The organism is Ginsengibacter sp. (genome assembly GCF_057362405.1).
In genome coordinates this window covers 1-47,430 of the sequence record NZ_JBMQQG010000005.1, presented here as the reverse complement: position 1 = coordinate 47,430, position 47,430 = coordinate 1, and the positions used below count along the sequence as shown (strand labels likewise).

The following is a 47,430-nucleotide window of genomic DNA, read 5'->3' as shown; positions in this document are numbered from 1 at the left end:
TTCCATATGGGCGCATCGGTCAGCCGGAAGATATAGGCAAAGCCGCCGTTTGGCTTGCCAGCGACGAATCAGATTATGTTAATGGCACTACTTTATTTGTCGATGGAGGCATGTTATTATATCCCGGTTTTTCAACTAACGGTTGATGATAACCGTAAACAAAAATGTTTAAGAAACTATTTCTACTCCGTTGAATATTCATCACTCACTTCTCACAAAATAAGATGGAGACAGCCGAACACAAAAGATTAAGAGAAAATGCTAATAAACAAGTTCCTTTGGAAAAATGGGGACCTTACCTCAGCGAGCGACAATGGGGAACTGTTCGTGAAGACTACAGTGAAAATGGTGATGCATGGAATTATTTTCCTCATGACCATGCACGCAGCCGTGCATATAGGTGGGGAGAGGACGGACTGGCGGGCATTTCAGATCTGTTTCAAAATTTATGTTTCTCGGTAGCATTGTGGAATGGGAAGGATTCTATTTTAAAAGAAAGACTTTTTGGCCTTACTAACTCCGAGGGAGTTCATGGGGAAGATGTAAAGGAGTTATATTATTATCTCGATAATATACCCACGCATTATTACATGAAATACCTGTATAAATATCCGCATGCAGCTTATCCCTACAACGACCTGATCAGTAGAAATGAGGAGCTCAATAAATACGATCCTGAATATGAGATCCTTGATACAGGCATTTTTAACGACGATAAATATTTTGACGTGTTTGTTGAATATGCTAAGAACAACAGCGAAGATATTTTCATAAAAATTGAAGCCGTAAACAGGGGAAACGAAAATGCGCCATTGTCCATTTTGCCAACATTGTTATTTTACAACAAATGGCAATATGCCGGTGACGAGGATAAGCCCTCCATTTTATTTGTAAATAGCCAGGCGGTGAAGGCTCAACATAAATTTTTGGGAGATTATTATCTCTATTTCAGTGAAGCGAACAATCTTCTTTTTACTGAAAACGAAACGAATTTTGAACGATTATTTAGTACACCCAATAAAGGCCAATTTGCAAAAGATGCATTTCATGATGCCATAATTAATGGAAAAAATATTGATAAACTGCAGGATAAAAAAGAAGGAACCAAATGTTCACCAGTTTACAATTTTCAAATTCAGCCAAAACAAACCGCATCTATCTACCTGCGCCTTACTAATAATATTTCAAACGAACCATTTCCTGAAAATTTTGAAAAAATATTTACCGAAAGAAAAAAAGAAGCTGACGAATTTTACGATGCGGTAATAAATTCTGATATAACACCCGATCAAAAAAATATTCAACGGCTGGCATTCGCAGGATTATTATGGAACAAACAGTATTATCATTACGATGTGGAAAGATGGTTAAACTCATCTGACGGAATAACACCAGTAACGGAACAGCGAAAAAACGGCCGAAACAGTGATTGGAGATATCTCAAAAACCAGGATATCATGGCGATGCCTGATAAATGGGAATATCCGTGGTATGCAGCCTGGGATACAGCTTTCCATTGCATTTCCTTCGCATTAATTGATCCGGACTTTGCCAAGCACCAATTATTACTTCTTATGCGTGAATGGTATATGAATCCACAGGGACAGTTACCAGCGTACGAATGGAACTTTAGCGATGTGAATCCTCCAGTTCATGCCTTTGCAGCTTTACAGGTTTATAAAACTGAAAAGAATATTACCGGTACAGGTGATGTTGAATTTTTAAAGAAGATTTTTCAAAAGCTGATCATCAATTTTACATGGTGGATCAATCGAAAAGATACTAACGGTAACAGTATTTTTGAAGGCGGCTTTTTGGGGCTTGATAATATTGGTCTTTTCAACCGGAGCATGATGCTTTCAAACAACATCCTTTTAGAACAGGCTGACGGCACCAGCTGGATGGGCATGTATGCTTTAGGAATGATGGACATTGCTATTGAAATTGCCATGCATGATCCTTCATTTGAGGATGCGGCTACAAAATTTTATGAGCATTTTGTTATTATCGGCGAAGCTTTGAATGAAATGGGATTATGGAATGAAGAAGATAAATTCTTTTATGATGTATTATCGCTTAATAAATCTGATGCGTTACCTGTGAAGATCCGGTCCGCTGTTGGCCTCATTCCATTATGTGCGGTAGCAGTTATTGAAGTAGATCAACTTCAAAAACTTGCAGACTTCAATAAGAGAATGCAATGGTTTCAAAATTATAGACAAGCCAATCATAAATATCTTCCCAGCCAGGATAAAAGTACCGATGAAAGTATTTTATTGTCGATGGTTAGTAAAGAAAGACTGAGATATATGTTGGAACGAATATTAGATGAGTCTGAATTTCTTTCTGAAGGCGGCATCCGGGCGCTGTCGAAATATTACAAGCAATTTCCATATTCATTGGAATTTGATGGGAATAATTATACCATTGAGTACGACCCCGGTGATTCGACTTCGGGGATGTTTGGCGGAAATTCTAACTGGCGCGGACCCGTTTGGATGCCATTGAATTTTCTCATCGTTCATGCTATTAAAATATTTGGATATTTTTATGAAGATGAGTATAAAGTGGAATGCCCAAAGGGTTCCGGTAATTATCTTACGCTTACCGAGGTCGCCAATAACATAACCCATCGCCTGCTCGGTATTTTTGAAAAAAATGATCAAAACGAAAGACTGGTATTTGGTCATTATAATTGGTTCTACAAAAAGGAAGAGAATCGAGACCTTGTTTTATTTCATGAATATTTTCATGGAGACAATGCACGTGGCCTGGGAGCAAGTCATCAAACCGGGTGGACAGCCCTCATCGTGAACCTGTTATATAACATGAGGTATCAATCAATGGTATAATGTTTACCGGCATTTGCTTGATTAATCTTTTCCAAATCCGTAATCTTTACAGCTCCATCTTTAATAACTTTGCCAGAAGCGGTAAAAAATGCAAAATATATGGCGCATAATCATAGTCATAGCCACAGTCACGATCATGGAATAAATGAGGCCGGCACCGGTATGGCATTTATTGTCGGCATAACGCTTAATGTATTGTTTGTAATTGTAGAAGTAGTAGCGGGGATTTTAAATAATTCTATGTCTTTGCTTACAGATGCAGGGCACAATCTCAGCGACGTGGCAAGCCTTGTACTATCATTGATCGCTTTTCGTTTAGCCAAAAAGAAATCAACCGAAAAGTTCACATACGGCTACAAGAAAACCACAGTGCTTGCGGCGCTGTTTAACGCTGTCTTTTTGTTAATAGCGATTGGTATTTTAGGTTTTGAATCAGTACATCGCTTATTAAATCCTGAGGCAGTAAAAGGTAATATAATCGCATGGGTGGCTGGCGTTGGTATTATTATCAATGTGGTTACCGCATTAATGTTTTTTAAAAACCGGCATGGGGATCTTAATATTAAAAGCGCTTACCTGCACATGATGAGCGATGCATTGGTTTCTGCAGGGGTTGTTGCCGGCGGTATCTTGATTATTTACACAGGTTGGTACTGGCTCGACCCGGTAATTGGTCTTGTCATAATGATAGTAATATTGATGGGAACCTGGTCATTACTTACGGATAGCTTTCGCTTGTCTGTTGATGCGGTACCGCCTTCTATCAATATCAACGAAATAAAAGAACTCATAAGTAATCAGAAGAATATTACAGACGTACATCACATTCACATTTGGGCTTTAAGCACAACGGAGAATGCCTTAACAGCGCATGTTTCTTTAAACGATTGCCTGAGCTTTAGTGAAAAAATGGAACTGGTTCAAAATTTAAAACATAAATTGATGCATCATAAAATTCATCACAGTACCATTGAAATCGAGAGGGAATTATCAGATTGTGAAGAAAAAGATTGTTAAATAATAATTTATTGTATTTGAGTTGCTCATTATCGTATCAGCATGACAGTTATACACAATATTGGAAATTTTTTCTGGAAACTATTTAAAGCTCTTTTTGTTAGAAAAAAAGATTGCTGCAAATAATTTAGGATGGTCTTTTAAACGCGACCTTTCCATGGCCCGTTGTAAGCGCCCCTGCAACGATGCTAAACTTCTGAATAATTATTAATTAAATTTACCCACATCACATGCAACACTGTTAGCTATTCAAACTAAGTAGATGGAAATATATAACATCATTACAATTATTATCTTGCTGGCGGCGGTTTTTGGTTATATCAATCACAGGTTCATCAAACTTCCCGGAACTATAGGAATTATGCTTATTTCCCTGATAGCTTCATTAATCGTAATAGGCGTGGGAAATATATATCCTGCATTTTTTGCCGAAGCGATAGAATCTATAAGAGCGATAGATTTTAATACAGTGGTATTAAAAATAATGTTGAGTTTTTTACTTTTTGCAGCCGCTGTTCATATAGACGTTAAAAAATTGAAGAGCGAAAGAATGTCGATAATTACTTTCTCCACGATAGGCGTATTAATTTCTACCGTTGCGGTAGGAGCCCTGTTATTGGCTGCCACTACTGCTTTTGGTTTGCATGTAAATTTTTTATACTGTCTTTTATTTGGTTCATTAATTTCTCCAACCGATCCAATTGCCGTGGTCGGCATATTAAAAAAGGCCAAAATTCCATCTTCTCTTGAAACAAAAATAAGTGGTGAAAGTCTCTTTAATGATGGGGTAGGTGTTGTAATATTCATAACACTTTATGAAGTTGCAAAAAAGGGGTTGGAAAACGTATCGACGTTGGACATTGTCTGGCTCTTCATAAAAGAGGCGGGTGGTGGCTTACTTCTGGGCTGGCTTTTAGGGTACCTGTGTTTTTATATGTTGAGATCAATTAATAATTATGTTGTAGAGGTGATGATTACGCTTGCCACGGTAATGGGAGGATATTCCCTTGCCGGACAATTGCACGTAAGTGGCCCACTTGCCATGGTAATGGCCGGGTTAATAACCGGAAATAAAAGTTTTGATTCCGGTTTAAGTGATCTTTCAAAAGATTACCTCACTAAATTTTGGGAAATGATAGATGAAGTTATGAATGCTATATTATTTTTGTTGATCGGTTTCGAAATGTTGATAGTACCCTTTAACTTAACGTTGCTGTGGCTGGGTTGTATTTCAATTGTGATTGTTTTATTTGCAAGATTTCTGTCGGTTTCACTACCCATAATGGTTTTAAAACGGAGAAGCTCATTTGAGAATAATGCGATTCCTATACTTACATGGGGCGCCCTGCGTGGCGGTATTTCCGTTGCATTGGCGTTATCGGTTCCAAATTACATGTATGGACAAATGTTTGTCTCAATTACCTATATTGTTGTTTTATTCTCCATTGTTGTCCAGGGACTCACAATTGGAAAATTTGCAAACAAATTAAGTGACCCGAAACCTTCGCAGCGAAAACCGGCGGATAAAAAAATAGAATAGAAAACCCCAGTGGATGACCTGTTAATTTTTTAAAACCCAGGTCCAGTATTATTAAAATGGAAATATTTGAGGTGTCGCAATAATTTCCAAAGAAAATCCATTTAAAGCATGACTGCAATAATCATAATCGTTTTTATTTTAGGATATTTAGCTATCGCTTTTGAGCACCCGCTTAAATTGAACAAGGCAGCATCGGCATTAATAACTGGTGTGCTGTGCTGGACCATTTACGTTTTGCAATCCGATTCACCTCACCTTGCCAGTGAAGAACTGGTAGATCATCTGGGTGAAATTTCATCGATACTGTTTTTCCTGCTGGGAGCAATGACCATTGTTGAGCTAATCGATTCACATGGCGGATTTGATACTATTACACGGAGAATAACAACAACGGACACACGAAAACTTTTGCTGATCGTTACTGCCCTTACCTTCCTTCTATCAGCTTTGCTCGATAATTTGACCACCGCAATTGTTATGACATCGCTTTGTTCAAAAATATTAAGTAAAAAGACAGATAAGTTCTGGTTCGCCGGAATGATTGTTATTGCTGCGAATGCCGGAGGTGCCTGGTCGCCGCTGGGAGATGTAACTACCACTATGTTATGGATTGGGGGCCAGGTTTCCGCACTCAACATCATGAAACAACTAATACTGCCCAGTATGGCAGTATGCATCATCCCTGCTATAATTGTTGCTGCACGGTTTAAGGGTAAAAAGTTCCGGCCAATACCGAATGCGGATCGTACCGATAAAGAAAAACAGGATGGAAGAATTATTCTCTTTGTAGGAATAGGCCTTTTACTTTTCGTTCCTCTTTTTAAAACTCTTACTGATCTTCCTCCTTTTATGGGCATGTTATTAGCATTGGGTTTAATCTGGGTGTTAATTACCATTATTCACAAAAACAAAGACCCTGAACTCGCCAATAGACTCAGCGTTGCAAAAGCATTGCAGAAGATAGATACTCAAAGTATTTTATTTTTCCTGGGAATATTGCTGGCCGTAACTGCGTTGCAGTCTTTTGGAATACTTAGGAGTTTCGCTATATTTCTAAATGGTACACTTAAAAATAATTATTTAATAGGTTCGGCTCTGGGACTGCTTTCCGCAGTGGTTGATAATGTGCCTCTGGTGGCTGCATCGCAGGGAATGTATGACATGTCAGCTTTTCCAATCGATCATCCTTTTTGGGAATTTCTTGCTCTTACAACCGGCACGGGAGGGAGCGCCATTATTATTGGGTCTTCTGCAGGCGTTGCCGTGATGGGCATTGAAAAAATCGACTTTGTATGGTACCTGAAAAAAATAAGCTTGCTGGCTTTGGCGGGCTTTGTTGCAGGTATAGGCGTATTCCTGCTACAGCAATATTTTAGATAGCTCGCATTATTTTTGGAATATTATTCCGGGCGCCAGGTAAGCTGTTGAGACAAATCGAACAGGCATGTCCTGATATTTTGTTATGTTCTGCAGTTATTCTAATTTTGCTACGCATTCAGGCGGATTTGTTTATTGTTCGGCCTGGTAGATGAACTTTAGCTAATTATTATTGGCTGTTTAACTGAACTAATAAACGAAAAAATATTCTGCCATTCTCCAGGATTTTCAACTTTCGTTTACAGTTCAATTTTCGGTTACGAGTAATATTAACTTTGCGCTATGTGGCTGTATCGTCAGACGCTGCCAGGTGGTAGCAATGATAAGTAAGCTACAGCAATGTCTTTAATTTATAAATTGTTTTTATGAAAAAAACTATTCAGGAATGTCTTAATGAAAGAATATTGATCATAGACGGCGCAATGGGTACCATGATACAGCGATACAAACTGGAAGAAAAGGATTTTCGCGGAGAACGTTTTAGAGACTGGCCCAAAGATGTAAAAGGCAACAACGATTTACTCAGTATTACCCAACCGGAGATAATTGAATCAATTCATAAAGAATATTTGAAGGCTGGCGCTGATATTATTGAAACAAACACCTTTAGCAGCACATCTATTGCGCAGGCGGATTATGATATGCAATCATTGGCCTATGAGCTAAATGTTGCAGCTGCAAAATGTGCAAGAAGTGCGATTGATCGGCTTATTTCGGAAACGGATGACCGGGGCGAAAAGTTTATTGCCGGTGCAATTGGTCCGCTTAATAAAACATTAAGTCTTTCTCCTGATGTAAACAACCCGGGGTTTCGTTCGGTAACGTTTGACGAAGTAGCGGATGCATATTATGAACAAATAAGCGGCCTTGTTGACGGTGGTGTGGATGTGCTACTTGTTGAAACAATTTTTGATACGTTAAACGCAAAAGCAGCCATCTATGCGATAAAAAAATATTTCAGAGACACAAAGAAAAAAGAACTACCTATTATGATAAGTGGTACCATAACGGATGCGAGTGGACGCACTTTAAGTGGACAGACCCTTGAAGCGTTCTACATTTCGGTCTCTCATGCAAACCCGTTGAGCGTTGGTTTAAACTGCGCTTTGGGAGCGAAAGAAATGCGGCCGCATATTGAGGAGCTAAGTGAAATCGCGGGCTGTTATACTTCAGCTTATCCCAACGCAGGTCTGCCAAATGCATTTGGCGAATACGATGAACAACCCGAAGAAACGGCCCATATTATAGAAGAGTGGGCCAGGGAAGGATTTGTAAATATAGTAGGTGGCTGCTGCGGAACGACACCGGATCATATAAAACATATTGCAGAACAGGTTAAGAAATTTGAAGCAAGAAAATTACCGGTGTTAGAAGAAGCCTGATTTTTTATTTTAACCAAAATCAAGAGATGCCAGTAGATAAAACAATCAAACCTTTTTTACGCTTATCCGGCCTTGAGCCGCTTGTAGTAAGACCAGAGACAAATTTTATAAATATCGGCGAACGTACTAACGTTACCGGGTCAAAGAAGTTTGCACGTCTCGTTAGAGAAGGTAATTATGAAGAAGCATTGTCAGTTGCACGCCAGCAGGTAGAAAACGGCGCACAGATTCTTGATGTAAATATGGATGATGCGTTACTTGATGGCGAGAAAGCTATGACAACTTTTTTGAATCTTTTGCAGGCAGAACCTGACATTGCCAAGATTCCAATAATGATTGATTCTTCTAAATTCAACATTATAGAAGCGGGCCTGAAATGTGTGCAGGGAAAGTGCATTGTAAATTCTATCTCTTTAAAGGAGGGCGAAGAAAAATTCTTGTACCAGGCATTTATCTGCCAAAGCTTTGGAGCATCAGTAATTGTTATGGCTTTCGATGAAAAAGGCCAGGCTGATACGCGGCGGCGCAAAGTTGAAATTTGTAAGCGAGCCTACGATATTCTTACCACTGTTGCCGGTTACCAGCCACAGGATATTATTTTCGATCCAAACATTTTTGCAATTGCTACCGGCATCGAAGAACATAACAATTATGGTGTTGATTTTATTGAAGCCACCCGCGAAATAAAAAAATTGATGCCACTTACAAAAGTGAGTGGTGGCGTAAGTAATGTTTCTTTTTCTTTTCGTGGTAACGAGACCGTTAGAGAAGCGATGCATTCGGTTTTCTTATATCATGCTATTAAGGCAGGGATGGATATGGGGATTGTAAACGCAGGCCAGTTACAAGTGTATGAACAAATTGACCCAGAGTTAAAAGAGCTTTGTGAAGATGTAATTCTTAACAGGGATGATGATGCTACGGATAAACTACTTGCATTTGCTGAAACTGTAAAAGCAAAAGGCAAATCAATTGTAAAAGACGAAGCATGGAGAAATGAACCGGTTGAAAAGCGTTTAAGCCATGCGCTGGTAAATGGCATTACAGATTTCATCGATAGTGATACCGAGGAAGCACGTTTAAAATATCCCAAACCACTTGACGTAATTGAAGGCCCGTTAATGGACGGAATGAATATAGTAGGTGATCTATTTGGCAGCGGCAAAATGTTTTTGCCACAGGTGGTAAAGAGCGCCCGTGTTATGAAGAAGAGTGTGAATTATTTATTCCCTTTTATTGAGGCTGAAAAAGAAAAAACCAAACAAGCCAATATTGAAGCCGGCATATTGAATGTAGAAGGCTCTGGTCCGGCCAAAATATTAATGGCAACTGTAAAAGGTGATGTTCATGATATTGGCAAAAATATTGTTGGTGTTGTATTGGGTTGCAATGGATATGAAATAATTGATATGGGGGTGATGGTGCCAACGGACAAAATATTACAGGCAGCCCGGGATAATAACGTTGCCATGATTGGCCTTAGTGGATTGATAACTCCCTCCCTTGATGAAATGGTACATGTGGCAAAAGAAATGAAAAGGCAAAAGTTTGAAATTCCATTAATGATTGGTGGGGCTACTACTTCGCGTTTACACACTGCCGTTAGAATAGCTCCTGAATTTGACAACGGTGTTGTTCATGTGCTCGATGCTTCCCGGAGCGTTACCGTTGCGGGCAACCTGTTAAATAAAGAAACCAAGCCAGTTTTTCTAGCTGAATTAAAAACAGAATATGACAAGTTGAAGGCAGATTTTGGGAACAAAAGATCGGCTAAAGCACTATTAACTTTCACAAAGGCTCAACAAAATAAATCCGTAATTGATTGGAAGAATTTTCAGCCAGTGAAGCCATCCTTTACCGGAACAAAGGCTTTTGAAGACTATGATCTTAATGAACTAAGTACTTACATAGATTGGCAACCGTTTTTTATTGCATGGGAGATGCATGGAAAATTTCCGCAGATTTTATCAGATGAAAAGATTGGCAAAGAAGCAACGAAGCTTTATGATGACGCTAAGAGACTTCTTAATAAAATCATTGCTGAAAAATGGTTAGTCGCCAAAGGGGTAGTTGGTTTTTGGGAAGCTTCTACCATTGACGACGATACTATTGAAGTTAAAACATATAATGCGTCTGTTAAACTTGAATTCTTGCGACAGCAAATGGCGAAAGCGCCAGGCCAACCTAATATATCTTTAGCAGATTTTATAAGTAAAAGCGAAGATTTTATCGGTGCCTTTGCGGTATCAATTCACGGCATTGAAGAACACATCAAAAGATTTGATGCTGAATTTGATGACTACAATAAAATCATTCTACAGGCTCTTGCAGACCGTCTTGCTGAGGCTTTCGCGGAATTATTACATGAAAGAACCCGCAAGGAATTTTGGGGTTATGCTACGGATGAACATCTTTCTCCAAAGGAATTGATCGAAGAAAGATACCAGGGAATTCGCCCGGCTCCTGGTTATCCCGCCTGTCCCGATCACACCGAAAAGTATAAGCTGTTTGAATTACTCGATGCAAATAAAAATGCAGGTATAACATTGACGGAATCTTTGGCAATGTACCCGGCATCTTCAGTTTGTGGCTGGTATTTTGCCAATCCGGATAGTAAGTATTTTGGTGTAGGAAAAATTGCCAAGGACCAGGTAGAAGATTATGCAAAAAGAAAAAACATGCCTGTGGAAGAAATCGAAAGATGGTTGAGACCACAATTGGATTATGACGCGTAATCCTACTATTTGCCCAACATTGTTTTCATGGCTTGGGCTTCCTTAGCGTCCTTTAACCCTTTAATCAAATAGAGTATAATAAAAATCTTTACAAGAATTCCTCTATAGATATAAGTTGGATCAAAGATAGCGTCACCGATCCATAAGAGTATGTAGATTATCAACCCGCTTATGATAGCAGTATAAGGTTTTGTTTTTGTCCAAAAACCCAGCAAAAGAAATGTGACAGCGACAATGGTAGTAATTGCAAAAGATATCCATCCGGCATTTCCCTGCGACGTATAAAGCAAATAAATTGCTAAAAGCATCTGTAACGCCGCCAGGAAAAATAGTATGTTTCTGGCCTGGCGAATATTTTTGTCATATCCTTCCAGTGAGAATTCCTCTTCACTAAATATACTTTCCCCAGGATTATGTTCATTGATATTTTCTGAACTGTTTTCCATTGTTGATAGTTAATTTTACAAGTATAAATAGTATAAACGATAATTTTTGAGAATAATTACTTACAACGTAAATGGAATTAGAGCCGCTATTAAAAGAGGTTTTATTGATTGGCTTAGGACTGATCCTGCCGATATAGTTTGCATCCAGGAAGTAAAAGCACACCAGGCCGACATTGATATTGTTGGCATTGAATCTGCGGGCTACCGGCCATTTTTCTTTCTTGCACAGAAAAAGGGATATAGTGGTGTCGGGATCTTAACCAAAATTGAACCAACAAACGTGGAGTATGGACACGGAAGCGAGCAAAGCGATTTTGAAGGAAGAGTGCTACGGGCAGACTTTGGAGACATCACCTTAATAAACGCCTACTTTCCTTCAGGCACAACCGGCGAGGTCAGGCAATCATATAAATATGTCTGGCTTGATGAATTTCTCGAGTACCTGAATGATCTCCGAAAAACAAGATCAAAAATAATTGTATGCGGCGATTATAATATTGCCCATAAAGAAATTGATATTCACAATCCGGTTGGGAATAAAAAAACATCGGGATTTTTACCTGAAGAAAGACAATGGTTTGACAAATTTTTAAATAATGATTTTGTTGATGGTTTTCGGCATCTTAATAAAGAGCCCGATCAATATACATGGTGGAGTGTAATGCGACCAAGCGTACGGCTCGAGAATAAAGGCTGGAGAATAGACTACATCAATGTTTCATCAAATCTTCGTGATATGATTAAAGAGGTAAAAATTTTACCGGAGGTAAAACACAGTGATCATTGCCCTGTTTATCTTGAACTTAAACCCTGAGTATGTTTGTTTATAATATTACGATGAAAGTGGATAATAGTATTGTAGAAGAATGGATGCTGTGGCAAAAAGAAATTCATATTCCCGAAATACTTAGCACTGGTTTTTTTTATGATCATCGCTTTTATCAATTACTCGAACAGGATGAAGAAGAAGGTAAGACGTATGTGATACAATATTTTGCTCTAGAAAAAAATGATTACCAGGAGTATATCCAATACCACGCACCGGTTCTGCGGGAGAAAGCTTTTTTGAAATGGGGTAACCGGGTTATTGCATTTAGAACCCTTCTAAAAGCAGTATGATTATAGCTAAATTGCCTTTCAGCATCGCACCTGCCATATGAACTATATTATGAAATCCTTTGCTGTAAAGGGTTTCAGGGTATAGCGCTTAAAATGTTGATACGATACGTTGTAGTAAAATTACAGTATTTCGAAATCGGGGTTTCTGCTAAATAATTCAAAACCTTTGCCAATTGCGGATTTCAGCAAAAGAAGTGTAAAAAAATAATTGTAAAAAATTTTGTTGCAATGAAAAACCTTATATATTTGTCGCAGTTAAAAAATCAAATAAATTATTATGAACAAAGCTGAACTAATCGCCAAGATGGCCGATGATGCAGGAGTTACCAAGACACAGGCAAATGCTTCTTTAGATTCTTTTGTAGAAGCTGTTACTAAAACCTTAAAAGGCGGAGGCAAAGTTACCCTCGTTGGTTTCGGTACTTTTTCTGTAAGTAAAAGAGCCGCCCGTAATGGTCGCAATCCTCAAACAGGAGCCGTTATTAAAATTAAAGCTAAGAAAGTAGCTAAATTTAAGGCAGGGAAAGAATTATCAGCGAAAATCTGATTGTTGGTAAAATTTTTCAAAGCAAGATGCATTGATGTATCTTGCTTTTTTTATGCAGTTGTTTAGACGCTTAAAAAAAATCTATTTAAAAAAATAAATCAGAAATTATGGGACGCGGAGATAAAAAAACAAAAAAAGGAAAAATATTTAAAGGTTCTTTTGGAAAATCAAGGCCTTCCAAATCGGCGGCTGATTCAAAAAAACCGGTTGTAAAAACTGCTGAGAAGAAGTAAAATTTCTTTATGGTGCCAGTCGGTTAATTATCCACGAGTTGGTTGCGTCAATAGTATATTGCAACCTGTCGTGCATCCTGCCTGCGCCTCCTTGCCAAAATTCAATTAATGTTGGTATTAAAATATATCCACCCCAATGAGGAGGCCGTGGAATATTTTGAGATTCATATTTATCCGCATAATAAGCAACATTCTTCTCAAGCACTTCCCGGTTTTCAATAACCTGGCTTTGCGGTGAACTCCATGCGCCAATGCGGCTTTCCTGAGGACGTGAAGCAAAATATTCGTCGCTTTCCTGTTCACTCACTTTTTTTATTTGTCCCTGCATTGTTACCTGCCGTTCGAGTTCTTTCCAGAAAAAGACAATGCCTGCAAAGGGGTTATCATGTATTTGTTTTCCTTTTTTACTTTCATAATTTGTAAAAAAAATAAATCCATTTTCTTTGATTCCTTTTAATAAAACAATTCGTACCGAAGGTTTTCCATCGGTTGTACATGTGGCAAGCGTCATAGCGTTGGGTTCTTCAATGCCACTTACCAATGCCTGCTGAAACCATTTTTCAAATTGTTTTATCGGGTTGGCATCAACGTCTTCTTCCGATAGAGATTGTAATCGATAGTCTTTTCTAATATCTGCTAAGTCTGTTGATATTTGCATAATGCAAGTGAATTTTTTGCGATAATACTAATCTGCAAATTTACTGAGGAATCATTTAAAATTCTTTTCAACAAACGAATAGAACGATCAATTTGTGAATGGGAGAGTTAGAAAAAATAGATTCTCATTGTGGAAAATGTATGGATTGCCATAAAATAAAAGCACCTCTGTGAAGAGGCGCTAAAAAAGATATTTAATAAATATTAAGCAGGCGGATTTGTGTTACCTGGATTACTCGTTTTATCCTCCTGTGTCGGAGTATTTGCCGTGGTGCTTATTTTGCTTTCGATATCTTTCTTTAATGTATTGAAACTATCTTTTATGTTGTCTGTTGGCGATCTGAACATATAAGCTGCTATAAGAATACCTAAAGACGCTAATGCCGAAATGTAAAGCCCAAACCCAATAAACGATGAGCCCATGTAAGAATCACTGGCTTGAAAATAAAACCAAATGACCATGAGTAATGCAACAGCGCCTGCAATTAATGTAATTCCCCACATCGTTTTATCAAGGTTTTTTGTTTGATCTCCCATGTATGCGATGATGCCAGCTGCCGCAAAACATAGGAAAACTAAAATTCCCTTATCATGCATTCCATTTATGGTCTGGCTAAAGCCTAACACTGAAACAGAAATCCACGGTAAGAACATAGAGACAATACCGGCTGCTGCGGCAATTAGAACAAATTTTCTTTGTTTATTCATTGTTTGAAAATTCATAAGTGTAAGTTTAAAGTGTTATGAGATGATTAAATTAGAAGCGGAACTCAGCAGGCGAGAGACATAGGTTGGTTCCTGAAATTAAAAAAATGTTTTTTAGAAAACTATTTTTAAAAACCTTTGTGAACAATTCTTTTTAATTCCTAACGAAAATGAAGATCTATCCAAGCAATCCTTTTTCAAGATAAGATTTTAATTTCAATTTTTCTTCTTCGCAAATAGCAAGTTTGCTTTCCAGTTCATTAAGACGAACAACACGCATTTCGAGATTTATATCTTTTTTATTAAGCTCTATCATCCTGCTTCGTAGATTATCTGCATCACTTTGTAATTGCACATATTCTTTTTGAAGCATTGAATATTTTTCACGAATAGTAACTTCCGAAAGTAATAATTGCTCCAGTTCTCTTTCCCGCTCTGTGGATGCCATCAATTGATTTTGCAACACTTCGATTTCGTTTTGTTGAGTCTTAAGATCGTGTAATCTGGCTTCGTAATCACTTTGAAGTTGAACCCAACGAAAACTTTTTTCCAAAGATTCATTCAGTTTACTTTCAGTTTCTAACAGCAATTGCTTTGTATGATCCAGTTCGTTTTCAAGCTTTTCTTTTCTATCATTTTCTTCGTAATACATTTCTTTCCAGTCTTCTTCTTCCTCCCGTGGGCCGGAAATATTTTCCACGTTAGGTCTGGATGCATTCAGATCCTCCAACATCTTCAAACGTTGTTGGAATTTCGTGAGCTGTATTTGATAAAATGTATTACCATCCTCTACCGATTGTAACTTGTTATTTAATGTTTTGAGCGGATCTTTTCGTAACGGACTGGCATCAAGGGTTGAGGTATTTTTGGAAAAGCCAAAAAAATATCTTTTGTCAACGGGCAAAAATTCATAAGAGCTCACGATCATCCGGTAAGCAAATATGATGCAGGCAATGAGAATAATAAGGGATAACATCCACCATATCCACATAATCAATTCCTTTTAAAAAAATAAAAATGAATAAAATTATTTCCGGGGATTACATTCTGAAGGATTTCATAAGTATTGATCACTGAATTTCCAGGGTTGAAAAGTCAGCGTTTAAATACGAACTGTAAATTAAACAAATATTATCCAGATACCAAAGTCCCCACTTTTTCGCCGGTAATCACGCGGAGTAATGTGCCCGGCGTGTTCATATCAAAAACAATAATAGGAAGCTGGTTTTCCATACAAAGAGTAAAAGCGGTCATATCCATCACTTTTAAATTCTTCGATATACAGTCGGCGAAGGTTATACTTTCAAATTTTTTGGCTTGCTTATCTTTTTCGGGATCGGCGGAATAGATGCCGTCCACCCTCGTGCCTTTTAAAATAACATCTGCTTTTATTTCGATGGCTCTTAACGACCCTGCCGTATCGGTTGTGAAGTAAGGGTTGCCGGTTCCGGCGCCAAAAATAACAACTCTGCCCTTTTCCAGGTGTCTAATTGCCCTGCGGCGGATGTAAGGTTCTGCAATTTGTTCCATCTTAATGGCGCTTTGCAGTCTTGTATAAACGCCTACTCTCTCAAGGCCGCTTTGCAAGGCCATACCATTAATAACAGTTGCGAGCATGCCCATATAATCTCCCTGAGCTCTCTCAATGCCCGTTTCGGCTTCGTTCATTCCGCGATAAATGTTTCCACCTCCAATTACGATCGCAACCTGAACTCCTAATTCGGTGATCAGTTTGATATCCTGGGCGTATTGTGAAATTACCTGCGAATCAAGCCCGAAATTTTTATCACCCATTAAAGATTCACCGGAAAGTTTGAGAAGAATTCGTTTAAACCTGGGTAGCATGTGCGGAATTGAAATTTTGTTTAGCGGGGCGAAGATAATGGATTTATAAGATGAAAGAATCCATTTTCATTCTGTCTTGTAAATTCAATAAAAAAGAGCTGCAGAATTGCAACTCTTTTTTTGAAATTATTCTAATTTTTTTGAAGGCTTGTTTAAGAACCTAGCGCAACTCTCTTAAATTCGGTGACTTTCAAATTTGCGTCTACGCTTTTCAGGTAGTCTGCTACAGATTTATTATTATCTTTTACAAATGCCTGGGCCAGCAAAGTACTTTCTTTAAAGAACTTGTTGATCTTGCCCATAGCTATTTTCTCCGCCATCTCCGCTGGTTTACCTTCGGCTTTTACCTGTTCAATGGCGATATCTTTTTCACGTGCAATTGTTTCTGCCGGTACTGACGCCTGGTCAATAGCAATCGGGTTCATAGCGGCAATCTGCATGGCAACATCTTTACCAGCTTCTTCAGCTTCTAAGCTTAGTCCAACCAATACCCCCATTCTGTAAGAACCATGAATATAAGCGGCAACATAAGGAGCCTCTACTCTTTCAAATCTTGACACACTTATTTTTTCACCGATTTTTGCAACCTGCTCATTGAGCTTATCTGAAATTAATTCGCCACCGATTTTAACTTTATTAAGTTCCTCAACACTTTTTACATCGTTAGCAATTGCTGCATCCATGATGGATTGCGCAAACTGAATATAATCGGCATTTTTGCTTACGAAATCAGTTTCGCAGCTTACATTTATTATAAATCCTGTTTTATTATCTTTTGAGGTTTGCGCTATTACAACGCCTTCCTTTGCTTCACGATCGCCACGAAGCGCTGCCACCTTTTGCCCCTTTTTTCTTAAATAATCTATCGCTGCTTCGAAATCTCCATCAGATTCAGTCAGGGCTTTACGGCAATCCATCATACCGGCGCCGGTTTGCTGTCTCAATTTATTAATATCTGCTGCTGTTATTGTTGTTGTACTCATATAATTAAATATTTTTTGAACTATATATTTAGATATATTAAAATAATAATGAAAATTAATTTAAAGTTGATCAAACTATATTGGAACTGCAATACGGTACGACGCGTTCGATTATCTGCGTCCGCCTGGTCCTCCAGGTCTGTTTCCTCCAGGTCCTGCGCTTGCTACACGACGCTTTTGAGGTCCTGCTGGTCCACGGCCTTTACCGCCTGCTGGTCCGCCACTTCCCCTGCGACGTTCTTTTTCTTCGTCGGAGCCTAAATCAAATTTTATTGCATCTCTGCCTGTATCTTCAGAACTATCGTCCGTTTCTTCAGATTTTTCAGCCTGTCTTTCTGCAAGGCCTTCGCTTATTGCGGCAATAATATAGTTCGTAACTATAGCAATTGATTTTGTGGCGTCATCATTCGCAGGAATAGCAAATTCAACTTTGTTAGGATCGCAGTTGGTATCGACCATTCCAAAGGTGGTGATGTTAAGTCTTTTTGCTTCTGAAAGAGCAATGTGTTCGTGGCCAATATCCACCAAGAACAATGCAGCAGGAACACGGCTGATCTGCGCAATACCACCCAATACTTTCTCCATTTTTTCTTTATCGCGGGTAAGTGTCAGGCGTTCTTTCTTCGTAATGCTATCCAGTGTACCGTCGTTGAGCATTTTCTCAATGCTTTGCATTTTCTTTACACTTTTACGCACCGTATTGAAGTTCGTGAGCATACCTCCGAGCCAGCGCTCAGTAACATAAGGCATATTAACTCTCCTGGCGGCTTCGGTAACAATCTCTTTCGCTTGTTTTTTGGTAGCAACAAACATTATTTTTTTACCGCTCTTGGCAATAGATTTAAGGGCAGCGGCAGCTTCCTGCATACCTTCAACTGTTTTGTTGAGATCAATAATATGAATACCTTTTTTCTCAGCAAAAATGTAAGGTAACATTTTAGGGTTCCACTTCTTTTTTAAATGACCAAAGTGAACTCCTGCTTCTAAAAGCTGCTGTTGTAAAGAAGTATTGTTTTCCATTTATTTGTTATTAAGTTGTTTTTATTAAATGTATCAAGTATCAAGCAAGGTTATCTCCCCAGCGCTCTTATCTCTTACTGAACTGGAAGCTTTTTCTCGCTTTTTTCTTGCCGGGTTTCTTACGTTCAACAGAACGTGGATCTCTTGTAAGTAATCCTGCTTCTTTGAGAGCAGGCCTGTAATCCGGGTTTACCTGCAATAATGCACGTGCGATGCCCAGTTTTACTGCTTCAGCTTGTCCTTTTACACCACCGCCGGTAGCATTTACAACTACATCGAACTTGTCAGAGGCCTCTATGCTTTTAAACGGAGCTTCCACCTGGTTTTGTAAATAAACCAGCGGAAAATAGCTTTTGTAATCCTTGCCGTTAATGCTGATATTGCCATCGCCCTTTGAAAGGAAAACCCTTGTTACGGCTTCTTTCCGGCGTCCTACTGCATTTTTTTGTTTTTCCATTATATTAAATTAGAAAGTTAAAGTTTGAGGTTTCTGGGCAGTATGCGGATGGTCAGAACCAACATACACAAATAATTTTTTATACATTTTACGACCAAGGCGATTCTTCGGTAACATACCTTTTACGGCCCTTTCAATTATAGCATCCGGGCGCCTTTTTATTAGTTCGCCTGCACTTTCCTCTTTTTTGCCACCAGGATAACCACTATAATTAATGTACATTTTGTCTTCCAGTTTGTTACCTGTAAATTTTACCTTATCACAATTGGTAACAATAACAAAATCCCCACAATCAACATGAGGTGTATAATACGGTTTGTTCTTACCACGGAGAACGGACGCTATTTTAGCGCACATGCGACCAACGGTTTGATTAGTGCCGTCAACAATATACCAGTTGCGTTGTACGGTAGCCTCGTTCGCATGTTTAGTGGTGAAATGTAATTTGCTCATTTTATTTTTTTATTTTACTTAATTCGATAAATAAACAATAGCCGTCTATTTATTTGCCGCTATCCCGGCATTTTTTTAAGGAGGGCGAAGGTAGGGTGAAAATGTATAATTAAAATCCTATTTTGGAACTTTTTCAAAAGTGCCTTTCTAACTCATTGATTATCTATAAAGAATTTGTCTTAAAAAATATATGTGTTGCATTTTGGTACCCCGGAGATATGATGCAATTATTTCAGGACGAATTTTATTAAAAAGACATTAACCTATATATTTGCATAAATTTTTTCTAATGAACGAATCCCGATCTACCAGCATCTATTGGCTTTACTTCTTTATCTCATCAATAGGTATAATCCTGATGCTTGTTTTTTTAAGAGAATATTTTTGGATGGTACTTCCCTTTGTTGTTACTACCTTTTCGAAAGCTCTGAGAATTATCTAATAAATTCGTTTGTATTTTTCCCGTGGCTTATTTCAAAACTTCATTAAGTTTATTACTTAGGTCGGTTCCTCTCAATGATGTAGCTATAATCTTTCCCTGCGGATCAATTAATACATTGTATGGAATAGCCTCTACGTTATATAATGCGGCTGCTTCACTATTCCAGAATTTCAAATCGCTTATTTGTTTCCAAACCAATCCGTCATCCTTAATGGCTTTAAGCCAGTCTTTTTTGTCTTTATCCAATGATACCCCGAGTACTGTAAAATTTTTATCCTTAAACTGGTTGTAAGTAGCTACAACATTTGGATTTTCTTCTCTGCACGGCCCACACCAACTTGCCCAGAAATCTACTAATACATATTTACCCCGTAAAGAACTCAAGGTAAATGGTTTTCCGTCTACATCTGGCAAGGTAAAATCAGGAGCAGTCTGTCCTTCGGCAATTTGAGAAGCATTTGGCTCACCTTTAGGTTGACTTTGAGAAGCCATATAATCCTGGAACTGTTTGGCAACGTCAGCTATAGCGGTTTCTTTCGGGAATTTCTTTTGCAAGCGATCAATAAGTAATTTAACACTATCGATTCCAATTTCCTGGGAATAACCCAAAGCAAATAATGCCACCATAGGACTTTTGGTCGTATCTATGTACTGGTATAGAAAATTTTTATACCAGATGTCGGATGTGTTAAACTGATTTTGAGCCAGCGTTTGAAGGCTATCATTGTGTTGTTGTTCAATTTCTTTAACGTTACGATCTTCACCTATCAGAGTTGTATGTATTGAGTCCAACAAGATGATAAAATGTGTCAGCGATAAGTTGGCGGGTGTATTAAATCTTGCTGATTGAAGGGTTGAATCCTTTACATCTGCTGCAAAATCAATATCTGATTTATCATTAATAAAAATGTATCCTGCGTTTTTTTCGAACCGTAATCTATAAAGCCCTTCTTCGGGCGCAACAGCCTTTACTTTAAAATTGCCATTAACTACGTCCGCTGTGTCAAGTACCTGGGGGGGCTGTTGATTAAAAGAAATTTGTTCCAGGTAGACTTTTTGATCCGTAGCGCCCTTTAATTCGCCATTTACTGTAAACACACCTTTTTTCTGGCTGCTGCTGCACGACACTAAAAAAATGGCACTTATGAAAATAAATATGCTTTTCATTGAGATTGAATTATTGATTGAGTTTTTGATTAAGAATTTGATTCACTGCCTTCATATCTGCTTTTCCATGGCTTATTTTTTTTACCTCACCGGAAAACAGACCTATTAAATTTTTCTTTCCTTTTTTGTATTCTAAAACTTTTTCGGGCATTTTTGATAATACTTCGTCGATCCAGGTGTTTAGCGAGTCGTCACTTTTTTCCTGCAATACATTTAATTCTTCAGCAATTTTAATAGGTTCTTTATCGGGGAACTTTAATAAGGCTGGGAAAATTCTAGATGCAGCAACGCCAAAGCTCACACTTTCTTTTTCAACTATTTCTATAAGTTTTGCAAATGTTTTTGGCTCAACGGGTATGTCAGCGATTGATGTATTACTGTCATTTAAATACGATTTAACGGGGCCTAAAACCCAGTTGGCAGCAGCTTTATAATTTGAAGTACAGCCGGTTATCCCCTGAAAAAAGGTTGCCGTTTCCCGGTCATCGCTTAATACTTTTGCATCTGCTAACGATAAGGAATACTCGCTAACAAACCTCTTTTCTAACACTGCGGGTAAATCAGGTAACGACTTTTTTATGGATTCAATTTTTTCTTCGCTAATGAAGAAGGGAGTTAAGTCAGGTTCAGGAAAGTACCGGTAGTCATTGGCTTCTTCTTTAGACCTTAGTGCAAAAGTAGTTCCATTGGCTGCATCAAAACTCCTCGTCTGTTGTATAACGGGTTGACCGTTTTCAACTAAATCAATAAGCCTGTTTATCTCAAAATCGATAGCTCTTTTAACGTTCCTGATGGAATTAAGATTTTTGACTTCTATTTTGGTCCCCAATTTTTTTTCACCTCTTAAACGCACGGAAACATTTGCGTCGCAACGCATACTGCCTTCTTCCATATTTCCATCGCATATTTGCAGGTAACGAACAATCTTTCTTATCTCAGTAACATAAGCAAATGCTTCATCGGCGGTATGCATGTCCGGTTCAGAAACTATTTCCAGCAAAGGAACGCCAGCACGATTTAAATCGATACAGGTATAATTGTTATCTGCATCATGTATGCTCTTTCCGGCATCTTCTTCCAAATGAATTCTGTTTAACTGAATATTTCTTTCAACCCCGGCAATATTAATTGTGACGTATCCATTCTTGCAAATCGGCGTGGTATGTTGGGAAACCTGGTAACCTTTTGGGAGATCGGGATAGAAATAATTCTTTCTCGCAAAATAATTATTACGAACGATATTGCAGTTAAAAGCAAGTCCCAGTTTTATCGCGTAATCAATCGCTTTCTTATTCATTACAGGCAAAGTACCCGGGTGCGCCAGTGATATCGGACTTATATTCGTATTAGGCGCACCTCCAAAGGTTGTGCTGTCTCCACAAAATAATTTGCTCTTTGTAAGTAATTGTGTGTGCACCTCGAGCCCGATAACCGCTTCATATTTTTCCAAAGACGACATAAACGCGAAGGTATGAAAAGACATGTCCAAATTGGCAGCATAAAACTTAAACAAAAGAAAAAGCTGCCTCCAGGCAGCTTTTATCAAAACTAAAACCCGTGAAAAAATTCTAAGTTATTGGATCATACCAGCGGTTTTATAAATTAGCGCTATTAAGTTTTTTAGGGATCTTAACTTCGAAATTCATTTCTGAATTATTGCGCATAGCCTTAATGTTGATGTTTGATTTATCTTCTGAATCATTTACCTGGTCCATTAATTCATCAACGCTTTTCACTTTTTCGCCATTAAAATTTGTAATTACATCGTCTTTCTTTAATCCGGCCTTGTCCGCAGGAGAACCTTCTTCTACATTTAAAATTTTTACGCCATTATCATTTTCTGTGTCTTCAATTTTTAATCCGAGCCTGGGTTTGCTGTCATTGTTAAACCTGAATTTATAAAAGTTGTTTGGCATGCGTGGCATTTCAGGTGTTTTGAAATTAAAGTTGTTATCTCCATATCCGGGGAAGTTCTTATAAATGAAAGTTCTTTTATCGCCTTTTGTTTCTCCCAACTTTACTTTAACGTCTTTCTTTTTATTATCTCTTAAATAGTAAACTTTTACTTCGTCACCTGATTTATGAGATTTTACGGCGCTCATCAAATCTTCAGGAGAAGAAATCGATTTGTCATCAAGTTTAGTTATGATATCGCCCTTCAAAAGACCAGCTTTTTCTGCGGCTGTTCCCTTTACAACTTCGTTTATTTTTACCCCATCATCTGCTTTATCTGTTACAACTCCTAAAAATGCATGTGGAGCAGCATTCTCAGCATCATCCTGGAATAATTCGAGATCCATTGATTTATTATCAGGTGCATATAAAAAATTATTTGATCTCCGGTCTCTTAAATCTCTTTTCATAATAGTTACATCGCCGTCACGAAATTCAGATAATGGTTTTCCATTCACTGTAATGCTGTCACCGTCTACCTGTATTGTCATTTTATTGGCCTTATCACCATTTTTGCGGATAATAATCTCTTCACTTTTTTTCTCTTTGGGCGAAGGGGTTTGTGCCCACAATTCATTGGTAAGGACACATCCAACCATTAAAATAGTCATCAAAAAAATATTCTTTTTCATTGTAAAAATTTTTAAATACGAAATGTTTAGTAGAACAAATGTACCAACTTTTGTGGAACTACGAAACCTTTCGCAAATAATTGCTTTTGTTTAACAAAAATCAGTTAACCCCGGAAGGGAAAGTGTATAAACTTTTACCGGTTGACCCTCCACAATTTCATGCCTGTTAAATTTCATTCCGATTTTTTCAAGCACTTTTAGAGATGCGATGTTTTCTATGTGAGCCATACCGGTTATCGTTTCAATCTTCAAATCTCTTAATCCATAAATGAGTGTGTACTGCGCCGCTTCAGTTGCATAACCTTTTCCCCATGCAGTTTTCATTAGGCGATATCCAAGATCAGTTATTCCGGTTTCTTTAATGTATTTCAAGCCGCACCAACCAATAAAGTTGTAATCGGATTTAGTATGAATTGCCCACCTGCCGAGGTTTAATTTATATTGGGGAATTATTATATCAGTAATTATTTTTTTTGCCTGGGCCTCATTTTCAAGAACTGGCTCATGCACATATTTTACAATTTCAGGATCGTTGTTTAACATATAAATAAGGTGCGCATCTTCTTCGGTAAAACGTCTTAGAAATAACCGCGGTGTTTCAAAAATTACTTCCATACTAGTGTCTATAAATTATTTTGTAAATCAAGCTTTATCTTTAAATCAATTTACGTGGATTGTAAATTTATTATAATTAGAAGATAACATTTTTAATGCATGCAGACTGTTGATTGTTTTGTTTTACTTGCATTCTTTCTATTACAATGATAAAATACGTTCAAATAAAAAAACGTTTTGATGTAACAAAAATTCAGGAAGAAGTTCGTGCACTTCAATTGGAGCTATGGAAGCCTCATTACAACAACAGCCATTACGAGGGAAATTGGACAACGCTGCAACTGCGTTCAATCAACGGTAAAATAGAAAACAGCATATCCATTCAAGGCTCGGCTTTGCAGAAAGATATGGCCTATGCAAATACGTACCTTTTAGAAAAATGTGTGTACCTGCAATCGGTAATCAATTTTTTTGAATGCGAAAAAATGTCGGTGAGATTAATGAAATTGTATGCCGGCGCCGCAATTAAAGAACACAGGGATTATGAAATGAGTTTTGAAAAAGGTGAAGCAAGGTTTCATATTCCGATAAAAACCAACCCTGGTGTTTCCTTTTTTATTGAGAATGAAAAAATTCCCATGCATGAAGGTGATTGCTGGTATTTGAATTTATCACTAAAACATAGCGTGAATAATTCCGGCAACACTGACAGGATACACCTTGTTATTGATTGTAAAGTGAATGACTGGCTGAGAAGATTATTAAAGGAAGAAGCGCAGCTAACGGCAACTATAGACGAAGAAAATAGTGACGTCCAATATAGTCCCCCGGATAAGATTAAAATTATTCAAGAACTTAGATTGATGGGAACGCCTGTATCGAAAGAACTGGCCGATAAATTAGAAGCGGGAAATGATTCAAACTGACGAAATAATATTTTTTGAACGAGCGATTTCATTTATCCACGAAATAGGAATTGAAACAACCTACGCTGCAATAAGTGAAGACGAATGCTTTTTGCCGGGGATTTTAATAGACAAAGGAAAAATTATTATTGATAAAAATAAAATCAAGTTCCCCGGCGACATACTTCACGAGGCCGCACATATAGCTATCGTTCCTTCTGCAGAAAGGGGAGATTTAGACGGTAGAAATATCGGAACAAGGAAGGATGCAGGCGCAGAAGAAATGATGGCGATTGCGTGGACGTATGCTGCTTGCATTCATCTGCAAATAGATCCACACTTTGTTTTTCATGAGCACGGCTACAAAGGTGGAGCAGCGGCTATTATAGAAAATTTTGAGAATGGAAATTATATTGGCGTACCTGTCTTGCAATGGCTTGGCATGACGGCAACATCAACGGGAAATGATGACGAAATAATTTATCCCGCAATGAAAAAATGGATGAGGGATTAAGACGCAATTATTGAAAGGATTCTATTGTAGAATCTTTGCCAACCTGATATTTTCCAATTCTTCATATAATTGCAATACCGGCATCATAAAATCCAATGCATTGAATTCTTTTTTTTGATCTTCCGTAAATAATTGTTCCGGATGCTTGGCGTCAAAACGAGCCCTTGCCTGCATTAAGCTTTCATTCGCCGGTGTAATATTTAAATTAAGAATGCTGTGAATCTTTTTTAAAACATTATTCATTCCTTCATTATAATTACACAGTAATATATTGTCATCGGCTTTTGATATTTCAATCATCTTTTTAAAATAACCTTCAAGTACATTTGTCATGTATGCGTCGAGGTTAGTTCCGGCTATTACATCTTTTGAAAAGCCGAAAACTTCCGGTTCAATAATGCCCGGAACCGATTGCATCCCTCTTTGTTTTTGATGTGAACGAATTACTTCAAGCGGATTTCTGAATAAAAGAATAAAAGGTATGCCGGGAGATAATTTCCGGATCTGCTCATAAAAATGCAAGTGCCAACTATCTGTCTTTATAAAAAGATGGGCTTCATCTCCACTTGTTTTTCTGCCGTATAATTTAACTGCAGCATTGAAATATTCGTTTACTATAGCAGCATCATTTGAATTTTTATATGGAAGCCTTAGCAAATCATCTAAGAAAGGAACTTCGGAAAGCACAATATTTCTTTCTTCCAAAGAAAGCATTTGCGACAGAAGTGTAGAACCACAGCGTGATATATGAAAGATAAAAGCAGTTGGCTTTACAGCATTGATCGAATGTGACCATTCACATATCATCTTCAGGTCAGCAATTATTTTATACGTACTTCGATTTTCCTGAAAGCTTTTACATACTGAAATCGTATCGCTAAAAAATGGTTCAATAAATTTTTTATCAGCCATATAAATCCACTCGCATAACGCTCCCGATAATTTCCAAGGAAGCCAGTTTGCTATTTCATCAGAAGGGGAACGACTCATAAATAACAATAAGAAATCAAAGAATCATGCAGGAATTATCGCCTGCAAATTATTCCTAATTCCTGTTCCGCCCTTATGATTTCTTTTTGCTTAAGCTGCTCATTTGGCCTGCACATAAACATGGTTAATTTATCCGAATGTTTTTCTGTGAGGCCATCCAATGTTTCAATACAATTATCATTTACATAAAATTCCTTCAGATTAATAAGTTGTTCAACCGGCTTAATAGAAGTTATTTGGTTGCATTGAACATATAATTGTTCCAATTGAATTAATGCTTCGATTCCGTGTAAGCTTTTGATATTATTATTAAATAAGAATAACGATTTTAAATTAGTAAGATGGCTCAGTACTTCAATGTTCTCAATCTTATGATGCGTAATAATTAAGATTGACAAATTAGAAAGGCGCTGAAGACCACTTAAATTAGTCAGCTCAAATTGCATGTTTGGGTATGGAGCGGTGGGCCCGGCAAGGCGAATTGTTGGAATTGAAAATATCTTGTCTAACTCAACAGCGGTTGGTTCATTTTGATGTCCTGTCGCAATTAGCCCAAATGCTTGTTTCCATTGTGGTTCCAATTGTTTCCACCAATCTTGCGGAATTATAAAATCTGTCAAATTAAAAAAGAATTCGTTGTATTAATTGCGGCTTGGGAAAATGCCTTCCAAAGCAATTATGAAATTAACAACAAGATAAGGTTGTAAATTATTAAATGGTTGTGATCCTCCTGCAAGGCCCACTGCTCCGGCGTTCATATTAACTAAAGTTCCGGAAGTATTGTACTCCCTGTCAAGCGCACCTGTATTGCCTAAGTAAGCGCCGGTTGGATCTGAGGTGCTTCCTGCTTCTGAAGTAGCGATAAAGGGATGATTGTGCTGTGGTAAATTACTTACGAGTAATGTGGTATTTTCTGAACCTGATATTTCTCCTTGAACGTAGTTTGATAAACCAGGTCCCTGGCCGGCGTGAATGGGAACTCTTCCGCGAAAATCAGGTAAGGCAAAAGTAGTAGTGCCATTACCACCGTATGTAGTGCCGAGTAACGAGAATAAGGCTGTGTTCTGGGCAATTGAAAGAAGCTGACCATTGCAAAAAGCATAACCACGCGGTGCGAAGTTTGCTGCAAAAAGGAAAATGGCGGCGAGAAATGGTTGATCCATATAAGTAAAAATTAAGAGTGATAAATAAATTTTTTATTTAATACAAGAGAATGATTTTTATAGTAACTCATCTCATGTAAATGTGAATCTTTTTTAACTGATATTTTGTTTTTCAGAAGATCCTCAGTATCGCCTTTTGTTAGTGTCAGGTTATTGCAAAAAGCACCCAATAAATTATCGCCATCATAATCTTTTGATACCTTATATAATGCATCTGCTTCAAAACGGTTCATGCGTCCAATTTTTTTTAATGAATTTTTTTCGAATAATGTAATTACAACATCAGCTGGTTTGGATTCACTATTCGTCCAATAGATCCAGGTAGGTTGGGCCAAAATATTCTCTTTTGGAAAATAAATAATGCCACCATTTTTATGAATATGTCCCTTTGTTATAATAAGATTATTATTTTTTCGGAGATCGACAACATCAAAAGTTTTTTGACCTCCCGATTTTTTCCAAAACGATTTCCATTTATTCCGGATGTCGGCCTCTCCGGTTATCGATGGCAAACTATTAAACGCCGGCTTAATCATGATACCTGCGGATATGAAAGCAATATTACTTATAAAGTTTCTGCGGCTATTTTCGCGAATCTGCATGGGTTATAGTTTAATTAACTTTTCAGTAGATAATGACTTGCCCCTTTGTATTTGAAGCAAATATATTCCGGAAGAATAATTAGTGATGTCTATAGTTTGAACTCCTAAACCGTTCACAATTTTACTCATAATTCTTCTTCCGTTTACATCTACAACTGTCAAACTGATTTTATCATTGCCGGCTGCATCGATGTTAATCCTGTACAATCCATGGCTGGGATTATTCGTAATAAAATAAAATCCTGCAAGTAAAAATTTGATGGAAACAATGGGAGAGAAAGTTGAATTGTTGTCAACATCAAGTTGAGCAAGCCTGTAAAAGCTTTGGCCTGTTAGCGGAGTTACATCGTTGAATTGATAATTCTGCTGGATCGATGAATTTATATTTCCATTTACAAAACCGATTGAATTCCAATGAATACCATCTGCGCTTCTTTGAACTTGAAATCCTTTGTTATTAATTTCCGTAGCCGTCTGCCAATTTAAGACAACTTCCTTATCACTTTTGCGGGCGGTAAAGCCGGTAATTTTTACGGCGAGTGTGCCACTGCCTGTAACATCTAATGAGGTTCCGCCGGTGCAAGTCTGACCCATAACGGCCGTCCACGGACATGAAGCGTCTGGAGTTGAAGGAGGTAATGCACCAGTGCATGAATTTTGAAAATAAGGCTGACCATCAAATGCAACTACCCAAAGATTGTCGGGCGTTAACCAATAAACATCTACGGTTACTCCGGAAATTCCTTCGACAGTGCCCGTATTTTCGTAAGCAGGTTTTCCATCAATATCGCCAATCGAATTTAGGGTAATAGTTCCCGTTATACATGCACCGGAAACATCAACTGTTTGGGATTTGCCTGGAAGAGAATTGAAAAGAGTAAAAAGAAGCAGGTAAAATAAATTTTTCATAGTCAATGTTTTGGGAACAAAAATCTATTGTGTGTACAAGATAAAAATAAATGGCAATGCCGACAAATAAAAGATTGAAACAGACCTTAGAGAGAGTCGAAAAAATAAATAATTTTTTCTCTTACAGAAGATTAATTATTGAATTAATGATTTTACCTTTTCAATAACCTCATTAAGTTTAGATACATCTTGTCCCCCGGCAGTAGCTAATGTTTTTTGTCCGCCGCCGCCGCCTTTTATTAATGGAGCTATAGAATCTTTAATAATTTTTGGAGCTTCCAGATTTTTAGAAGCGGCCACTTCCTCATCAAGCATTAGAGCGACGTTAGCCTTGCCATCTATGTTGGATACCAAAACAATTACATAATTATTAAGTTTACCCTTTAAAGAGAAACAAATCTTTTTCAGTGCATCGGCATTTGAAACATCAACTTGTTGGCCGATAAAATTTACCTGATTTATCTTTTCAACTTTTGGTAACAGCTCATTCTTTATTAACAATAATTGTTTCCCTTCAAGCTTTTCCAGCTGTTTTTTTAATTCAGTGTTTTCGCTAACAAGAGTGTCGATTCCTTTATTTAAATCTTTAGGATTTTTAAGACTCTCGCGGGCATGATGAATTATGTCAAATTCCTTTTGAACAAACTCTTCTGCAGCCTTACCACTTAAAGCTTCCATTCTTCTAATACCAGCGCCTACAGCGGATTCGGTTGTAATCTTAAAAAATCCCAACTCGCCGGTATTGCCAACATGAGTACCACCGCAGAGCTCAATTGAATACGATGAATCCATAATTACCACGCGAACTGTGTCGCCGTACTTTTCACCAAACAAAGCCATTGCGCCTGTTTTTAAGGCTTCTTCTTTTTTCATTTCTTTAATAACAACAGGAATGTTTTCGCGTATTTTTTCATTTACAATCGACTCAACTTGTTTTAGTTCTTCATCAGTAACTTTTGCGAAATGAGAAAAATCAAAACGCAGATATTCATCATTAACCAAACTTCCTTTTTGGGCAACATGATTGCCTAAAACTTTGCGCAAAGCCGCATGCATTAAATGCGTAGCGCTGTGGTGAACTGCAGTTTTCTTCCTTTTATTAATATCAATTTTCGCAAAAACTATTGCTTCAATATTTGCAGGAAGTTTATTGGTAAAATGAATGATGAGATCATTTTCTTTCTTTGTGTTTACAACCGGAATTTTTTCATCATCGAAAATCAATACACCTGTATCGCCCACCTGGCCGCCACTTTCAGCATAGAAAGGTGTCGTATCCAAAACAATTTGATATGATTCTTTTCCCTGTGATTTTGTTTTTCGGTATTTTAAAACTTTGCTTGAAGTTTCATATGTGTCGTAGCCAACAAATTTGGACCCTTCGGTGTCCCTTAGAATTATCCAATCTTCTGTATCAACAATAGAAGCGGCGCGGGAACGATTTTTTTGTTGTTGCATTTCTTTTTCAAAACCTTTCTCATCTACCGTAAAACTATATTCTGTAGCTTCTAATTTTATCAAATCCAATGGAAATCCAAATGTGTCATAGAGTTCAAATGCAAAGTGGCCAGAAATATTTAAGCCACTTGAACCAATGTAATCAGAGCTAGCAATTACTTGTTTTTGATGCGCAGTCGCGAATTCTTCAATAAATTCATTTACGCCATTAATACTGCTAATAAGTAAATTATGGTCTTTGTCTTTTAAGAAAGATTTAAATTTTTCTGCAAAATTATTTTCATTATTTGAATCAATTGAAAGTTTGGAAATAATGTTGCTATTATATTTTTTTATTCTGTCTTGTGTATATAATTTTATTCTGTTTAAACCACTTTCCAATGTTCTTAAAAAATTGTGCTCTTCTTCCTTTACAACTTTTTCAATAAAATCTTTTTGCTTATCCAATTCTGGGAATACATTTTCAAATTGTTTTGCAAGCGGTGGAATCAATTTAAAAATCATCGGATCTTTTACATCGAGATAAGAAAAATAGTATCTCACGGCTCTTCTCAAAATTCTTCTTATAACATAACCAGCACCGGTATTCGAAGGCAATTGCCCGTCAGCAATGGGAAAGGCGACGGCTCTTATGTGATCTGCAATTACGCGAAATGCAACATCTTGTTTGTTATCCGTGTTTGTATATTTTTTGCCTGATATTTTTTCAACTTCTGCAATCGTCCCGCTAAAAATATCTGTATCATAATTGCTTTGTTTACCCTGTAAAACTCTAACCAATCTTTCAAATCCCATACCTGTGTCTACATGCTTTGCGGGCAAAGGATCAAGACTTCCATCTTTTTTGCGATTGTATTGAATGAAAACGACATTCCAAATTTCAATTACCTGTGGATGATCATTATTCACTAAGGTTTTTCCGTCAATTTGTTTTATTTCTTCATCGCTTCTTGAATCAATATGAATTTCAGTACATGGTCCGCAAGGCCCGGTGTCGCCCATCTCCCAAAAATTATCTTTCTTCTTGCCCATTAGAATCCGATCTTCCGAAATGCACTTTTTCCAGAATGAAATAGCTTCTTCATCTTTTGGCAAACCTTCCTTTTCATCCCCTTCAAATACGGTAACGTATAAACGCTGTTTATCAATTTTATAAATTTCTGTTAGCAGTTCCCATGCCCACGCGATGGCTTCTTCTTTAAAATAGGGTTTGGGATCTTCGGTAGAATTTCCAAAGCTCCAATTGCCCAACATTTCAAACATGGTGTGGTGATAGGTATCAACACCCACTTCTTCCAGGTCGTTATGTTTACCGCTTACCCGTAAACATTTTTGCGTATCGGCAACCCGAGAATGCAAAGGTTTCTTGTTTCCAAGAAAAAAATCTTTGAATTGATTCATTCCTGCATTGGTAAACATCAGGGTAGGATCGTCTTTAATTACAATAGGCGCAGAAGGAACAATAGCGTGCCCTTTCGATTTAAAAAAATCAAAAAAATGTTGTCGTATTTCTGCACTCTGCATCATGCCCGGTTGAATTTTAAGATAAATTTACAGGTATTATGAAGTTATCTTTGCCTGTTATAAAAATTTAAGATGGCAAAGGTATTTCGTTTGTGCCATTAGATAAAACATTGATTGCGGTAATTGTAAATTCTGCCGTGTTTTAAAAAGAGATGAAAAAAATTAAGTATTACTATAATACCAATACGTTACGTTATGAAAAACTGGTAACCCCACTACACGTAAAGCTTTTAAGATTTTTTGGTTTTATCGCAACAGCTTTTGTAACTGCATTTATTATTGTTGCAGTTGCCTTTCGTTTTATTCCTTCGCCGCAGGCAAAAATTGCTGAAATGAGATATGAAAAAGTGAAACAAAATTATGATGATCTTGTGTCGCAGGCGGCAATGTTACAACAGGAAATGGCTTCGCTCGAAAAAAGGGATAACCAGGTGTACCGCTCCATTTTTGAGGCAAATCCTTTACCCGACAGCGCCCGGGCAAAACTCACCGAAAAGAAAAATGAGTTTCAAAAAATAACCGCAATTAATGATGAACAACTTGGAAATGAACTGGCAAAAACGCTGAATAATATCAGTGCAAGAATAAATTACCAGTTTGCCAGCTACAACGAAATTGAGAACCTGATAAAGAACCAGGGCCAGAAGTTGGCGTGTATTCCTGCAATACAACCGGTAAGTAATCGGGATCTTGACAGGATTGCCTCGGGATTTGGCATGAGGATTGATCCAGTATATGGAACTGTAAAAATGCATAAAGGGCTTGATTTTACTGCGCCACAAGGCACACCAATTTATGCAACAGGAAACGGAACGATAAAAGTTGCAGGGCAAACCGGAGATGGGTTCGGCAATCATGTTGTAATCAATCACGGTTATGGATATGAAACTTTATACGGGCACATGTATAAGGTGAAGGTGAGAGTTGGAGAAAAGATTAAACGTGGTGAAGTGATAGGATGGGTAGGAAGTTCGGGAAAAAGTACCGGCCCGCATTGCCATTATGAGGTTCATATAAATGGCCAGGAAGTTGACCCGGTTTATTTTTTTTATAACGATCTTACACCCGAACAGTTCGACAGAATTTTAAAAATTGCTTCTACGGGAAGTGCAAAAAGTCTTGATTAATGCCACAGCCGCAAATAACCTTTCAGTTTGACGATGACGCTCAGAAAAAAAATGAGGAGAAGATCGTTGTTCCGGAAAGTTTATTACCACAAAAATCAAAGAGAGGCAGAAAAAGCTTAAAGGCAATGGGTATTGACGCTGATCTTATTGAAATTCCTGAGGATGAAATTCTATTTAAAAAGCAATATTATTCTATTGGCGATGTGGCTGCCATGTTTAAAGAAAATACGTCATTAATAAGATATTGGGAAAATGAATTTTCTATTTTAAAGCCAAAGAAAAATAAAAAAGGAGATCGCTTTTTCAGGCCGGAAGATGTAAAAAATCTTAAGATGATTTACCACCTGCTACGCGAAAGAAAATATACTATTGACGGGGCGAAAGAATTTTTAAAAAATAATAAGGCGGCAGGTGAGCGACATGAAATGATCGAATCGCTGCAAAAAATAAAATCATTTCTGTTGGAGTTAAAAAACAATTTATAAGCGTATGAAAACTTTTTTACCGATCCTTCTTACTGTAATTGCGTCGACTTTTAGTATCATAACGAAAGCTCAGACACAACAGCAATATATTGTACTTGCAGACTCTGCAAAAGATAACACTAAAATGCTTGTAGGTATTATTGATAAAAATGATTTGGTTGGCGATACTTCATTTAGTTGGTATGCAGAGAGCCAAAGAATATACCCAAATCCCGACACGGCTCTTGTAAATGCATTTAGAAATAATACAGACAAAATATATTTTCTTTTTTTTGGTGGTACCTGGTGTGAAGACACTCATTTTATTTTACCTAAGTTTTATAAAACTCAGGAGGCATCGGGATTTCCAGAAAATCGTATTACAGTTTTTGCGGTTGATCGAAAAAAGAATACAACAGGAAATATGGCGCACGCAATGAATATAACCCACACACCTACTATTGTTGTGATGAAAGATGGCAAAGAGTTAGGCCGTTTGGTTGAGTATGGAAAAACGGGCCATTGGGATACCGAGCTTGCAGCAATAATTAATCAATAATTATCGGCAATAATATTATCCTACAATTTTTACTGAAGTTGGAGCAGCAGGTTTTATTTCGTGCTTTTCGTGGAGTTTTCTTATATCGACATTTATATCCTGGCGGAGCTGGTTGAGATCATCCAAAGCCATACCAAATTTTGTAAAATAAATTGTCATAATTATTGCGTTATCATTATTTATTTCCTGGAGAAAAACAGAATGAGTTTGAATTTTTTCTTTTTTAGTTGCAAGAATCCCCTTGATACCGGCAATTACCTTTTCAAGATCTTCTGACGAAGTATTCGAAGACAAGTAAGTCTTTATTTCATTTCGTACAACATCCCTCATACTCCAATTGTCGAGTATACTGTCCACCATTTGTTTATTTGGTACAGTAACCATCGATTTTTCAACCGTACGCAAACGAGTACTCCGCAATCCAATTCGTTCAACGGTTCCTGAAAAGTTATTCACTTTTACCAGGTCGCCAGTTTCAAATGGTTTATCAAAAAAAATGATGAAAGAGGCAATGAGATTTTCAATACTTTCTTTGGCGGCCAGCGCCAGTGCTGCGCCAACAATACTCAATCCTGTAAGAAGATTTCCGATGTTTAAACCAAAAGAAATTTTAAGAATAAAAGCAAAGCCGATAATTATTATTACGACTCTTATTAAATCTTTAAAGAAAAAGAGAAGTTGGTGTTCCCCCGGAGTATTCGCAGTTAACGCCTTGCTTTTAATAATTAAAACTAAAAAATCCATGAAGCGGATTATAAGCAAAATGAAGCTTATAATAATTATCGCCGAAGCAATTCCTTCAACAATATCCTGGCTCGTAACCTTATGAATAGAAAACATAAGTTGCTGAGGGAAATTGAGGCGGTCGATCGCAAACAGGCTTATCAGGACAAACAAAAGCCTTTCAGTAGGTTTAATGATAAGACTATTAAATCTTAATTTATCCAACCTGCCGGCATTCTTTTTAACCAGCCTAAAAAGCAACGCTGTAGCATATTTTGAAATTATTCGCTTTAATACAAACGCAGCGAATATGGTAATTAGAACAATTAAATAATTACGAACTGAATTGTCAAAATACACCTGGTCGAGAAATTTCATGATGCAATTTAAAAAATGCTTCTCAGCTACTGAAGAGAATAAATTTTGAGCTGCTGATTTTTAAGAACGTAAATTTTGTGATTGCTAACTTTAATTGAATTGTTATCCTGTAACGCCGGAGAGAGTATATATTTTTTTGCATCAGGATATGGCGGACTATAGCGATACAAGTTCTCTTTATCAAAACCATAAATCTGTTTATCAATTACGGTTATATCTGTCCAATGCAAAAACGGTAATTTATTCTTGAAACTTCCGTAATAGTCAAAAATGTACAATCCTTTTTCGGGGTCGTATAAATATACAAAGCCATCGCTGTCAATAATCTTTTGAGGACTTGGAACGGAGTCAAATAGCAAGCGGAAATCCTGCGTTTCAAAAATATTATTGCCGCTATCATCTATTTTTTTCAATTTATTATCTTGCTCATCATACAACCAGATGTTATTATCATACGATGTAGTTACGGCATTTACCTGGTAAATATCCTGCTTGCGCAAATTGATGCTGGAAATCACATTCAGGTATTTATCAAGTAGTACAATGGTGGAAAAACCTTTGTAGAAAAGAATGGCTTTCCATGGGTTTTGTGCTTCTACATAACTTAACTTTCCATATTTGGTAACCTGGTTAAAAACTCCAATGGAATCGCCTTGCACATCATATTTTTTTAATTGATTATCCGTGTTAATTACGTACAGTTCTCCAAGGTTATCTACCGTAAACGAAGAGATAGGATATTCGATTTGTTTTAAAAAACGATAGAGCGAATCATCCTGCGCAGCAGCAACAACTGAACTAAATGAAATGGAAAACAGGATAAAATAACGAAGATATTTTTTTAAGGAATTGCTCATGATTCATAATATTTCAGCTCAGTATTTGTTCCGTCGAACACCGCAAAACTGTTGTATTTAATCCAATCCCCAAGATTTATATAGCGGCTGGTATTGCTCAATTTATAATCAAGGGCAAAATGCCTGTGGCCAAAAATAAAAAAATCGTAATGCTTTTTTGCGAGCATTTCTTTGCAATATATAATCAGCCACTCTTTATCTTCTCCTAAAAATTCTTCATCGGTTTTGCCGGTAGCTGCCCTGCTTTTTCGGCTCATATAATTAGCAACACCAATTCCTGTATGAGGATGCAATGCACCAAAAAGTAATTGTGATATTTTATTCCGAAATATTTTCTTCATGAATTTGTATCGATGATCGCCGGGGCCGAGGCCATCTCCATGACCAACTAAAAATTTTTTTCCATTGAATTCAAATTCATGCGGCTCGTGAAAAACTTCAATACCAAGTTCTTCTTCAAAATATCCATTCATCCACATATCATGATTGCCGACAAAAAATTTGATGATAATACCATTGTCTGTAAGTTCTGCCAACTTTCCTAAAATACGTACAAATCCCTTTGGAACTACTTTTTTATATTCATACCAAAAGTCAAAAAGATCACCAAGAATAAATACGTGGGAGGCGTCACTTTTTATTTCATCCAAAAACTTAACGATACGTTTTTCTCTTACAAGACTGCTTGCGTGGTCAGGGGCGCCGAGATGAAAGTCGGAAAGAAAATATATTTTTTTACCAGTGTTAACTTGCATGATTTACAAAAGAAATTAAAAGATTTCATCTGCTATTTCTTCTTTAGTTTTTTTAAAGTGAGCTGCAATTTCAAGAAGTATTGATGATAATGTACCTAATCTAATTGGGTCATGATTAGGAATAGTAATATGATGCTCACCGTCAAGAAAAGTAGTTAATCTAATATGACTTCCTTTTTGACGTGTAATTTCGTAATCGAATTTTTTTAAGAGTTTGATTAATTCTTTTGAAGATATATCTCTTGGGAGTCTCATACTGCAATTACTTCTTCTTTTATCATGTGCAGACGGATTAACTTTGGTTTTTTATCTTCATCAAAATGGCATTCAACTGCCTCCTTAATATTTTTTTTTGTTTCTTCTATTGTATCGCCCTCTGTAAAAATTCCTTCTCCAATAGCCCTTGCAGTATAACCTCCTTCTAATGCTTCTTCAACTAAAAATATTATTTCATTCATTTCTTTTTATTTATTTTCTATAAAGTTAATGTAAACTCTTAAAAGAGATTTTCAATTAAAAGACTCGTCAATCAAAAATAAATAAACTTCTTTAGGGCCATGAACGCCAACAACAAGTGTCTTCTCAATATCGGCCGTACGGCTGGGTCCGGCAGCAAAGGTTATAAAAGAAGGGAGAGAATTGCCGTATTCTGTTTTTAATAGTTTCAGCGCATCCCGCGTTTCGTAAACAAGTTGGTCAACATAGGCAATACAAATATGAACGGGTGCATAAGCGCTTACTGTTCGCCCGCTTTGTTGCGTCGATGTGAGAACCATAGCGCCTGTGCGTGCAATAAGATATTTGCATGTTGTAACCGAAGCATCACAATCCGCCAATGATGACTGGTTAAGTTTAGGAAATTTTTCGTCGTTAAATATTTTTAATAAACGGTCTTCTTTGCAAAAAATATTTTTCCATTTTTTTTCTGAGATTAGCTGTTGCAACTGCAACTTCATATCTGCGTTACTAACGCAAAAAGCAAACTTGCCTAAAAGCTTTGTAAACTCTTCTGCAAATATTATTTCAAGCTCTTCTTTTGGTTGCGGAAATACTGAGTTACTTCCATCACTTTTGGGAAAAGGTAAAGGCACTGAATTGCTCAGTGCCTCTCTTATTTTTTTTAAAATTTTTTCTTTTGAAGAAGAAACCTTCATTGTCTTTTCATTTTGTGAAGGATTCTATGAAATTACCCCTGTAATCGGGGGCTCAATAATTGCTTCTTTTGGATTGTCGATAAAATCCAGCGCCTTCTTATCTTCATAAGGACGTTTGCCTATCAAAGCTTCAACATCACTTTGAAACAGCACTTCCCTCTTCAACAACTCTTTTGCCAGAATTTCAACTTCATTCCTTCTCTCTGTGAGTAATTCTTTTGTTCTTATAAACGCTTTTTCTACCAACTTCCTCACTTCTTCGTCAATCATCTTACCTGTTTCTTCACTAAAGGGCTTTGTAAATGTGTTATCCTGCGCCGGGTCGTAAAAACTTACATTACCAACCTTTTCGTTCATACCATAAACTGTTACCATAGCATATGCCATTTTGGTAATCTGCTGCAAATCGTTGCTTGCGCCTGTTGATATTTTGCCAAAGAAAATAGTTTCCGCTGCTCTTCCGCCAAGCGTCATACAAATCTGGTCAAGCAACTGGTCGGTGTTATAAAGATATTGTTCCTTGGGAGTGTATTGCGCATAACCCAATGCAGCCGTGCCTCGTGGCACGATCGTAACTTTTAACAGCGGGTAGGCATGTTCAAGAAACCAACCACAAATTGCGTGGCCGGCTTCGTGATAGGCAATAATTTCCTTTTCTTCCGGTAGTATTATTTTATTTTTCTTTTCTAATCCGCCAATTACCCTGTCAATAGCATCCTGGAAATCGCTCATGTCAACGGCGTCCTTGTTCTTGCGTGCCGCAATTAGCGCTGCTTCATTACATACATTTGCAATATCTGCTCCTGCAAAACCAGGTGTCTGTTCAGCCAGTTTATGTACGTCGAGTGTTTGAGAAATTTTTATTGGTAATAAATGAACCTTAAATATCGCTTCACGGCCTACAAGGTCGGGGCGGTCGATAGTTATCTGCCTGTCAAACCTTCCGGGCCTAAGTAGCGCATTATCTAAAACATCAGGTCGGTTGGTAGCGGCCAATATGATAATACCGAGGTCGGTTCCAAATCCATCCATTTCTACGAGTAACTGGTTGAGCGTATTCTCTCTCTCATCGTTACTCATCATCATATTTTTACCCCTTGCACGGCCTATTGCATCTATTTCATCAATAAAAATAATACACGGTGCTTTTTCCCTTGCCTGCTTAAAAAGATCACGCACGCGGCTTGCGCCAACGCCTACGAACATTTCAACAAAATCACTGCCGCTTAAACTAAAGAATGGTACCTGCGCTTCACCGGCCATTGCTTTAGCCAACAATGTTTTACCAGTTCCGGGGGGCCCAATGAGCAATGCACCCTTGGGAATTTTGCCACCAAGAGCCGTATATTTTTTAGGTGTTTTCAGGAAATCAACGATCTCCATTACCTCCACCTTAGCTTCATCAAGGCCAGCCACATCGCCAAAGTTAATGTTCACTCTTGCACCCTTATCAAAAAGAGTGGCTTTGGATTTACCGATATTAAAGATACCCCCAGGGCCACCTCCACTTCCGCCGGCACCAACTTTGCGCATCATCATGATAAATAATAAGCCTATCAGTAATATTGGTAGAAGGGTACTAACTATTTGCCCAAATAGCTCGCCTTCATCGCCGGGTCTATCTGGCACCTGTTTTACATCGGGATTTTCTTTATAAAACTGCAACATGTCGGCTGCAAAGGCTTCATCTTTTATTATAGGAAAATAGGCTTGCGGTGGTGGCATTTTCTTTACAGCGTCATAATCAGCCCCAAAAACAGCTTTGTAAAATGCGGGATTATTATCCATTGCCTGTGGTTTAATAGAAACTCTGACGATTTTCTTATTCCCAACAGTTTTTATCTGGTCAACGTCACCTTGTTTCAGCATGGTAAAAAATTGAGTATTTTCAATTTCAACACCACTGCTCGATGTACCTCTATACCAGTTATAACCGATAATACTTGCGAAAATAATTCCGTAAATCCAGTAAATGCTAAGCCTTGGCCGCTTCTTTGGATCCTCTTCGGGACTTTTATTATTATTATTTATAGGATTCAATCTTTTTTGTATTATTTTTTTTTTCTGTTCTTCAGTTGACATATATACTTGCTCGCAATATTTTATTTGTATTGCCCGGTAACTACCGGGATTTTTTAGTTTAAAAGACGAATGTCTTGAATTATTATTTTATAATTACTAATATTTGTTTTTTGGATTTGTCAATGTTCAATTGCCGATGCGTCGCTCCACATTTCTTCGAGCCTATAAAATTTTCTTGGCTCCGGAAGCATGACATGAACGACAGCATTAACGTAATCTATCAAAATCCATTGTTCTCCTTGCCGCCCTTCATGCTTATACGGTAATTCTCCACACTTTTTTTTAACCTCCATCTCAACAGAATCTGCAATGGCTTTAAGTTGTATGTTATTAGAAGCTTCACAAATAATAAAAAAATCGGAAACGGCTTCGGGAATTTTCTTTAAATCGAGGCTAATGATCTTCTCGCCCTTTTTTTCCTGGATTGCATGTATTATGGTTTTGAAGATCTTACTATTTCTGGTCAATCTTGTGAGTGAAGACTTTTTCCTTGAATCCAATACGGTTAAATTATTCAAATGTTATTCATTTTACGTAAATTCTAAATACTTCGTGTACTTAGAAAATAATTTTATTAAGGTAGATTGCAGTTTTGTACAAACTTTTTATCATTCTTCCTTATCAAAAATACTAATTCTTTATCAATCGTTTTTTAATGACGGCTGTACCAAAAAAATTGATAATTCTTGAAAAGGTGGATAGTACCAACAACTATGCCATGGCAATGGTTCAAAAAGGGGAGGCCATAAGTAGCTGTGGCGTATTTGCCAGGGAACAAACCGCAGGAAAAGGCAGGAGAGGAAAAGCCTGGAAAAGTAAGAGTGGTGAGAATGTGATACTGACCGTTACTGAGCAAATGCAGTGGCTACCCGTGCAGCATCAGTTTCAGTTAAGCGCGGCGGTTGCGCTGGGGTGCTTCGACTTCATTTCAAAATACATTAAAGAAAACATAAAAATAAAATGGCCTAATGATATTTTTATAAATGACAGGAAGGCAGGCGGAATTCTTATAGAGAACGCGATTAAAGGTAACTTATGGCAGTGGGCAATTATCGGCATCGGACTTAATATTAACCAGGAAGATTTTGATAAAGAAATAAGAGCCATCTCATTGAAGCAAATAACAGGAATAAATTATGATGTTATTGAGCTCGCCCGGGAACTTCTGGAAACTGTTATAAATAGAATTAATCAACTGAAAGCAGGCGAATTAAACAACCTGCTTCATGATTACAATGAAAATTTATTTTGTCGGAATAAAATGGTAAAGCTTAGAAAAGGAAATATTGTTTTTGAAACAAAAATAAAAAAAGTTAACCCTTTTGGCGAGCTCATAACAAAAGATACGATTGAGAGGAAATTCGAATTTAATGATGTTGAATGGTTGTTAGTCTGAAAGAATTCGCAGCAAATAACTATTTCAATATTTTAAAAAAGGCGTTTTAAATGCTGCTAAAAAATTTGCATTATTAATATTACAAGCTATATGGAAAATCTTTTGCTGATTTTGCAGTAATTTCACCTCTCAATTTTATAAAAAAACTGAAAATATTTTATGGCGAAAGCGATAAGAATGCCTCTTTTAAGTGACACCATGACCGAAGGGAAAATTATTCAATGGAATAAAAAAGTTGGCGATAAGGTAAAGAGTGATGATACCATTGCTGAAGTGGAGACCGACAAGGCAACTATGGACGTTGTGGGATATGAAGAGGGAACTCTTTTATATATCGGTGTAAAAACCGGGGAAGCGGCAAAAGTGAATGATATTATAGCCATTGTGGGGAAAGACGGAGAAGATTACAAATCATTGTTAGGTGCCGAGGGAAATAGTTCAAATGCCTCAAAAAAAGAAGCTCCAAAAAAAGAAACCGAACAGAAGCCAGTGGAAAACAACGTAGCAGCTGAATTGCCTAAAGATGCAAAAGTAATACGAATGCCGCTTTTAAGCGATACTATGACCGAGGGTAAAATAGTTCAATGGAATAAGAAGGTGGGTGACAAAGTAAAGAGTGATGATTCCATAGCTGAAGTTGAAACTGATAAAGCAACGATGGATGTGGTAGGTTATGAGGAAGGAACGCTGCTATATATCGGTGTCGAAGCCGGGCAGGCAGCAAAAGTGAATGAGATTATTGCTATCGTTGGAAAAGAAGGCACTGATGTAAGCGCATTTGTAAATTCCGAAAAAAACAAAGGCAATAATGCTTCGGCACCAACATCAAAAAGCGAAACGCAACCTGAAGCAGTTTCAGGAAGTGCTCTTGAAAAAAATGAAAGCGAGGAAGCGGTGGCCGATTCTTCGTTAGATGGTGGACGGGTAAAAGCATCGCCATTGGCCAAAAAATTAGCTGCGGATAAAGGAATTGACATTTCAAAAATACAGGGTACCGGTGATGGTGGAAGAATAGTTAAGAAAGATGTGGACGCTTACAAGCCAGCTCCGGTTCAGGCTAAAGAAGAAACCAAAAAAGCGGCACCTGAGGCCAAACCAGTTCAGCCATTTGAGCAAACGGGCAAAGAAAGTTTTGTTGATATCCCGAATACACAAATGCGTAAAACCATTGCAAGAAGGTTGGGAGAAAGTATGTTTAATGCCCCGCATTTTTATCTTACCATGGAAATTAACATGGATAATGCAATGAGCTCACGGGTGGCCATAAACGAAATTAGTCCCGTAAAAATTTCTTTTAACGATATGGTCATAAAAGCCTGCGCGATGGCGTTGAGGCAGCATCCTGCAGTTAACAGTAGCTGGATGGGCGAATTCATCAGGCAGAACAAACATGTACATATTGGTTCAGCAGTTGCTATGCCCGACGGGTTAATTGTTCCTGTAATACGTTTTGCTGATCAAAAATCGTTATCTCAAATTGCATCAGACGCTAAAGGTTTGTATGATAAAGCCAGGAATAAAAAATTGCAACCTGATGAATTTAGCGGAAACACTTTTACCATTTCTAATCTCGGCATGATGGATATTGAAGATTTTACAGCCATTATAAATCCGCCTGACAGTGCCATACTTGCGGTAGGTCGCATTAAAGAAATTGTCGTAAAAAAAGGCGATGGATTTGGCGTAACTAATGTTATGAAAGTAACTTTGAGTTGCGATCACCGGAGCGTTGACGGAGCCGTGGGAGCCGCTTTTCTTCAAACATTCAAAAAGTTTATGGAGAACCCGGTAACGATGCTGGTGTGATGAAGCTCCTGACCTCGAAAGCAATTTTATTTTCTATTAAGTATAAAAAACCCAGTTCTCATTTGGAACACAGATAATGACTTTTCCCTTCAAGGAGGGGTTGAGTTGGGGCATTTTTCCTTACATTTAATAGTGAATACAACATTACAATCAACGCTACAACTACTCCGTTTTCATTTTTCTTTTTTTTAATGCCGGTTTATTTTTTTGCATTATGCCAGGTAAATAATATTGACTGGTTTGATGCGGCGCTGGTGTTTGTTATACTTCATTTGTTAGTGTATCCTGCAAGTAATGGGTACAATAGTTATATGGATAGAGATACGTCACCAATTGGCGGAATAAAAAATCCCTTGCAACCAACTAAACAATTATTTTTTGTTACTGTTTGTATGGATGGTACTGCGGTGCTGTTAAGTTTTTTTGTATCGTGGTTATTTGCTGCGGGAATTTTTTTGTACATCGTGGCATCGAGGGCTTATAGTTACAGAAAAATCAGGCTAAAAAAATATCCAATAACCGGCTATTTAACCGTGATAATCTTCCAGGGAGCTGTAACTTTTTTTTTGGTTTATCATGGAGCAGATAGCAACCACACTATTCATGTACCCGTTATTGCTATGGTGGCATCGAGTCTATTAATTGGTGGTTTTTACCCGCTTACTCAAATCTACCAACATGACGACGATTTAAAAGATGGGGTAAAAACAATCAGTTATATATTGGGTTATACCGGTACATTTATTTTTACTGGCATTATATATGTACTTGCTTTTTGTGCATTAGGTCTGCAATTTTTTTTAAACCTGGAAGGCACTAGATTTTTCATTTTGCAAATCTTTATGTTACCCGTGCTCGTATATTTTTTTGTGTGGCTCGCAAAAGTTTTAAAAAATAAAGAAGAGGCTAATTTTAAGAACACAATGCAGATGAATTTGTTGGCTTCAATATGTACCAATCTTGGTTTTATAACACTTTTAATATTGCATCTTATTGAGTAAAATAGTTTCCATAGGCACATCAGTTCCTGCTTTCAGGCATCATCAAAAAGATATTTTATCTTTTATGCAGAATGTGTATGCCATGAACGAAGTTGACAAAAGGAAATTGAAATTCTTATATAATCAAAGTGCTATTGATTCAAGGTATTCTGTTTTACCCGACTATAGTCTTAATGCATTTGAGTGGGAATTTTATCCCGCTACCGAAAACCTGGAGCCATTTCCCAATCTTGAACTCAGGATGAAATGGTTTAATAAAACCGCTCCCGCTCTAACAGTAAATGCTATAGAAAATTGCTTAGAAAATAAAATTGCAAAGGAAGAAATAACTCATTTAATTACTGTAACCTGTACCGGGCTCAGTGCGCCGGGGCTCGATTTGCAAGTCGTGGAAGCATTGAATTTATCGCCGGATATCTTCAGAACGTCTGTAAATTTTATGGGGTGTTATGCAGCAATTCATGGACTTAAATTAGCTGACATTTTTTGCAGGCAAGATAAAAATGCAAAAGTATTGGTGGTGTGCACTGAACTGTGCACGCTTCATTTTCAAAAGGAGAATACGATGGATAATATTGCATCGAGTTTGCTGTTTGGGGATGGAAGTGCGGCAGTATTGGTTACGCACGACGATGCTAAAGAAAATGGATTAAGAATAAAAAAGTTTTACAGTGAGATTGCTTTTAAAGGAAAGAAAGACATGAGCTGGCAGCTTTCTTCCTCGGGGTTTTTAATGACATTGTCAGGTTACGTACCAGATCTGATCGAAGAAGATTTTGATAAACTCCTCGCCAATGCCTTGAAAAATGCTGGTTGTAAAATAGCGGATATTTCTCACTGGTGTATGCATCCAGGTGGCAAAAGAATTCTTAACGCTATTGAAAAAGGTATCAACATAACTCCTGGGGATTTGAAACATTCTTACAGTGTACTAAGAAATTATGGCAACATGTCTTCGCCAACCATTTTATTTGTGTTAAAAGAAATCATGAACTCCATTAAAAATAACGACGGCAAGAAAGCCAATATTTTTGGTGCAGCATTTGGTCCTGGCCTTACTATGGAGACATTTATTTTATCTGATGATTGATTACACTCGTCGCTCATATGAAAAAGAATTACTCGACAACACCGAAATTCCTTTTAAGGACATAGCTGAAAATTTGAGAGAGCTTGATATTATTAATACCCTTCTTGGGGGTCATTCAATAACATTAACGGGATTCAAGCAACTTGCAACTAATAAAAAAAGGATTGCTGTTTGTGAAATAGGTTGCGGTGGCGGCGATAACATGAAAGCGCTTGCGGCATTTTGCAGTAAGAATAAAATAAAAGCGGAATTTACAGGAATTGATATAAATGACGATTGCATTGAATTTGCAAAGAAGAAGGCAACGTATGGAAATGTGCAGTTTATTGTTTCTGATTACAAACTTGTAAATTTCGAAAACAATAAACCTGATATCATTTTTTCATCACTTTTTTGTCATCATTTCACTGATGATGATCTTATAAAAATGTTGCAATGGATGAAACAAAACGCCAAAGTTGGGTTCTTTATAAATGATTTACAGCGTCATCCACTTGCGTATCATTCTATAAAATATATCACGAGACTTTTTTCCAAATCTTACCTTGTAAAAAATGATGCACCTCTTTCTGTACTACGAGGATTTAAAAGAAATGAATGGAAAAATATTTTTGAAATAGCCGGAATTACCAATTATTCCATTCATTGGAAATGGGCGTTTAGGTATTTGATAATTGCTCAAAACATTTAAAATTAAAATCAAACCTCCAGGCAAAATTGACCGACTCTGCTACAAATAAAAACCCAGGTACCCGCGCAAATATTTTTGATGTAGGTATTGTTGGCGGCGGACTCGCAGGCCTTTCGCTTTCAATTTTATTGGCAAGAAATGACTACAAAGTAATATTATTTGAAAAGGAAAAATACCCTTTTCATCGCGTATGCGGTGAATACATCAGTCTCGAAAGCTGGAAGTTTATTGAAAGCCTGGGGCTTAAATTATCGGACTTAAATTTACCAATCATAAAAAAGTTAATCGTTTCCTCTCCTAACGGAAATCAGATAAACGCAGATCTGGATATGGGGGGATTTGGCGTAAGCCGTTTTTTTATTGATAATGAATTAAAAAAAATTGCGATAAAAAATGGAGTGAACATTCAGGAAAAAACTAAAGTAAATGATGTTGTTTTTAATGATGGAAAGTTTGCCATAAAATATAAAAGCGAATCTGTTGCCTGTACCGTTGTTGTTGCATCCTTTGGCAAACGAAGCAATCTCGATGTTAAATGGGAGAGAGACTTTGTCGGCAAAAAACCCGGAAAACTTAATAACTATATTGGTGTAAAGTATCATGTTAGAACAGCATTTCCTCGAGATACAATTGCCTTGCATAATTTCAATAAAGGATACTGTGGAATTTCGAAAATAGAAGGCGATGCTTACTGCCTTTGTTATTTAACGACAGCACAAAACCTTAAAAACAATAATTCTATAAGAGAAATGGAACAAAATATTTTATATAAGAATCCATTTCTTAAACATGTTTTTACAGAAGCCGAGTTTCTTTTTAAAGAGCCGGTAACAATTTCGCAAATTAGTTTTGACAGAAAAACCGTTGTACAAAATCATGTTCTAATGTTGGGAGATGCGGCAGGAATGATAACGCCGCTTTGTGGTAACGGTATGAGTATGGCGCTCCATTCTTCTAAAATCGCCTCGATATACATCAGCCAATATTTAAATAAAGAAATTACGATGACTGAGATGGAAAAGCTGTATAGACAACAATGGGAGAATAATTTTGATAAGCGCTTAAAAGTGGGTCGCTTTATCCAGAAAATGTTTGGAAAAGAAGTTACAACCAACCTGTTTATTAGTTTGCTCAAACTTTTTCCCTTCCTGGTTAATAAGATTGT

The 47,430-nt window shown here is 37.3% G+C and carries 49 protein-coding genes; 22 read left to right on the top strand and 27 right to left on the bottom strand.

Translation table 11 applies throughout. The features are described from left to right. Positions 1-14: 14 nt before the first annotated feature. The 7 genes from ACO1O5_RS00430 to metH all read left to right on the top strand — a co-directional run bounded on the left by ACO1O5_RS00430 (position 15) and on the right by metH (position 10,903). Positions 15-146, top strand: a complete 132-nt coding sequence (locus ACO1O5_RS00430; RefSeq protein WP_486267351.1) for an SDR family oxidoreductase — start codon at positions 15-17, stop codon at positions 144-146. A gap of 78 nt (positions 147-224) precedes the next feature. Then, entirely contained in the window at positions 225-2,852 is a 2,628-nt protein-coding gene (locus tag ACO1O5_RS00425) for an MGH1-like glycoside hydrolase domain-containing protein (RefSeq protein WP_486267349.1), read from the top strand. A gap of 99 nt (positions 2,853-2,951) precedes the next feature. Continuing rightward, complete coding sequence (locus tag ACO1O5_RS00420; protein ID WP_486267347.1) at positions 2,952-3,869, top strand: cation diffusion facilitator family transporter; 918 nt, start codon at positions 2,952-2,954, stop codon at positions 3,867-3,869. A gap of 262 nt (positions 3,870-4,131) precedes the next feature. Next, positions 4,132-5,409, top strand: a complete 1,278-nt coding sequence (locus ACO1O5_RS00415; RefSeq protein ID WP_486267345.1) for a cation:proton antiporter — start codon at positions 4,132-4,134, stop codon at positions 5,407-5,409. 108 nt (positions 5,410-5,517) lie between these two features. Continuing rightward, positions 5,518-6,789 (top strand): sodium:proton antiporter NhaD, encoded by a 1,272-nt coding sequence (nhaD, locus tag ACO1O5_RS00410; RefSeq protein ID WP_486267343.1) that lies wholly within the window; start codon positions 5,518-5,520, stop codon positions 6,787-6,789. 362 nt (positions 6,790-7,151) lie between these two features. Next, positions 7,152-8,168 (top strand): homocysteine S-methyltransferase family protein, encoded by a 1,017-nt coding sequence (locus tag ACO1O5_RS00405; protein ID WP_486267341.1) that lies wholly within the window; start codon positions 7,152-7,154, stop codon positions 8,166-8,168. Between the two features lie 26 nt (positions 8,169-8,194). Continuing rightward, the gene (gene metH, locus ACO1O5_RS00400; protein ID WP_486267339.1) at positions 8,195-10,903 is read left to right on the top strand and encodes a methionine synthase; all 2,709 of its coding nucleotides are present in this window, start codon (positions 8,195-8,197) and stop codon (positions 10,901-10,903) included. Positions 10,904-10,908: 5 nt separating this feature from the next. On the opposite strand, the gene ACO1O5_RS00395 is transcribed toward metH, so the two are convergent. Further along, on the bottom strand, positions 10,909-11,349 hold the full coding sequence (locus ACO1O5_RS00395) for a hypothetical protein (protein ID WP_486267337.1): 441 nt from the start codon (positions 11,347-11,349) through the stop codon (positions 10,909-10,911). Between the two features lie 46 nt (positions 11,350-11,395). On the opposite strand from ACO1O5_RS00395, the gene ACO1O5_RS00390 reads away from it, so the two are divergent. From ACO1O5_RS00390 to ACO1O5_RS00375, 4 genes are all read left to right on the top strand, one after another. Next, entirely contained in the window at positions 11,396-12,163 is a 768-nt protein-coding gene (locus ACO1O5_RS00390) for an exodeoxyribonuclease III (RefSeq protein ID WP_486267334.1), read from the top strand. A gap of 2 nt (positions 12,164-12,165) precedes the next feature. After that, entirely contained in the window at positions 12,166-12,468 is a 303-nt protein-coding gene (locus ACO1O5_RS00385) for a DUF4286 family protein (protein WP_486267333.1), read from the top strand. Positions 12,469-12,745: 277 nt separating this feature from the next. Next, positions 12,746-13,015 carry an HU family DNA-binding protein gene (locus tag ACO1O5_RS00380; RefSeq protein WP_150413806.1) on the top strand — a complete coding sequence of 90 codons (270 nt, stop codon included), beginning with the start codon at positions 12,746-12,748 and terminating at the stop codon, positions 13,013-13,015. A gap of 107 nt (positions 13,016-13,122) precedes the next feature. Beyond that, a complete protein-coding gene (locus ACO1O5_RS00375; RefSeq protein WP_486267330.1) occupies positions 13,123-13,248 on the top strand; it encodes a 30S ribosomal protein THX in 126 nt (41 codons plus the stop codon). A 7-nt stretch (positions 13,249-13,255) separates the two neighbouring features. Here the strand turns inward: ACO1O5_RS00375 and pdxH are convergent, their stop codons facing one another. From pdxH to ACO1O5_RS00315, 12 genes are all read right to left on the bottom strand, one after another. Next, positions 13,256-13,906: a pyridoxamine 5'-phosphate oxidase gene (pdxH, locus tag ACO1O5_RS00370; protein WP_486267328.1), complete on the bottom strand. Its 651-nt coding sequence runs from the start codon at positions 13,904-13,906 to the stop codon at positions 13,256-13,258. Positions 13,907-14,109: 203 nt separating this feature from the next. Then, positions 14,110-14,628 (bottom strand): hypothetical protein, encoded by a 519-nt coding sequence (locus ACO1O5_RS00365; protein ID WP_486267326.1) that lies wholly within the window; start codon positions 14,626-14,628, stop codon positions 14,110-14,112. A 160-nt stretch (positions 14,629-14,788) separates the two neighbouring features. Continuing rightward, positions 14,789-15,601 carry a hypothetical protein gene (locus ACO1O5_RS00360; protein WP_486267324.1) on the bottom strand — a complete coding sequence of 271 codons (813 nt, stop codon included), beginning with the start codon at positions 15,599-15,601 and terminating at the stop codon, positions 14,789-14,791. Positions 15,602-15,741: 140 nt separating this feature from the next. Beyond that, positions 15,742-16,455, bottom strand: a complete 714-nt coding sequence (gene pyrH / locus ACO1O5_RS00355) for a UMP kinase (protein ID WP_486267322.1) — start codon at positions 16,453-16,455, stop codon at positions 15,742-15,744. 152 nt (positions 16,456-16,607) lie between these two features. Next, a complete protein-coding gene (tsf, locus tag ACO1O5_RS00350; protein WP_486267320.1) occupies positions 16,608-17,438 on the bottom strand; it encodes a translation elongation factor Ts in 831 nt (276 codons plus the stop codon). Positions 17,439-17,549: 111 nt separating this feature from the next. Continuing rightward, the gene (gene rpsB / locus ACO1O5_RS00345; protein ID WP_486267318.1) at positions 17,550-18,458 is read right to left on the bottom strand and encodes a 30S ribosomal protein S2; all 909 of its coding nucleotides are present in this window, start codon (positions 18,456-18,458) and stop codon (positions 17,550-17,552) included. A gap of 67 nt (positions 18,459-18,525) precedes the next feature. Further along, complete coding sequence (rpsI, locus tag ACO1O5_RS00340; protein WP_486267316.1) at positions 18,526-18,915, bottom strand: 30S ribosomal protein S9; 390 nt, start codon at positions 18,913-18,915, stop codon at positions 18,526-18,528. Positions 18,916-18,924: 9 nt separating this feature from the next. Then, positions 18,925-19,368 carry a 50S ribosomal protein L13 gene (gene rplM / locus ACO1O5_RS00335; RefSeq protein WP_486267314.1) on the bottom strand — a complete coding sequence of 148 codons (444 nt, stop codon included), beginning with the start codon at positions 19,366-19,368 and terminating at the stop codon, positions 18,925-18,927. Positions 19,369-19,837: 469 nt separating this feature from the next. Next, complete coding sequence (locus tag ACO1O5_RS00330) at positions 19,838-20,977, bottom strand: redoxin domain-containing protein (RefSeq protein ID WP_486267312.1); 1,140 nt, start codon at positions 20,975-20,977, stop codon at positions 19,838-19,840. Between the two features lie 10 nt (positions 20,978-20,987). Continuing rightward, on the bottom strand, positions 20,988-22,460 hold the full coding sequence (gene gatB, locus ACO1O5_RS00325) for an Asp-tRNA(Asn)/Glu-tRNA(Gln) amidotransferase subunit GatB (protein ID WP_486267310.1): 1,473 nt from the start codon (positions 22,458-22,460) through the stop codon (positions 20,988-20,990). 112 nt (positions 22,461-22,572) lie between these two features. Then, a complete protein-coding gene (locus tag ACO1O5_RS00320) occupies positions 22,573-23,562 on the bottom strand; it encodes a PDZ domain-containing protein (protein ID WP_486267308.1) in 990 nt (329 codons plus the stop codon). A 90-nt stretch (positions 23,563-23,652) separates the two neighbouring features. Continuing rightward, positions 23,653-24,177 (bottom strand): GNAT family N-acetyltransferase, encoded by a 525-nt coding sequence (locus ACO1O5_RS00315; RefSeq protein ID WP_486267306.1) that lies wholly within the window; start codon positions 24,175-24,177, stop codon positions 23,653-23,655. A gap of 146 nt (positions 24,178-24,323) precedes the next feature. On the opposite strand from ACO1O5_RS00315, the gene ACO1O5_RS00310 reads away from it, so the two are divergent. Beyond that, positions 24,324-25,043, top strand: a complete 720-nt coding sequence (locus ACO1O5_RS00310; protein ID WP_486267303.1) for an aspartyl/asparaginyl beta-hydroxylase domain-containing protein — start codon at positions 24,324-24,326, stop codon at positions 25,041-25,043. Continuing rightward, positions 25,030-25,536 (top strand): hypothetical protein, encoded by a 507-nt coding sequence (locus ACO1O5_RS00305; protein ID WP_486267301.1) that lies wholly within the window; start codon positions 25,030-25,032, stop codon positions 25,534-25,536. The genes ACO1O5_RS00310 and ACO1O5_RS00305 overlap by 14 nt, the downstream gene beginning before the upstream one ends. A 21-nt stretch (positions 25,537-25,557) precedes the next feature. On the opposite strand, the gene ACO1O5_RS00300 is transcribed toward ACO1O5_RS00305, so the two are convergent. The 6 genes from ACO1O5_RS00300 to alaS all read right to left on the bottom strand — a co-directional run bounded on the left by ACO1O5_RS00300 (position 25,558) and on the right by alaS (position 32,185). Next, the gene (locus ACO1O5_RS00300; RefSeq protein ID WP_486267299.1) at positions 25,558-26,526 is read right to left on the bottom strand and encodes a hypothetical protein; all 969 of its coding nucleotides are present in this window, start codon (positions 26,524-26,526) and stop codon (positions 25,558-25,560) included. A 35-nt stretch (positions 26,527-26,561) separates the two neighbouring features. Continuing rightward, positions 26,562-27,146 carry a leucine-rich repeat domain-containing protein gene (locus ACO1O5_RS00295; protein ID WP_486267297.1) on the bottom strand — a complete coding sequence of 195 codons (585 nt, stop codon included), beginning with the start codon at positions 27,144-27,146 and terminating at the stop codon, positions 26,562-26,564. A gap of 21 nt (positions 27,147-27,167) precedes the next feature. Beyond that, positions 27,168-27,689, bottom strand: coding sequence for a phage tail protein (locus tag ACO1O5_RS00290; RefSeq protein WP_486267295.1), 522 nt, complete (start codon positions 27,687-27,689; stop codon positions 27,168-27,170). A gap of 11 nt (positions 27,690-27,700) precedes the next feature. Then, entirely contained in the window at positions 27,701-28,291 is a 591-nt protein-coding gene (locus tag ACO1O5_RS00285) for a hypothetical protein (protein WP_486267293.1), read from the bottom strand. 3 nt (positions 28,292-28,294) lie between these two features. Beyond that, positions 28,295-29,200 (bottom strand): T9SS type A sorting domain-containing protein, encoded by a 906-nt coding sequence (locus ACO1O5_RS00280; protein WP_486267291.1) that lies wholly within the window; start codon positions 29,198-29,200, stop codon positions 28,295-28,297. A gap of 135 nt (positions 29,201-29,335) precedes the next feature. Beyond that, on the bottom strand, positions 29,336-32,185 hold the full coding sequence (gene alaS, locus ACO1O5_RS00275; protein WP_486267289.1) for an alanine--tRNA ligase: 2,850 nt from the start codon (positions 32,183-32,185) through the stop codon (positions 29,336-29,338). Between the two features lie 149 nt (positions 32,186-32,334). On the opposite strand from alaS, the gene ACO1O5_RS00270 reads away from it, so the two are divergent. From ACO1O5_RS00270 to ACO1O5_RS00260, 3 genes are read left to right on the top strand one after another with little or no spacing between them, the layout of a single operon-like run. Continuing rightward, positions 32,335-33,309 carry a peptidoglycan DD-metalloendopeptidase family protein gene (locus ACO1O5_RS00270; protein WP_486267287.1) on the top strand — a complete coding sequence of 325 codons (975 nt, stop codon included), beginning with the start codon at positions 32,335-32,337 and terminating at the stop codon, positions 33,307-33,309. Then, positions 33,309-33,794 (top strand): MerR family transcriptional regulator, encoded by a 486-nt coding sequence (locus ACO1O5_RS00265; protein ID WP_486267285.1) that lies wholly within the window; start codon positions 33,309-33,311, stop codon positions 33,792-33,794. Before ACO1O5_RS00270 ends, ACO1O5_RS00265 begins: the two co-directional genes overlap by 1 nt. 4 nt (positions 33,795-33,798) lie before the next feature. Then, on the top strand, positions 33,799-34,332 hold the full coding sequence (locus tag ACO1O5_RS00260; protein ID WP_486267283.1) for a thioredoxin family protein: 534 nt from the start codon (positions 33,799-33,801) through the stop codon (positions 34,330-34,332). Between the two features lie 15 nt (positions 34,333-34,347). On the opposite strand, the gene ACO1O5_RS00255 is transcribed toward ACO1O5_RS00260, so the two are convergent. The 8 genes from ACO1O5_RS00255 to rsfS all read right to left on the bottom strand — a co-directional run bounded on the left by ACO1O5_RS00255 (position 34,348) and on the right by rsfS (position 40,799). Next, the gene (locus tag ACO1O5_RS00255) at positions 34,348-35,433 is read right to left on the bottom strand and encodes a mechanosensitive ion channel family protein (protein ID WP_486267281.1); all 1,086 of its coding nucleotides are present in this window, start codon (positions 35,431-35,433) and stop codon (positions 34,348-34,350) included. Between the two features lie 26 nt (positions 35,434-35,459). Further along, positions 35,460-36,290, bottom strand: coding sequence for a hypothetical protein (locus ACO1O5_RS00250; protein WP_486267279.1), 831 nt, complete (start codon positions 36,288-36,290; stop codon positions 35,460-35,462). Further along, positions 36,287-37,045: a UDP-2,3-diacylglucosamine diphosphatase gene (locus ACO1O5_RS00245; protein WP_486267277.1), complete on the bottom strand. Its 759-nt coding sequence runs from the start codon at positions 37,043-37,045 to the stop codon at positions 36,287-36,289. Before ACO1O5_RS00245 ends, ACO1O5_RS00250 begins: the two co-directional genes overlap by 4 nt. A 15-nt stretch (positions 37,046-37,060) precedes the next feature. Then, positions 37,061-37,300 carry a type II toxin-antitoxin system HicA family toxin gene (locus ACO1O5_RS00240; RefSeq protein WP_486267275.1) on the bottom strand — a complete coding sequence of 80 codons (240 nt, stop codon included), beginning with the start codon at positions 37,298-37,300 and terminating at the stop codon, positions 37,061-37,063. Beyond that, the gene (locus tag ACO1O5_RS00235; protein WP_486267273.1) at positions 37,297-37,503 is read right to left on the bottom strand and encodes a type II toxin-antitoxin system HicB family antitoxin; all 207 of its coding nucleotides are present in this window, start codon (positions 37,501-37,503) and stop codon (positions 37,297-37,299) included. Before ACO1O5_RS00235 ends, ACO1O5_RS00240 begins: the two co-directional genes overlap by 4 nt. Positions 37,504-37,554: 51 nt before the next feature. Further along, complete coding sequence (locus ACO1O5_RS00230; RefSeq protein WP_486267271.1) at positions 37,555-38,199, bottom strand: LutC/YkgG family protein; 645 nt, start codon at positions 38,197-38,199, stop codon at positions 37,555-37,557. 24 nt (positions 38,200-38,223) lie between these two features. Further along, positions 38,224-40,281, bottom strand: coding sequence for an ATP-dependent zinc metalloprotease FtsH (ftsH, locus tag ACO1O5_RS00225; protein WP_486267269.1), 2,058 nt, complete (start codon positions 40,279-40,281; stop codon positions 38,224-38,226). Positions 40,282-40,400: 119 nt separating this feature from the next. Then, positions 40,401-40,799 (bottom strand): ribosome silencing factor, encoded by a 399-nt coding sequence (gene rsfS, locus ACO1O5_RS00220; protein WP_486267267.1) that lies wholly within the window; start codon positions 40,797-40,799, stop codon positions 40,401-40,403. A 137-nt stretch (positions 40,800-40,936) separates the two neighbouring features. Here rsfS and ACO1O5_RS00215 point away from each other — a divergent pair, with 137 nt between their 5' ends. The 6 genes from ACO1O5_RS00215 to ACO1O5_RS00190 form a co-directional block, all read left to right on the top strand. Further along, positions 40,937-41,677: a biotin--[acetyl-CoA-carboxylase] ligase gene (locus ACO1O5_RS00215; RefSeq protein ID WP_486267265.1), complete on the top strand. Its 741-nt coding sequence runs from the start codon at positions 40,937-40,939 to the stop codon at positions 41,675-41,677. A gap of 159 nt (positions 41,678-41,836) precedes the next feature. Then, entirely contained in the window at positions 41,837-43,483 is a 1,647-nt protein-coding gene (locus tag ACO1O5_RS00210; protein ID WP_486267263.1) for a pyruvate dehydrogenase complex dihydrolipoamide acetyltransferase, read from the top strand. 191 nt (positions 43,484-43,674) lie between these two features. Continuing rightward, a complete protein-coding gene (locus ACO1O5_RS00205) occupies positions 43,675-44,484 on the top strand; it encodes a UbiA family prenyltransferase (protein WP_486267261.1) in 810 nt (269 codons plus the stop codon). Beyond that, positions 44,477-45,574 (top strand): type III polyketide synthase, encoded by a 1,098-nt coding sequence (locus tag ACO1O5_RS00200; protein WP_486267259.1) that lies wholly within the window; start codon positions 44,477-44,479, stop codon positions 45,572-45,574. Before ACO1O5_RS00205 ends, ACO1O5_RS00200 begins: the two co-directional genes overlap by 8 nt. Next, the gene (locus tag ACO1O5_RS00195; RefSeq protein ID WP_486267257.1) at positions 45,567-46,265 is read left to right on the top strand and encodes a methyltransferase domain-containing protein; all 699 of its coding nucleotides are present in this window, start codon (positions 45,567-45,569) and stop codon (positions 46,263-46,265) included. Before ACO1O5_RS00200 ends, ACO1O5_RS00195 begins: the two co-directional genes overlap by 8 nt. Before the next feature lie 26 nt (positions 46,266-46,291). Further along, positions 46,292-47,430: NAD(P)/FAD-dependent oxidoreductase (locus tag ACO1O5_RS00190; protein WP_486267255.1), on the top strand; the 1,139-nt coding region annotated here is incomplete at its 3' end.

Excerpts from the sequence above, each read along its gene's own strand:
- ACO1O5_RS00425 (WP_486267349.1), top strand. The coding sequence starts at position 225 with ATGGAGACAGCCGAACACAAAAGATTAAGAGAAAATGCTAATAAACAA.
- ACO1O5_RS00420 (WP_486267347.1), top strand. The coding sequence starts at position 2,952 with ATGGCGCATAATCATAGTCATAGCCACAGTCACGATCATGGAATAAAT.
- ACO1O5_RS00415 (WP_486267345.1), top strand. The coding sequence starts at position 4,132 with ATGGAAATATATAACATCATTACAATTATTATCTTGCTGGCGGCGGTT.
- nhaD (WP_486267343.1), top strand. The coding sequence starts at position 5,518 with ATGACTGCAATAATCATAATCGTTTTTATTTTAGGATATTTAGCTATC.
- ACO1O5_RS00405 (WP_486267341.1), top strand. The coding sequence starts at position 7,152 with ATGAAAAAAACTATTCAGGAATGTCTTAATGAAAGAATATTGATCATA.
- metH (WP_486267339.1), top strand. The coding sequence starts at position 8,195 with ATGCCAGTAGATAAAACAATCAAACCTTTTTTACGCTTATCCGGCCTT.
- ACO1O5_RS00395 (WP_486267337.1), bottom strand. The coding sequence starts at position 11,349 with ATGGAAAACAGTTCAGAAAATATCAATGAACATAATCCTGGGGAAAGT.
- ACO1O5_RS00385 (WP_486267333.1), top strand. The coding sequence starts at position 12,166 with ATGTTTGTTTATAATATTACGATGAAAGTGGATAATAGTATTGTAGAA.
- ACO1O5_RS00380 (WP_150413806.1), top strand. The coding sequence starts at position 12,746 with ATGAACAAAGCTGAACTAATCGCCAAGATGGCCGATGATGCAGGAGTT.
- ACO1O5_RS00375 (WP_486267330.1), top strand. The coding sequence starts at position 13,123 with ATGGGACGCGGAGATAAAAAAACAAAAAAAGGAAAAATATTTAAAGGT.
- pdxH (WP_486267328.1), bottom strand. The coding sequence starts at position 13,906 with ATGCAAATATCAACAGACTTAGCAGATATTAGAAAAGACTATCGATTA.
- ACO1O5_RS00365 (WP_486267326.1), bottom strand. The coding sequence starts at position 14,628 with ATGAATTTTCAAACAATGAATAAACAAAGAAAATTTGTTCTAATTGCC.
- ACO1O5_RS00360 (WP_486267324.1), bottom strand. The coding sequence starts at position 15,601 with ATGTGGATATGGTGGATGTTATCCCTTATTATTCTCATTGCCTGCATC.
- pyrH (WP_486267322.1), bottom strand. The coding sequence starts at position 16,455 with ATGCTACCCAGGTTTAAACGAATTCTTCTCAAACTTTCCGGTGAATCT.
- tsf (WP_486267320.1), bottom strand. The coding sequence starts at position 17,438 with ATGAGTACAACAACAATAACAGCAGCAGATATTAATAAATTGAGACAG.
- rpsB (WP_486267318.1), bottom strand. The coding sequence starts at position 18,458 with ATGGAAAACAATACTTCTTTACAACAGCAGCTTTTAGAAGCAGGAGTT.
- rpsI (WP_486267316.1), bottom strand. The coding sequence starts at position 18,915 with ATGGAAAAACAAAAAAATGCAGTAGGACGCCGGAAAGAAGCCGTAACA.
- rplM (WP_486267314.1), bottom strand. The coding sequence starts at position 19,368 with ATGAGCAAATTACATTTCACCACTAAACATGCGAACGAGGCTACCGTA.
- ACO1O5_RS00330 (WP_486267312.1), bottom strand. The coding sequence starts at position 20,977 with ATGAAAAGCATATTTATTTTCATAAGTGCCATTTTTTTAGTGTCGTGC.
- gatB (WP_486267310.1), bottom strand. The coding sequence starts at position 22,460 with ATGTCTTTTCATACCTTCGCGTTTATGTCGTCTTTGGAAAAATATGAA.
- ACO1O5_RS00320 (WP_486267308.1), bottom strand. The coding sequence starts at position 23,562 with ATGAAAAAGAATATTTTTTTGATGACTATTTTAATGGTTGGATGTGTC.
- ACO1O5_RS00315 (WP_486267306.1), bottom strand. The coding sequence starts at position 24,177 with ATGGAAGTAATTTTTGAAACACCGCGGTTATTTCTAAGACGTTTTACC.
- ACO1O5_RS00310 (WP_486267303.1), top strand. The coding sequence starts at position 24,324 with ATGATAAAATACGTTCAAATAAAAAAACGTTTTGATGTAACAAAAATT.
- ACO1O5_RS00305 (WP_486267301.1), top strand. The coding sequence starts at position 25,030 with ATGATTCAAACTGACGAAATAATATTTTTTGAACGAGCGATTTCATTT.
- ACO1O5_RS00300 (WP_486267299.1), bottom strand. The coding sequence starts at position 26,526 with ATGAGTCGTTCCCCTTCTGATGAAATAGCAAACTGGCTTCCTTGGAAA.
- ACO1O5_RS00290 (WP_486267295.1), bottom strand. The coding sequence starts at position 27,689 with ATGGATCAACCATTTCTCGCCGCCATTTTCCTTTTTGCAGCAAACTTC.
- ACO1O5_RS00285 (WP_486267293.1), bottom strand. The coding sequence starts at position 28,291 with ATGCAGATTCGCGAAAATAGCCGCAGAAACTTTATAAGTAATATTGCT.
- ACO1O5_RS00280 (WP_486267291.1), bottom strand. The coding sequence starts at position 29,200 with ATGAAAAATTTATTTTACCTGCTTCTTTTTACTCTTTTCAATTCTCTT.
- alaS (WP_486267289.1), bottom strand. The coding sequence starts at position 32,185 with ATGATGCAGAGTGCAGAAATACGACAACATTTTTTTGATTTTTTTAAA.
- ACO1O5_RS00270 (WP_486267287.1), top strand. The coding sequence starts at position 32,335 with ATGAAAAAAATTAAGTATTACTATAATACCAATACGTTACGTTATGAA.
- ACO1O5_RS00265 (WP_486267285.1), top strand. The coding sequence starts at position 33,309 with ATGCCACAGCCGCAAATAACCTTTCAGTTTGACGATGACGCTCAGAAA.
- ACO1O5_RS00260 (WP_486267283.1), top strand. The coding sequence starts at position 33,799 with ATGAAAACTTTTTTACCGATCCTTCTTACTGTAATTGCGTCGACTTTT.
- ACO1O5_RS00255 (WP_486267281.1), bottom strand. The coding sequence starts at position 35,433 with ATGAAATTTCTCGACCAGGTGTATTTTGACAATTCAGTTCGTAATTAT.
- ACO1O5_RS00250 (WP_486267279.1), bottom strand. The coding sequence starts at position 36,290 with ATGAGCAATTCCTTAAAAAAATATCTTCGTTATTTTATCCTGTTTTCC.
- ACO1O5_RS00245 (WP_486267277.1), bottom strand. The coding sequence starts at position 37,045 with ATGCAAGTTAACACTGGTAAAAAAATATATTTTCTTTCCGACTTTCAT.
- ACO1O5_RS00240 (WP_486267275.1), bottom strand. The coding sequence starts at position 37,300 with ATGAGACTCCCAAGAGATATATCTTCAAAAGAATTAATCAAACTCTTA.
- ACO1O5_RS00235 (WP_486267273.1), bottom strand. The coding sequence starts at position 37,503 with ATGAATGAAATAATATTTTTAGTTGAAGAAGCATTAGAAGGAGGTTAT.
- ACO1O5_RS00230 (WP_486267271.1), bottom strand. The coding sequence starts at position 38,199 with ATGAAGGTTTCTTCTTCAAAAGAAAAAATTTTAAAAAAAATAAGAGAG.
- ftsH (WP_486267269.1), bottom strand. The coding sequence starts at position 40,281 with ATGTCAACTGAAGAACAGAAAAAAAAAATAATACAAAAAAGATTGAAT.
- ACO1O5_RS00215 (WP_486267265.1), top strand. The coding sequence starts at position 40,937 with ATGACGGCTGTACCAAAAAAATTGATAATTCTTGAAAAGGTGGATAGT.
- ACO1O5_RS00210 (WP_486267263.1), top strand. The coding sequence starts at position 41,837 with ATGGCGAAAGCGATAAGAATGCCTCTTTTAAGTGACACCATGACCGAA.
- ACO1O5_RS00205 (WP_486267261.1), top strand. The coding sequence starts at position 43,675 with ATGCCGGTTTATTTTTTTGCATTATGCCAGGTAAATAATATTGACTGG.
- ACO1O5_RS00195 (WP_486267257.1), top strand. The coding sequence starts at position 45,567 with ATGATTGATTACACTCGTCGCTCATATGAAAAAGAATTACTCGACAAC.